The organism is Kitasatospora sp. NPDC056651, assembly GCF_042792155.1.
In the GTDB taxonomy this organism is placed as follows: Bacteria; Actinomycetota; Actinomycetes; order Streptomycetales; family Streptomycetaceae; genus Kitasatospora.
In genome coordinates this window covers 57,502-113,942 of sequence record NZ_JBHTWX010000005.1, presented here as the reverse complement: position 1 = coordinate 113,942, position 56,441 = coordinate 57,502, and the positions used below count along the sequence as shown (strand labels likewise).

Below are 56,441 nucleotides of genomic sequence, written 5' to 3'. Positions count from 1 at the left end.
TGAACCAGCCGACCGCGCGGGCCAGTTGTGGGTGGTGCCGAGTGGGCAGGGGCCCCAGCAGCCGAAGCGGCGGAGGTGTACGGCGGCGAGTGCGGCCCGACATGGTCCTACTTCCGGGGCGTGCGCGGGGGTTCGGTTCGCCGCTGCCCGGTTGCCTCGAAGGCGGCGGCCAGGCGCAGCAGGGTGTTGTCGGAGTAGGCGGGTCCGGCGAAGGTGAGTCCTACGGGCATCCCGAGGTCCGTCATGGTGCCCATGGGGACGGTGACGGTGGGGATGCCGAGGTGGCGGGGTACGAGGTTGCCGTTGGCCACCCATACGCCGTTGGCCCAGCCGTGGTCGGCGGTGCGGGGGTTGACGTCCATGTCGGCGGCGGCGACGTCGGCCACCGCCGGGAACACGACCACGTCCAGGCCCTGTTCCTTCATCCAGGTCTCCAGGTCCAGTTGGCGTGTGCGCTCCAGCCCCTTGAGGCCGTCGGCCAGGTACGGGAGCTTGGCGAGTGGTACCCCCTTCAGGTCGCGGGCCAGCTGGGGGTAGTCGTCCAGGCGGTCGTAGCGGTCGGGCAGTGAGCCTGGCGGGTGGGGGAAGATCTGGCTCCCGTCGACGTGGACGATGGTGTCCAGCTTCGGGTCGCCGTTGGCGTCGACGAAGTCCTCCCACGACCAGGCCGCGAGCTCCGCGACCTCGTAGTGCAGGTACGCGGAGGGAACCAGGCCCCGGTCGGCGATGGTGGGGGCTCCGGGGCGGTCGCCCTCGTAGTTGCTCACGGCCGGGAAGGCGACCTCGGTCACGACGGCTCCGGCCGTCTCCAGGTCGGCTCGCGCCGCGGTCCACAGCGCGATCACGGAGGCGGGGGTGAAGATGCGGCGCCCCATGGGGCCGCCTATCCCGGCTCCCGTGCCGGTGCCCGCGTCGGGGTCGGTGTTGATGTACATGCGCGGCACGCCGACCCTGATGCCCCGTAGGCCCTTGCGCGCCTCCTCGGCGTCCTTCGGCGCGAGAGCCGGGTAGGAGGCGGGGCGTACGGCACTGCTCCTCGGGATCGTCACCCAGGGTTGGACGCGCCAGAAGTCCCCGCGTGTCCGGGTGTCGTCGGCGACGATGACGTCGAGGATTTCGAGGAGGTCGGCCATGGTGCGGGCGTGCGGGACCACGACGTCCATGCTGGGTACCAGCGGCCAGTTCCCGCGCACCGAGATGACTCCGCGCGAGGGCGTGTAGGCGCAGAGGGCGTTGTTGGAGGCCGGGCCGCGCCCGCTGGACCAGGTCTCCTCGCCCAGCCCGAACGCGCAGAAGCTCGCCGCCGTCGCGGTGCCCGAGCCGTTGGAGGAGCCGGAGGCGAAGGGGGCGGTGAGGAAGGCGCCGTTGTACGGGCTCTCCGCGCGTCCGTAGAGGCCGCGTTGCATGCCGCCGTTGGCCATGGGCGGCATGTTCGTGAGCCCCAGGCAGATCGCGCCGGCGGCGCGCAGGCGCTCGATGGTGAACGCGTCGTGTTGGGCGTGCAGTTCGGCGAACGCCGGTGAGCCGGCCGCGGCGGTCAGTCCGCGCACCAGGTAGCTGTCCTTGGCGGTGTACGGGATCCCGTCCAGCGGACCCAGCACCCTCCCGGCCGCGCGGCGTTCGTCGGAGGCCGCCGCCTCGGGGTTGTGGACCACGATGGCGTTCAGAGTCGTGGGCGTGCCTGGTGCGTCGTAGGCCGTGATGCGCGCCTGATAGGCGCGCACCAGTTCGACGGCGGTGGTGCGCCTGTTGGCCAGTGCGGCCCGGAGCTGGGCGATCGAGGCCTCGACCACGTCGAAGGGTTCGGGGGGTGCCATGAGCTGACCTCCATGGCGAGGGTGCGGAACGGTGGGGGAGTCTGGGTCGCCCACGGTGGGAGGGTTTCAGGCTATCGAAGGGCGTGTTGACGCGCGCCCGCGACCACTCGCGCAACGAACGGGCCACGGAGCCGACTTACGGGGCCACCGGACTCGACCGGAGCCGTGCTCGGCCTCCGCCTCCACCCAGTTCGGTCGTGTGCCCCCGTCGCCCGGTGGGCCAGGTGGCTCGGGAACGCTCGAAGCGGGGCATGTGTGGTGCGGGCCCGGACCGCACCGGTGATGTGCCGGGTTCGCGGCCGGGCCCCGGTCGGCCGGGTTCGTCACCCTGCGTCGAAGCTGCCGCTGACTCCACGTAGGGCAGATGCCGACTGATGTCACACCATGTCACAGGTGTACTCACCGTGGTTCACTCGAATGGAGTAGGGGAGACGCCTGTTGGGGGGTAGCCTTCGGCGGACGTCGTTCCTAGGGTGGAAGGAGGGGAGGCAGCGAAGAACAGGTTCGGGCGACGCACCGTGGCCACTCCTTCGACTTCTTCGGCCCTGAAGGTGTGGGCGTGGTTTCGTGTCGCGGAGCGGGACGGAGGAGTAATGAGCGACACGGCAGGCGGCGGGTGGCGCATGCCCGCTGAGACCGACCGCCAGGCGCGCACCTGGATGGCCTGGCCCACCCCCGGCTACAGCCTCGGTGAGAAACCCGATGAGGCGCGCCGGGCCTGGGCGGCCGTCGCCAACACGATCGTCGAGCACGGCGGGCAGCCCGTCACGATGCTGGTGACGGAGAGTGAGAAGGAGCATGCCAAGCAGCTGCTGCGCGGGGCCGATCTTCTGGAACTGGAGCACGACGACGGGTGGGCGCGGGACACCGGTCCGACCTTCGTGGTCAACACCGCCACGAGGAGGCTGGGCGCGGTCGACTTCGTGTTCAACGGGTGGGGTGCGCAGGACTGGGCCCGCTGGGCCTGGGACGCAAGGGTGGCGACCGCCATCGCCGGCCGGGTCGGAGCGGAGATCATCCCGTCCGAGATGGTGGCGGAAGGCGGAGGGTTCCACACTGACGGGCAGGGGACCTTCCTGGTCACCGAAACGGTGATGCTGGACCCGTACCGGAACCTGGGGTGGACCCGGGAGCGGGTCGAGGAGAGCTTCAGCCGGGCCTTCGGCGACTGCACGCTGATCTGGCTGCCTCGCGGACTGACCCGCGATTACGAGCGGTACGGCACGCGCGGTCACGTCGACATGCTCGCCACCTTCGCCGCGCCCGGTCAGGTCCTCGTCCACAGCCAGAGCGCCCCCGAGCACCCGGACCACGAGGTGTCACGGCGGGCCGTGGAGATCCTGAAGAAGGCCACCGACGCCCAGGGCCGGTCGCTGAAGGTGACCGAGGTGCCGGCGCCGAAGACGCTGCGCGACGGGTGCGGGGAGTGGCTCGACTGGAGCTACATCAACCACGTCGTGTGCAACGACGCGATCGTCGCCTGCAACTTCGGCGATGCCAACGACGCGGCGGCGAACGGGATGCTGGAGGCGGCCTACGGGCGGGAGGTCGTGGCGGTCGACGCCCGACCGCTGTTCGAACGCGGTGGTGGCGCCCACTGCATCACCCAGCAGCAGCCCCAACTGCCGCCGGCCTGAGCCCCGGGTGTGAACAGGGAATCACTTCAGGAGGTACGGCCATGAAAGACATCGACATGGACCGCCTGGTCAAGGACCTCAGCGAGTTGATCACGTTCCGGTCGGTCTACAACCCGAAGGACACCAAACCGGTGAAGGACGCCGCCCAGCACTGCGTCGACCTGCTGAAGGGCGCGGGTGTCACCGATGTCGAGCAGAAGAGCATCGGCGATCCTCCAGACCAGCACGCTCCGCTGGTGTACGCCCGCTGCGGACCGGACGACGCCCCCGAGGGCGCGCCCAGGGTGCTGCTCTACTCGCACTACGACGTGGTCGAGGCCGGCAGCTGGGGAGATGCGGCGTGGAATCCGACGAAGAAGGACGGCCGCCTCTACGGGCGGGGCTCGGCCGACGACAAGTCCGGCGTCATGATGCACCTCGGCACCCTGCGGGCCTTCGAGGGCAAGCCTCCGGTCCCCCTGACGATCGTCCTGGAGGGCGAGGAGGAGTCCGGCGACACCTTGGAGGACTTCGTCGGGAGTCACCCCGAGCTGTTCAAGGCGGACGTCATCGTCGTCGCCGACTCAGGCAACTACAAGCTCGGCAAACCGACGCTCACCACCAGCCTGCGCGGCGTGGTGGCGGTGGACGTCACGGTCAGCACCTTGAAAAAGCCGGTGCACAGCGGTGTGTACGGAGGCCCGGTGCCGGATGCCTTCATGGCGCTGGTGCGGATGCTCGCCCCACTGCTCGACGAGAAGGGCGATGTCGCGGTACACGACCTGGATCAGACACCTCTCACACGGGACCGGACGGTCGAGGAGAGCGAACTCCGGGAGGACGCGGGTGTCCTTCCGGACGTGAACCTGATCGGCACCGACACGATCGCCAACCTGCTTCATGCGAAGCCGTCCGTCAATGTGGTGGGACTGAGCGGTCCTCCGCCGATGTCCGCCCCGCTCAACCAGCTGACGGATACGGCCACCGCCCGCGTCAGCCTGCGCATCGCGCCCACCCAGGATCCGAAGAAAGCCGTCGACGCACTGAGGCAGTTCCTCGACCAGCCCGCCCTGAACCCATGGCACGCCGAGGTCACCATCAAGGAGGCGGACTCCGGCCCGGGCTACCTGGAGGGAACCCCGAAACCGGACTACCTCCCGCAGGCGCAACAGGCGATGAGCAAGGCCTATGGTGCGTCGGCCGAGTTCACCGGCGACGGTGGGGCGATTCCCCTGGTCACCCAGCTCCAGGTGACCAATCCGGACGCGACGGTGCTCGTGATCGGTTGCGAGGAGCCGAAGTGCAACATCCACTCTTCGCCCGAGAGCGTCGACCTCGGTGAACTCGAGAAGATGACGCTCGCTGAGGCCTACCTGCTGGACCTCCTGGGCAAGGCCGAATAGCAGGGTGGCCGCGAGGCGATTGTCCCTTGACAGTCCCGAGAGCGATGCCCGCGATGTCGTAGCCGTGCCCTCGCGCCATGAACGCCCCGACCCGGAAGCCGGGCCGGGGCGTTCAGTCACAGGCGGTTCACTGCCGTAGCGTCGCGACCTTGGCGTTGACGAGGATGTTGGAATCGCCCGGGAACTTCGTTGGGACGAAGTCGAGGTCGACGCCCGGGCCGAAGATCAGGCAGTGGGTGGAACCGCCGTAGTGGAACGATCCGAGCTGGTCTCCACGCTTGACCTTGTTCCGGCCCTCCTCCGGCCCCACCGTGACCTCGCAGGAGGACACCTCGGCCATGCCGATGGCGACGAAGGCCATCAGCCCGACGGCCGGCGCCGTGGCCTCGATGTAGACCACCGCGCGGGCGGCGAGGTGGGCGATGTATCCCTGGGAGAGATCGGGGGCGGCGACGTCACACAGCGCCGCTGGCGTCTGGGAGTAGTACGTGCCGGGGATGTTGCGGACGGCCTTGACGGTGCCGTCGACGGGGCTGTGCCAGCGGTGGTAGTTGAGGGCGCTGAGGAACGCCTGGTAGACGGTGCCTCCGACGAAGTGATCGGCGTCGGGCTCGGCCGGGCCCTTGTGGGCGGAGTCGAGCAGGAAGTCGAGGGCGTACGGCTGGCCCTTGACCCAGAAGTTGTCCCGCAGCTTGACGTTGCGGGCCAGCCGGTAGGGCACGGACTCGGCCGCGCTGGTGACGGTCCCGGGGGCCGTGTCGACGGGCCGTGCGTCCGGCCGGAGCCGACGGGTGAAGAAGTCGTCCCACGAGGTGAAGCCGTAGTGCTCCGCGTCGGGGTCGCACACGAAGGTCTTCGTGAAGTCCGGCATCCTGGCAAGGGCTTCCTGGCTGAACCAGTGGTTCTCCTTCTCGTCGAGCACGTAGGTCGACGCAGGGCTCTTCAGGTACGTGCTCCACTCGTGGAGGATGGCTTCGAGGTGTGCGTTGACCTTGTCGTCGAGGAACGCGGCGAAGCCGGCCTGGGTGCCCATGGCCCAGTTCAGGATCGCGTTGATCGGGAAGCCGACGAGTCCGGACCCGTTGAACTCGGGTGCGGTCTGGATGACGTTGTCGAACAGCAGCAGCAACTGGTCGACCGTCTCCACCTGGGGGTAGCCGGTCGGCGTCTCGCGATGGGAAAGCTGCGACAGCATCTCGTTGAAGAGCATGTAGATCTTCGGATCGTTGTTGATCAGGTCGCGGAGGGCGGCGACGGAGGGTTTCAGCTCCCTGTCCGCAGTGGTGGCCCCGTCGAGTGCCCTGATCTGTTCGTGCAGCCAGTCCCTGAGAACCGCCGGGTCGTGCGGGAGCCAGTCGCCCGCGCGGACGGGGGAGAAGAGTTTCATGGGATGTCCCAGCGTGTGGGGGTGTGGCCTGCCCCGGATGAGCCTTGCCCCGTCGACGGGGGCGGTGAGCCTCAGTCCGGCTGGTGTCCGGCGAAGGGCGGCGTGCGGGCAGACCCTGGTCCTTCCACCGTAGCCAGGACGCCGGGTGAGTGGCGAGGGCTGCTGCTCCCGGACGGGAGGAGGCGTGAGTACGGTCGGTCAAGGGCGGGACAGGAACTCACCTGGTGTCACCAGAACCGGCTCCATAGCGTGTTCGGCTCCCCCGGCCGGCCTGCCGGGGGAGCCGTGCTCGGTGTCCGTTCGTCGTCCGGGGGTGGTTCACAGCTCGTCGTTGTCCGCCAGGGTCTGGAGGCGGTCGACGATGGCGGAGAGGATTCCCGTCTCCTCGATGCTCTCGAGGTGGCCGCCGACGAAGCGGTTGAGGCGTAGGTGGGTGGTGATGGTCCGGCGGAGGTCGGTGGCCCCGGCCGAGGCGATGAACGCGGGGTCGGAGATCCGGTCGTCCCGGTACGGCTCCCAGCTCTTCCAGTCGAAGCCCGCCTCGTTGGGGCAACAGGGCGTGGCGGCGGCCATGAACTGCTCGGCGGGGGTCATTCCCATCGGAGGCGGGGCCGCGTCGGGCTCTCGCGTTGCCCGGTGGTACCGGGCGACGATCGCGCGGGCCGAATCCGGTGTCAGCTCAGGCATCGTGAGGCCCTCCGCACGGATCGGCCACGACCTCGTGGACGCCGAACTGCCAGGCATCGGCGCTGACCAGCTTGACGGTGTCCACCTGGTAGGTGAATTCGCGGTGGAAGAGCACTTCGTCCTCGTCACGGAAGACCGAGTAGTCCCACACCTCGACGCCGGTCTTGCCGTCGATGGTGGTCTGGGTGTTCACACCCTGCCCTGTGAAGGGTTTGTCGGTCGACGCACTCGTGTAGGCGGTGTTGGTGATCTGATGGCCCACCGTCTGCTGTTTGAGCCGCGCATCGGACATGTGCTCGCCGCGCAGGCTCTTTCCGGCGTGGACCTTCATGTTCCACAGGCCGGAGTCGATGGCTTCCACGAGGGGGAACATCCTGCGCCAGTCCGGGCCCGTGGGGCCTTGGCGCAGCACCCCGTTGATCTGCGTGTAGTAGTTCGTCGTGTAGACGCAGACCGCCAGGGCCTGGCGGTAGGTGAGCGACGCCGGCAGCTGGGTGCCGTCGATGTGCTTCCGGGCACACTCGACGCAGTCTCGGTAGGGGTCGGGGAGATCCAGCTCGAAGACTTTGTCGTAGTCGTCCTTGATCGCGATGAACGTGGGGCCGAGCCTGCTGCCTGCGTCCTGGGTCAGCGCAACGACCTTCACGGTGGACAGCTGCGTGGTGTTCGACGACCCGTAGTGCGCGGCCGCCCACGTGAGGGCCGACAGCGCGTCGGCGGGATCCGCACCGCGCGTTCCGGCGCACACCAGCGGGGTGGCGACGCTGACCGGGGTGGAGGGGGAGAAACAGGCGAGCGCCTGGAAGACGGACCAGGCGGCTGCCAGGGCGTCGGCGAGCGGATCGGCCGGTTCGAAGACCAGGATCCGCTTGAAGCGGATCCCGGGCCCCGGGGCCGCCACCGGCTGCGAGATCCAGCACGGCAGGAGCGGCCGGTAGTCGGCGGCCTTGTGCTGTGCGAGGGCTTCGACGGAGACGCCCGCCTGGGCGAGCGCGCCGACCAGGGTTCCCGGTGTCGGGGTGTAGTCGTCGGGCAGGCACGAGACGACCAGGACGTCGACCTCGTCGGTCGATGCCAGCTGGGTCAGGTCCCCCCACAGGAACTGGACCGTGCGTTTGTCGGTGCCTGGATGGTCGACGGTGAAGCTGTCGATCGGTGTCAGGGGCATGGAGCGTCCGCCTCGGGGTGCTCGGATGACGCCGCGGGAGGGAGACCCACGGTGGTTGGGAGGGCTACGGCCCCGGCGTTTGGGGAGACCATCGCCGCGCCACAAGGCCGGCGTCGTGTTCGTGCTTCGTCCGTCACGGTTTCGCGGTGTTGAGGCTGGTGCTGTTCCACCACAGCTGCACGCCGACGGTGAGGGACACGTCGGTGGCTGTCCCGCCCGCTCGAGGTGTCAGCTTGCCCTGGTAGGCGGTGTTCTCGGTGAACGGGCTGATTTGTTCGTTCAGCGGAACTCCGTCGACGAGGGTGTCGCGGACCGACGGGACGGTGACCTGAGGGACCTTGTCGAGGATGTCCTGGGTCAGCGACGGGGTCGTGGTGACCTGGAGTACTTCGTCCCAGTGGTCGGGCTTGGCCAGTTTGTGGGCGAGGAAGGTCTCTTTGGTGGTGCCGAAGACCAGCCCGGTGAAGTGCGGCGGGTACGGAGTGTCGCCGATCGGTGCGAAGTACCGCATGCCGGAGGGGAGGATCCGCACGGTGGTGACAGGGTTCTTGCTGTCCTTCAGGCCCTCGAACTTTCGGTCCCCGGTGGCCACGTCGACCCATACACGTTCGACCAGCGCCTTGAAGGAGGTCCTCTTGCCGGATTCGATGTCCGTGAGCGGGAACGGGTCCTCGGGGTCGGCGGCCAGGGAGTGGTACCGCTTCTTGCCGGGGGGAATCGGGGCTTTGAGATCGTCGAGGTACGCCGTTCGCGCGGCCTCGTCGGTGAAATCGATCGTGAGCACCACCTGGAACGCGTGAGCGGGCACGTGGAACAGGGCGAGGTGGTAGGCGACGAGATCGGTCTGTCCGAGCAGGATGAACCGGTGCGCTCCGCTGGGGGAGTCGTGGTCCGGGGTGGGGGTCATGGTGTCCTCCGCGGGCGGGGTTGTCGGTGTGCGGGTCCGTGGCAGCGCGGGGCGCCGCTCAGGGGTTCATCCGGCGGCCGGTGCCCGTGGGTGTTGGCGCCGCTGCCAGAACGGGTGGGTGGACCAGCGTTCCTCCCAGGAGTGGACGGCGCGGTGGCCGGCCAGGTAGCTGTCGAAGGTCGTGTGCAGCTGCGCCGTGTAGCGGCCGGTCGCGTCGTGCTCGCCGTTCAGGTGGGCGTCCACAGCCTCGGCGGCGCACTTGCCGGTGTAGAGGGCACTGAGGACGCCCTGGGAGGAGACGGGGTCGTAGGCGGTCGCGGCGTCGCCGACGGCGATCCATCCCTCGCCCGCCGCCGGTTCCAGCCGGGCGGTGTGGGCGGCGCAGCGACGCGGCACGTCTCCGGGGTGGGGCGGGCGGCCCTTGGCGCGGGCGGCGAGGTGGGGGGCGGTGGCGAGCCGGTCGAGGAACACCTCCGGGGTGGTGAGGGCCGGTGGGGTGAGGTCGCTGTCGGTGAAGTAGGCGACGAGGCGTCCGGTGGGGTGGCAGGGCGCGGTGTACCACCATCCGTCGGGCGCGGATTCGACCAGGGACCGGTTCTCGCCGTCGCGTGGGTCGGGGGCGAGCCGGAGGTGGACGGCGACGAGGCGGTCGTAGCGGTGGCGTACGGCTCCGCAGTGCACGGCGATGCGGGCGCGTCGGCCGGTGGCGTCGATCAGCCAGCGGCAGCGTACGGTGCGGCGCGCGCCGGTGGCGGTCAGCGTGACCTGCCAGTCGCCGTCGGGCAGGCGTGCCGGTCTTCCCACGGTGGTGCGTTCGGCGACCAGCGCGCCGCGGGCGAGGGCGTGGGAGCGCAGCAGGTGGTCGAAGGCGGGCCGGTCGAGGTGCCAGCCGTGGCCGTGGGGGTCGTTGATGAAGTGGACCTGCTGCGGGTGGGGTGATCCCCACGCGGAGAGGACGCCGTGGCACGGGCGGTGGCCGCGGTCGAGTTCGCGGGGGTCGATGCCGAGGTCGTGCAGCAGCATTCGGGCGGCCGGGACGAGGGATTCGCTCGTTTTCGGCGGCCCGGTGTGCGCGTCGGCGAGCAGGACGCTGCGCCCGGCCCGGGCCAGTGTGATGGCCGCGGCGGCGCCGGCAGGTCCGCCGCCGGCGATCACGGCGTCGAAGCGGTCCCGGTGGTGGGGGCGGCGCCCGGTGGCGGGCGCCGCCGCGGTGGTCATCCGCTGTTCCGGAAGGGGTCGACCTTGGCGATGTAGCCGGCCGAGATCTCCTCGGGATCGTATTCCGTGTTCTGGACGACCTGTTCGACGGCCCGCTGGTTCGCGTCGGCGCGCCCGGCCTCGTCGGCCGCGGCGGGGCCGGCTTCGGGGACGTGGACGTTGACCAGGTTTCGGCGGTCGTGGACCTTGGGGAGGCCGGGTGTGGACTCCGCGAGGATGTGGTCGGGGAACTTCTTGTCCCCGGCCGTGTACTGGTGGGTCTCGACGACGCCGAACTTGGCCCACCAGTCGACCATGTCCTGCAGGCCCTTCTGTTTGTCCGGGTTCAGGAAGCGGTGCCAGACCGCGCGCTGGGCGAATGCCAACTCCCGCTGGTCGTCGTCGGCGTTCTTGTTGTTGACGACGTCGAAGTCCTCTTCCTTCAGGACCTGGTTGGGTACCCGGGCGGGCCAGAAGGACGGGAGGTAGGGGCTGTAGCGGGCGCCGATGTTGACGGCGATCTCGTAGCCGGAACGGCAGCTCGCGGTGTCGGTCTGCCAGGGGACACCCATCCAGCGGGTGAGGTCGCCCGGGCCCTGGGCGTACAGCGGGCCGTCGGCGGCCAGCGCCTTGTCGGGTGTGAGGTAGGGCCCGTAGTCCGGGTCTTGGCCGTCGGTGCGGTGCAGGATGCGGAAGGGCTCCTGGTAGAGCGTGTGGTGGCGGATGGGCCAGGTGACCTCGCAGCCCGGGTGGAAGGCGTCGGCGAGGCAGTATTCCAGCGCCGCCCGGTCGAGCAGCCCGGGTTGCAGGGCAGGGGGTGCCTTGTCGAGATCAGGCTGGGGTGTGTAGGGCGTAGTGTCGAACGTCCCGTCCACCCACAGTGCGAGCAGTTTGTCCTGCGTATCGGTGAGCACGCCGTGCTGCAGGGGGGACTTCGGCTTGCTGGACATGGCGTCCCCGTAGAGCCAGGGCCAGGGCAGTGGTGACATGCCGTCGCGCGTGTAGTTGCGCATGTGGTAGTACACGCGCTGCCGCTGGTCCTTGTGCTGGGGTTTGTTGCTGCCGAGCGTGGCGAGGACCTGAGGGGAGGAGAAGTCGTTGGGGCCCTGCCATCCGTACTCGGCTGCGAAGCCCTCGTTGACCCACTGGTGCCCGGTGAACCGCAGCAGCAGCGGCTTGATGTGTTCGTCGAACGTCACCTTGGCGGGGAAGGGCAAGTCCTTATTCTGTACGAAGAGGTCGTAGAGCAGGTCGTAGAGCGTCACGATGCCCTTGACGTCCGGTGCGTAGTTCGGCGGCGCGACCACCACCCAGGCCGGCGTCGCCGTGAAGGACTTGTCGCCGATCTTCACCTCGGCGGTCACCGGGCCGTCGGAGATGTCGTCGTACCAGCCCTCGTTGTTGCCGAACGTCGTGAGTGCGGTCTTGGGGTTGGTGAAGGAGTCGGAGTGCCCCTGGCCTCCCAGAACCACGAGCCGGCCGGCCTCGTCGGTTCGCAGTTCGCCCAGGTACACCGCGGTCCCGTCGACGGTCCCCTTGTCGAACGTCTTGCCGCTCTGGCCCGTTCCGGAGATCGACTGTGGGGGCGGCGTGTTCTTGAGCTTGCTCCGGTCCGCGAAGGTTGCGTTGCGTCGGACGAAATCCTCGTCCGGGAGGGCCTTGACATCCGGAATGTCCAGCGCGAGTGAGAACTTGTACCAGGCCGCCTTCTTGTTCGCCAGCTGGGCGGTCCAGGTGACTGCGGCATCGCCCTGCCCGTGCTTGATCTCGCCGACGACGTTGTCGTCCTTGTCGTAGCCGTAGACGCGGAACCGTGCGGCCTGCCTCCTGATCGTGGCGGGGCCGTCCTTCGAGAATCCCGGCGCCTTGGGCGTTTCGTCCGGGCTCTCGGGCCCGTAGAAGAACTTCTCGCTGTTCCCGACCCGTGCGATACCGATCGCGGGGTGGATCTTCACGTAGGCGATGTCCGTCATGGCGTTCTCCAGGAATGATCGCGGGAATCACCGGAAACCGGGGAATTGTTCCGCCGCCCCCTGGTCTGCGGGCCGTCCACGCGACCGCCCCACGGTCCGCGGAACAAGGACGCCGCACGATGTCCGGCAGCTTCACGACCGAAGGGGCCTCCCGGGGCACAGTGCGTGAATCCCCATGCGTGGACGGGATTTCAGAGAAGGGGGCGCAAGGCCCCGGGGCGGTCCACGGGCACGGCGCGACGGTGTGCGGAACCCCTGACCACGATAGGCACATCCCGTCTCCGACCGCACTCGGAGGACCGGGCCACGACGGGGACACGCCGACCGGTGGAAGCCCGGTCACGTCCCGCCTTGCCCGCATGCGCCGCCGTCCGTCACTTGCACGGGGTATCAGGGCAGGGGAGTTCATGTGCCGAAGGAAGACAGAGGGACGGAGAGGCCGTCCGACAGCACGTGAGGGTCGAAAGATGACGCAGACGATGACAGGAACCGGCGAGCGCCAGGACACGGATGCCGCCGCCGGCACGATCGCCAGACGTGCGGTGGCGATGGAGCGGTTGCGGCGCATCGCCGATCCCGAGGAGCGCGTGGTCGCCTACGCGGCCGCCGCCGAGGAGAAGGTGATCAACCTCGGTATCGCGAACAACGTCCTGCTGTTCCAACTGCTGCACGACAACGTCTTCTCGAAGGTGTCCTTGACAGAGGAGGACGCCAAGTACGTGGCGCCGCCCTACGGCGTACAGGACCTGCTCGACCCGATCACCGCGTTCCTCCGGCAACGGTTCTCGCCCGGCATCGACCCCGCGTACGACGTCTACGCGACCGCCGGCGGCTCGGGGGCGCTGGAGTCACTGGCGTTCGCCCTGATCCACGGCGGCGTCCTGGCACCGGGGGACCGGGTGCTGCTGCCGGCACCGTTCTGGCCCGGGTTCCTGTGGTGCTTCGAACAGCGCCCCGGACTGAAATGCGTGCCCGCGCGCCTGGACGGGAACGACCAGTTCACCTTGACGTTGGACGCGCTCAAGCGGGCCTACGACAACTCTCCCGACCCCAAGCCCAAACTGCTCGTGCTGACCAACCCCCACAACCCACTCGGTGTCAACTACGAGAAGAAGCTGCTGGAAGAAATCTGCCGCTGGGCGCTCGACAAGCAGATGCACATCGTCTCCGACGAGATCTACTCCCACTCCCAGAGCACCGGAACGGACGGCTTCACCAGCGTCCTGTCCCTGGACGCCTACGCCACCGCCCCCGACCGCTTCCACCTGGTCTACGGACTGACCAAGGACTTCGGGCTGTCCGGGTTCCGCATCGGGCTGCTGGTCTCCAAGTCGAACAATGTCCGCAAGGTCATGCAGGGCGACGAGACGTGGAAGTCGCTGGCGTGGTTCGGCCCCCTAGACTCCCTCAAGACCGCCTACGTACGCCAGCTCTTCGGTACCACGAAGGAACCGAGCGACTTCCCCGCCACGCTGATGAAGGACTACCGCAAGAACCTCAAGGACGCGCACGACCGTGCCGCGACCACGCTCAAGGACAAGAAGATCCGCTACGTCGGCCAGGACGAACAGTCCCGCAACGCCGCCCAGTTCTTCCTCCTCGACCTGAGCGCGTACCTGGACAAGAAGTTCCCCGAAGGCCTGGACCTCCTCTACCACGAGATCGACCCGCGCGAAGCCCTCCTGGAGGCGTACCTGCGCAACGACGCCAAGGTCCTGCTCCTGCCCGGCGGGGACATGCACTGCCCGCGCCCGGGCTACTTCCGGCTGTGCTACACCGCCGACACGCCCGACAACGTCAACACGGCGATCACCGACATCGCGGCATCACTCGCGAAGCTCTGAGCCGCGCCCTGAGGAGTCGGCGTCGGTGAAGACGACGACGCGAGCGTGGCACGCGGAAACGGCCAGGACAGCCTGGAACTGCGGGGAGTTCCCGCGCTGTCCGGCCGTGATCACGAGTGACATCAGCTTCTGTGCCTGCACGCCATGCCCGTGCGGCTGCGGGCCGTAGGTTCTCCTACGGTCCGACGAGGCCCGTCAGAGGTGCTGGACGAGGCCGACTCCCAGGGCGATGAGTGCCGCGGCGATGAGCACGGCTCCGGCCCGGGTGAGGTGGGTGCCGGGGGAGGATTGACCTTCGGTACCGAGGGCGAGGTGCAGGAAGAAGCCACCGGACTGGGCGAGCACTCCGGCCAGCAGGAGGATCCCGAAGAGCCACTCCGTCCCGGAGGAGAACCCCGTGCGGGGCAGGTAGAGGAAGTAGACCAGGGACAGGACCAGCAGCACGCCGGCGTGGGCGTGACCGGCGCGGAAGAACCGTTCGCGCAGCGCGGTGAGCGTGCCGTGCTGGACGGTGATCAGCCGCAGCAGCGCGTGCCCGCCGAACTCCACGGTCACCAGTGAGAAGACGGCGACAGCCGGCAGGAGTGTGGACGCTTCCATGGTGGGCCACCTTCGAGGTGTCGGACAGGGCGAGTGACCGCAGGCTACGGCGGCACCCACCGGACCCTTCGCCGGTCGCGGGCGGGCCCGGTACGGGTCCACCCGGATGCGGGGCGCGAGGAAGGGGACGTCCGGGCCCGGCGGCGGGAACGAGGCCTCCACACGTGGTGCGAGCGGCTGAGCTCTGCGCGGCGCTGCCGAGAAGGTCCGTCACTGACGGTAATCTGGCCGTCGCTTCCCCGCAATCGCACCGCATGACGAGAGTGGTACGACAGTGACCGACGCGATCGACACGACGTTCCCACCGGCCGCCGAACCGGCGGCTCCGAGCGCACTGCTCCTGCTGGCACACGGCAGCCTCGCCCCCGAGGCGCAGGAGTCCACCCGGGCGCTCGCCCGCGCGGTCGGGTCCTCCCTGGGAGGGCGGGTCGAGGTCGCCTACCTCCGGCACTCCGGCCCCACGGCCCGTCAGGCGCTGGCCACGCTCTCCGACGCCGGACACGAGCAGGTGGTCGTCGTGCCCCTGCTGCTGACCTCCGCCTTCCACGCCCGGGTCGACCTGCCCAAGGCGCTGTCCGACCTGCCGACCCGGGCGCCGGTCGTGACGCCGGTGGTGGGCGGTCCCACCGGCGTGCCCGACAAGCGGTTGGTCGCGGCGCTGCGGCGCCGCCTCGCGGAGCTCGACGTCGAGTTCGACGCGGTGGTGCTGGCGGCGGCGGGCAGCATCGACGTCGCCGCATGCTCGGCGGTGACCGCGATGGCCTCCGCGCTGGGCACCGCCCTCGGCCTGCCGTGCCGGGCCGCCTTCGCCTCGACCACCGCGCCCACCCCCGGTGAGGCGGTCGAAGAACTGCGCCGCGCCGGGGCCCGGCGGATCGCGGTCGCGTCCTACTGCTTCGCCGCCGGCCTGCTGTTCCGGGTGACCGTCGAGGCGGCGACCGCGGCGGGCGTGGTCGGCGTCTCCCCGCCGCTGGGCGACGCGCCCGAACTGGTCGAGCTGGTCCTGGAACGCTTCCACCAAGCGGGCGACGGGGCGGCCTGAGCAGCGACCCATGGTGGGTTCCGCGCGATGCGCCAGGGAGGCCATGCGAAAGGGATCGGTATGACACGGGTGCGCGAGGCCGGAGACCTGGTGCGGCGGATGTGGGCGGTGAACCGGCCGCTGGTCGTCACCTGCGCCTTGATGGTCGTGGTGCTGGCCGCCGCCCTGGTGGGCCTGGCCGTGGACCAGCAGTCGATCACCGGGCAGCCGGCCTGGGCGAAACCGGCCCGGTTCGCGCTGTCGATCTGTCTCTACTCCCTCACCCTGATCTGGCTGCTGACCTTCGTGCGCGGCCACGAACGCCTCGTACGGGCGGTCGCCCTGGTGACCGCCGTGGCGCTGAGCGTGGAGATGGCCCTGATCGCCGGCGCGGCCGGGGCCGGGACCACCAGCCACTTCAACTTCACCACCGCGACCACGACGGGCGTGTGGATGACCATGGCCGTGTTCATCGTGGCCACCTGGGTGATGAACCTGGTGACCGTCGTCCTGCTGCTGGTCCAGCGGGTGGAACCGCCCGCGTTCGCGTGGGGGCTGCGCCTGGGCGCCGGTGTCTGCTGTCTGGGCATGGCCGTCGCGTTCCTGATGACCCTGCCCACACCCCCGCAGCGCGTCGCCGCCCAGGGCCATGGCATGCCCATCATCGGTGCGCACACCGTCGGGCTCGCCGACGGCGGCCCGGGCCTGCCGGTCACGAACTGGAGCACACTCGGCGGCGATCTGCGGATTCCGCACTTCGTCGGTCTGCACGCCCTCCAGGTGCTGCCGCTGATCGGCCTCCTCCTCGTCCACCGGCCGCGCGGGGCCGCTCCCGGACACCGAGCCGCGCTGATGTGGATCGCCGCGCTGACCTACCTCGGCCTGGTGCTCGTCCTCACCTGGCAGGCACTGCGCGCCCAGCCGGTCACCGCCCCCGACATCCCGACCGGTGCCACGCTCCTCGCCCTGGCCGTCGCCGCCGGCACGGCCGCCCTCCTGGTCCTGCGGCACGCCCGCGCCACGAGTGGCTGACCGGCCGGGAACCTCTGCCGTCCCACCACAAGCGGCCACCGCCGCTCAGGAACGCCGTGCCTCCGTGCCCGGACGCCTGCGACCGCTACGCGCACCCGGTCCGACCCGGGTCATGAGCGCCGGCAGAACTCCGCGTCGGCGAGGTCCCGGGCCGCCGCGCCCTGGAGCGCGAGGCGGTCGGTGTTGAAGTAGAGGGTCATCCGGTGGCGGGTGTCGCGGGTGGAAACCGTGAGGGCTTCGAATCCGTAGCCGCCGCCGCGGTGTCCCCAGAGCTCGATCCCGCAGGAGGTGGTCATGCGGACGAGGCCGAGGCCCTGGTGGTCGATGCCGGCGGGCACGGTGGTGGTCATCTCCCGCAGCTGCGCCCGGGGCAGCAGCCGGCCGGCGAGCAGGGCACGGTAGAAGCGGTTGAGGTCGTCCGCCGTGCTGATGATTTCACCGCTGGCGCGGAGCGCCGAGGGGTTGAACTCCGTGACGTCGACGCCGGGCGGGGGCAGCTGGACCTGGGCGGTGGAGTAGGCACGCCCGGACGGCCGGGGCAGCGACTCGCGGGTTCCCGGCGAGCTGGTGCCCCGCAGGTGGAGGGGGTCGATGATGCGACGGCGTAGCTCGTGCTCGTAGGAACTGCCGGTGATCCGCTCCACGATCATCGCGGCCAGGAGGTAGTTGGTGTTGGAGTACACGAACCGCTCGCCGGGGTTGGCGGCGGGTGGCTTGGACATCGCGACGGCCAGGAGCTCCTCGGGTGTCCAGGTGTCGTGCAGGTGCTGGAGCCAGATCGGCCCGATCTGGTGCAGGGCGGGGTCGTTGAGGTAGTTGTACACACCGCTGGTGTGGTTCAGCAGCTGCCGGACGGTGATGCGGCGGCCGTCGTGGCCGTGGCCCCGGACCATGCCCGGCAGCCACTTCTCCACGGTGTCGTCGACGCTGAGCCGCCCCTCCGCCTCCAGCTGGAGCACGAGGACGGCCGTGAACGTCTTGGTGATGCTGCCCACCCGGAAGTGGTCCGCCGGACGGGGCGGGCGTCCCGTCCGCCGGTCCGCGACCCCTGCCGTTCCCACCCATCGGCTCTCGCCGTCGGCCACCGTGACCAGGACCCCGGGCGCACCGTCCCGCACCGCCCGCTCCATCGCGGCCCGCGTCGGCGCGTGCTCCCGCCGGCCGGCGCCACCGGCCGGCACGGCGGCGGCCGACGGGGAGGCCGCGACCGGCAGGAGCACGGTCAGGAGTGCGGCGGCCACGGCGGCGAGAGTGGCCGGGCTTCTCCCAGCGGCCATGGGCATGGGGCGTGCTCCCTCGTGGGGCGGGGATCATTCGTCCTCAGTCAAACAGCGGCGACACCGCCCCGCACGCGGGGTGACCCGCCGGCGTTCGCACGCATCGCCTGCCGTATCTCCTCGGGGGTATCCGGGTCGTCAGGGCCGGGCTCGAATGCGGGGGCGCCTCCAGCCTTGATTTCCCCGGTAGCCCGGCGGCGGCCCTCAGCTCGGCAGCCGACTGGCGGATCCCGGGCACCGGCGGTGCCGATGAGCCTGGCGCGGCCGCACCCGCATGGGTGATCATGATGTGACGTCCTGTCATATTCATTTGTCGAGAAGGTGTTCATGATGCTGGTCGACTGGCCCGCCGAGACGTTCGTGCTGCGACTTCACCGCATTCCCGGCCTGGTGGCGGGTGTCGCGGCGGGGAGCCCGGAGGGCACCCCGGTGGTGCTCGCGCCCGAGACGGGTGGTGACGGCGAGCAGTGGGTGGCCGAGCGGTTCCGGGTGATCAACCACCGGATCCGGCACGTGGCCACCGGCCTCTACCTGACCGCCGAGGAATCGAGCCGGGGCGCCGCGGTCACCCTGCGGCCCAAGTTCCCTGACACCGGCAGCGATTCCTCGTACTGGCGGCAGGCGTGGCGGGCCTTCGTCCAGCGCGACACCGGCCGGCTGATGGCCCTGCACGACTCCTCCAACTGCCTCCTCGGCCTGGCCGACCCGGCGGCCGAGCGGCCGGGCGGGCCCCTGATCCTGGAGAAGGGCGCCGGGGCCCAGGACCTGAACTGCACCGCCTGGGCGCCCGCGCCCCTCCCGGCGCCGGCACCCGCACCCGCTCCGGCACCGAAGGCCATCGACCTCCCGGTGGGGACGGGACGGGTCCGGGTGCCGGCCCGCCGCTTCGAGAAGCGCGTGCGGACCATCGAGCAGATCTTCGACGAGACCAGCTTCCGGGAGGTCCCCGGCGAGCTCCTCGCCCCGGGCACCCGCATCGAGGCCTTCGACTTCGACCAGTACTCCCAGGGCGACTGGTACCAGGAGGGCCGGGAGGGAAGTCTTGTGACCTTCACCGACAGCTACGAGACGGCGGGCGCCGTGCGCAGGGCCTTCCACCGGCTGCCGGGGGAACCCGCCCGCTACGTGGACGCCGCGGAGGTCGACGTCCACTACGTACCGCCGAAGCTCGTCGCCCGCACCAACTTCCCCGCCGCGCTCTTCGACCGCATCGGCGGCCACGACGCCATCTTCCGGACGCCGTACCGGCTGCCCAACGGGCACGGTTTCTACAACCAGCCGGAACGCCGCGAGGGCCTCTACTTCCCCAAGCGCGACGGCGCCGGCACCGTCGTGCAGTGGAACAAGACCTGGATCGCGGACAACGACACCACGTCCAAGGTCTTCCTCTGCTTCGACGGTCGCTACTTCATCGACGAGATGGACATCACCTGGGCCGACGACGAGAAGAGCTGACGCGGGACCTTGCCGTGCCGCATCGGGTGCTGAACATCCCCGGCGGGCGGACGTGCCGGCAGGGGCGTGCCAGGGGCTACGTGCAAGTCCTCTGCGGTCATTGGACGCTGAGCCGGTCCTCGAAGAAGAGCGAGAACCGGTTCAGCGCTTCCTCTTTCGTCATTCCGGCCAGTATGCGCCCGGACGTGCGGGTGTGGGACTTTCCGGGTACACGATTCCGAGGCTGACCGGAATGTCGCACACCGTGTTCACCGTGTTCACGGTGTTCACCGCGTCCTCGCGGCGCCGAGGGCGGGTGGGGTGCGCCGTGCCGCAGGAATCCCTGGGAGTCGTCGGCGTGGAGCGGGACCGGCCGCATGCTCAAGAGGCCTGCTCGCCAGGCATGTTCACGGCCCTCTCGGCTCGGATCGGTGGTTCGACGGGACGGTGCCCGCACAACCGGTGGCGAAAATGCCTCCGTGGTGGGCCGCGGCCTGGTACAGTCGACTTGGTTGCAGTAGTGGTTCCCATGAACTTTGTGTGCGCCTGGTCATTGTATGGCTGGCGCATTTTTTGTTCCCGGCTCTTTCCCCGGCGGGCGCTCCATGCGGTGACTCGAAGCCCGCGACGTGCGTGTTTCGGACAGTCCCTTGAAGGAGATTTCTTAATGGCTAATGGCACTGTGAAGTGGTTCAACGCGGAGAAGGGCTTCGGCTTCATCGAGCAGGAGGGTGGCGGCCCCGACGTCTTCGCCCACTACTCGAACATCAACGCCAACGGCTTCCGTGAGCTGCTCGAGGGCCAGAAGGTCGAGTTCGACGTCACGCAGGGCCAGAAGGGCCCGCAGGCCGAGAACATTCGCCCGCTGTAGTTCTTCTGCCACGGCACCCGCCTGGTAGCGAGGGGTCCGCATCGCGCACATGCCCGATGCGGGCCCCTCTGGCATCGCGCCACGGCGCACCCCCGGCCGTTCAGGCCCCTGGCTCCGCCACCGGCGGCCATCCCCACGCGGGACGCATCGCGCCGCGTCCGGACCGCCGCCCCGCCGTGACAGCTCACGGTTCGAGGTTCTCCGCTCCCGCCCTCCGCGGTGAGCGCCGACCGTAGGTGACGTGCCGCACGGTTCCACCGTCCACGCTCCGCCCGTCACACTTCCGGCCCGTTCCCTTGTGGTCTCCGCCCGGCGTTCCGCGCCACGGGGCCTTCCTCGTGACGTGCCGCCCCGAGGAAGGTCCTCCGCATGACCCGCTCCAGTCGCCCCTCGTACGACGCCGATGTCCGCTCCGGCGGCGGCCGGCCCGCCAGCGGTCGGCGGCCCTCCGCCCGGAGCACCCCTCGGAGTCCCTCCACGAGAGGTGAGTTCGCGATGCCGGTGAGCACCACCCCGGCACTGCCGGCCGTCGGATCCTTCGAGGAACTGGACATGCCGAAGGCGCTGCTGTCGGTGCTGGCCCGTGAGGGCGTCACCGCGCCGTTCCCGATCCAGGCCGCGACGCTGCCGAACTCGCTGGCCGGCCGCGACGTCCTCGGACGGGGCCGGACCGGTTCCGGCAAGACCATCGCGTTCGGCCTCGCCGTGCTGGCCCGCACCGCCGGGCAGCGGGCCGAGCCGGGTTGCCCGCTGGCCGTGGTGCTGGTCCCCACCCGTGAGCTCGCGCAGCAGGTCACCGAGGCCCTCGCTCCCTACGCCCGCGCGGTGCGCCTGCGGATGGCGACCGTGGTGGGCGGGACGTCCATGAGCCGCCAGGCATGGATGCTGAACCGCGGCGCGGAGGTCGTGGTGGCCACCCCGGGCCGGCTCAAGGACCTGATCCGGCGCGGCGACTGCCGGCTGGACCGGGTCGGCGTCACGGTGCTCGACGAGGCCGACCAGATGACCGACATGGGCTTCCTGCCACAGGTCACCGAGCTCCTCGACCAGGTCGCCCCAGGCGGCCAGACGATGCTGTTCTCCGCCACCCTGGACCGCAACGTCGACCGCCTGGTGCGGCGCTTCCTCAAGGACCCGGTCACCCACTCGGTGGACCCGTCCGCGGCAGCGGTCAGCACCATGGAGCACCACGTGCTGCACGTGCAGAAATTCGACAAGAACGCCACGATCGCCCACATCGCGTCCCGCGACGGCAGGGTGATCATGTTCATCGACACCAAGCAGGGCGCGGACCGCCTGGTGGAGGACCTGCTCGCGAACGGGGTGAAGGCCGCGGCCCTGCACGGCGACAAGTCCCAGCCCGAGCGCACCCGCACCCTGGAGCAGTTCCGCACCGGCGAGGTGACCGCGTTGATCGCGACCAACGTCGCCGCCCGCGGCATCCACGTCGACGGGCTCGACCTCGTCGTCAACGTGGACCCGCCGGGCGACCACAAGGACTACCTGCACCGGGGCGGGCGCACGGCCCGGGCCGGGGAGTCCGGTACCGTCGTCACCCTCGTCCTGCCCAACCAGCGCCGCGCGACGGCCCGACTGATGACCAGCGCCGGCATCACCCCCGTCACCACCAGGGTCAGTTCCGGCGACGAGGACCTGGCCCGCATCACCGGCGCCCGCGTGCCCACCGGCATTCCCACCGTGATCGCCAACCCCGTCGTCGAGCGGGCCCGCCGCGGCCCGTCCACGAGCCGCGGCCGCCGAGGTCGCCCCGCCCGCCCCGCCGGCGACACCCGGGCCGCCGCCGGCCGCGACGCTCACAGCTCCGCCGGCCGCCGCCGGCCGCCCCGGAGCGCCGCACCCGCCGCGTAGCACCGCCGGGCCGGCTCCCCGCCGAGGGTCTCCTCCACGTGGCCTCGCCACCGGCGGAAGAGGTCGTAGAAGCGGTCCCGTGGGCCGTATCGCTCGGGGGAGCCCCGCCCGGTCGTGCCCGCCCGGGTTCGCCACCGTGTCCCGTCGATCAGTTGGCGACGTGTCCGCGTCGGCGGCCTACCCGGCCTCTTCCCCGCCGGTAGCAGCGGTTCCATCCGAGCCCACTGTCAGTCCGTCAGATCCCCTCGTGCCACATCATGATCATCGCAAGGTGAGATCCACTTTCGCTAGATGCCGCAGCCGATACCGCCGCCGCATTGGTAGCGGCGCCGCTGCCTCGCGTGCTTCCCTCTCCGCAGGATGCGGGTGGCGGCGTCGCAGGTGCGCAGGTCGTGGCCGGCGGGCAGGGCGGTCAGCCCCCACAGCGCCACGGTCGCCGTCCCCTGGCGGAGTTCGGCCCCCCGGGTGGCCTCCAGTACCCGTTCTCCCGGCGCGGTGGCGGAGTGTAGCGGCGGCCGCGACACTCGGTTGATCCACAGGGCGGCCGCGAAGGGCACCAGGAAGGCCGCCAGCAGGGAGACCGCCAGCGGGGCGGGCCAGAGTCCTCGGTGCGCGCCCGTCCACGCCCCGGCGACCGCGCACGCGACGGCCACCGCGCCGATCAGCACCGGCGTCCGCCGGTTCACCCGCCGCACGCGTTCGACCAGTTCCTCGTCGTCGGCGAGCCCCCGCGCCGCGAGCCGTGCGCGCAGGGCCTTCGCCTCCGGGGAGTCGTCCACCGCCCTGAGAAGCGTCTTGAGATCGCCGGTGAACCGCTGGGTGGCCGAAACGGTCACCCGGTGGCCACGGCGGACGAGTTCGGCGACGAGGCCCAGGCTGGAATAGACGTGGCCGGGCGTGGGATGGGTCATCACCCAGACGTGTCGGCCTGGTCCGCGGGTGGACGGCGCCGTGGCCGTCACGCGGCACCGTCCGGGTCGAATCCGGCCAGTTCCAGCAGGTCGGCCTCGACCGGTGGGCGGTCGAGTGTGAGGCCCAGCAGCCGTTCGGCGACCCGCGCGTACTTGTCCACGCCCGTGCGGGCCTCGGCCTGTTCGAACAGCTCGATGGTCGGTGGCCAGAGGTCCAGGAACGCGGACAGCTGCTGCCACAACTGCCGTGCGTCGTAAGCCTCGAAGGCCTGGGTGACGGCGGGTAGGGCGCGGAGCAGTCGGTTCTGTGCGTCGCTGCTGCGACCGGTGAGCTCGAGCATGACCTCGGTGGCGGCATTGCCCGCTCCCCGGCCGAGTCCGGCCAGGGATGCGTCGGCCCATCGGGCGCCGCCGTGCTGGGCGGCGAGCACGTTCGCCAGGGCCAGCCGCTTGCAGTCGTGGGCGTGGAAGCCGAGCGGCAGTCCCACGGTGTCGGTCAGGCGGTGGAAGAGCTCTTCGACGTGCCGGGGGAGGAGGGCGCTGTTGGTGTCGGCGATGTAGAAGATGTCGGCGCCGGCGCTCTCCGCGGCTTTGGCGCGGATCTCGACGGCCTCCGGGGTGGCCCAGCTGGCGAGCGTGAGGTTGACGGTGAACGACATGCCGGCGGCGGCGAGCGTCTCCGCGGTGCCCCGCCAGCCGTCGTTCCCGTGAGGGGTGATCGGAATGCGCGTCAGGGACAGACCTGCTGCGGCCAGTTCACCGACGTCGAGTGGTCCGGGGCCGCCGGGATGGAGCATCCCGACCAGCGGAACGGTGGTGACGGAGGCCAGGTCCGCCACCTGCTCGGGAGTCAGGGCGTAACAGGGGCCGGCGTGAGGGTAGTGGCCGTGGTTGGGCGGGAGTCCGGTGAGGTAGCCGATCTCGATGCCGTCGACCTCGGCCCGGTCGAGCAGGGCGACGACGGCGCGGGCGTCGTCCAGGCCGAGCCTGAAGTCGTTGACGAAGCCGCCGTCGCGTAGGGTGACGTCGATGATTTTCACGGGAGGCCTTTCACCTGGTCGATCCGTTCCGCCGAGGCGGGACTGCCGGTGTCCGTCGGGCGGAAGCGCCTCAGCGCCTCGTGGTAGGCATCCCGGTACTCGTTCCCGGACACCTCGCCGCCGTCCTCGTACCGGCTGCCGAAGAGCGAGCGGTACACGGCGAACCAGTCGGGCCGGGAGCTCAGGAAGAGGATGTCGTGCACCGCGATGTGGCGCAGCGCGAACAGCGGCACGGGCGAGGTCTTGTTGCCGAACGCGGGGTTGCGGGCGGCCGGTGCCCGGCAGCGGGGGTGGAACTGGCCGAGCATCATGCCCTGGCGTACGAAGTGCGTCTTCAGGTCGGCGTGGACGTCGTCGAGGACGGTGGCGCGCTGTTCGGAGAGGTTCGGGAAGGCGGTGACGATGGTCTTCAGTGACTTCTCCGGCCCGGTCAGCGGAGGTGTGCGCCGGAAGACGGGGATGTAGCGGTGCAGGAGGTCCCTGAGCTGGGCGGCGTCGACCGTGTCGTCGACTTCGCCGTGCACGGCGATGTGGAGGGCCTCGGCTTTGACGGCGGGCGGTACGAAGGGGCAGATGGGGCCGCTGCGGCCCAGCTGCGGGTGGGGCTGGGAGATGTAGTCCCGGGCCCAGTCGAGGACTTCCTGGGCGCAGCGGGCGGTGGACGGGGTGAGGAGCCCGGTGGGGGAGAGCTGTTGCACGGCGGGTCACCCCTTCGTCCGCCGGGCGAAGAGGTAGCACTTCGCCTCGGGTGGCCGGTCGGGTGTGTGGACCACTTTGAGGTGGTTGAGCCGCCGCCAGGTGCGGGTGTGGGCTTCGTCGGGTGGGGCACTGGGGGCGGGGTGAGCCGCGTTGAACCGCCGGAGGGCGGCGGCGGCCTGGGGGCGGCAGAGTCCGAGCGCGGTCAGGCGGTTCAGGGCCTGTTCCCAGGGTGGCGGGGTGCCGGGCCGGAGCCGGGAGCGGAACATGTACTCGATCCCGACGCGGTCCTGTGCGTGGGCGGTGACGTCCAGGTCGAGGGTCAGGCAGTCGACGGTCCGGGCCATGGGTTGCAGGACGGGTAGCAGGTCCCGGTGGCGGCCGGGCCATCCGGTGGCGTCCAGGTAGTCGAGCAGTTGGCGGTCGGTCAGTCCTTGCACGCACAGCCTCCGGTGGTCCGCGCGGCGGGGCAACAGGACGCCGAGGACCACGCCGGAGGCGGTGGGGGGTGTCGAGCGCAGGCAGTGCGCGAGGAAGGCCCGGTCGGCACGGTCCGGCGTGGTGCCGGTGAGTAGGGCCGTGGCCTCGTCGAGCGGCGCGGTCGCCGCACCGGAGCGCGCCGTGCCGGGGGCGATGTCGAGGAAGACGTTCGGCGGTGGCGGGATCGGGCAGGCGGCGTCGGCGGGGGCGAGGTCGAACTCCAGCCAGACGTCCCGGATGTGTTCGTACAGCGCGCCGGCCGGGTCCGTCCAGGCGGTGGCGAAGTCCGCCAGCCGGCCCCATTCGGGACGGGGCGGGTCGGCGGCGCGGTACGTCTGGTCGGCCAGGTGTGCCAGGGCGGCGCGTTCGTGGGGGGCCTTGCCCACGCAGAACATGAAGTCGACGGGGGCCGTGTCCTGGTCGAGCCGGCATTCCATGCCGACGAACCCGCTGACGTCGCGCGGGAAGTGCTCTGCCGTGTGGAGGGTCTGGGTCAGCCGGGCCGGTGGCACGAGGTCGGGGTGCAGTCCCTGGGCGAGGTCGGCCACCAGGTCGGAGAGCCGCTCGGCCAGGACGGTCCGCGCGGTCATGCCGGTGCCTCCCCTCGTACGTCCCGTACGTCCTCCACGTCCCGCACGGCCCACAGGTGGCAGGTCAGCCGCCGGTCGGAGGCCGGTTCGCCGAGGGTCGGGCCGAAGGTCGCCAGGACCCGCAGGCCGGCTTCCTCGGCGGCCGCGGCCAGGCGCGCGGGGTCGTGGAGGGGGAAGCGGGACCAGAACTCCGTGACCTCGCCCTCCTCGTGGAGGAAGAGGCGGTGGTGCACGCGTTCGTGTTCCGCCGGGAAGAGGAGCCGGCGAAGCACGGCGGCCCGGACCGGCCGTCCCATCAGTCGGGTGGAGGGGTCCTCGGTGACGGTGATGTCCGGGTCGCGTCGGTCGAGGTCGGCGGGCGCGCGGCTGAGTTCGCACAGCAGGTGTCCGCCCGGGCGCAGGGCTCGGGCCATCTGCGCCATGAACGCGGCCAGTTCGGGATCCCGCAGTTGGAGTGAGGGCCCCTGGACCGCGAGCACGAGGTCGAAGGCGCGGTCGAACGTCATCTCGGCCATCGGGATCGGCAGGTACCGGCAGTCGAGTCCGGCGGCCGAGGCACGGCGGCGGGCGAAGTCGAGGAAGGCGGGGTTGATGTCGGTCGCGGTCACCCGGTAGCCGAGTTCCGCGAGGCGGTGGCTGTGGATCCCGGGGCCGCAGCCGATGTCGAGCACGTCCGCGCCGGGCGGTAGCCGCAGGTTTCGGTGCAGCCAGTCGATCGCCTGTTCGGCCGCGTCGACGGCGGGTCCGGCCGGAGCCGTGGAGCCGTCGTCCTGACGGTACTGGCGGGCCAGGATGTCCTCGACGCGCATCGCGCCCCAGGGTGTCGGGTCCGGCGGCGTGAATTCCGAGAGTTCTTCTTTGAGTGGTGTCCCGTGGAACCACTTCGAGGTGCCGGTCGGCATGATGTCAGGGCTTTCCGTGAGTCGGATCGCGCCGAATGGTGTCGGGTGCGTAGTCGTGCGGTGAGAACGGTTTGAGGTAGTTTCGCACCGCGTTCACTCCGCGCGGATTACTGATGGTTATCAGGTCTTTCTGCAGGCCGTCCAGGTAGGAATAGGTGTAGGGCACCACGTGGGTTCCGGAGAAACGGCCGGAAAGCGGTCGTACGGCTTTTCCGGTCAGGAGTTCGGCGTCGATCGCCCGGTGCATCTCCGGTGGGCTCGGCAGCGTGATGCGTCCGGTGGCGTGGGCCGCGAGCCAGCGTGCGCCGAGTTCCGAGGTGGTGGGGGTGAACAGGCTGGAGTTGTAGCCGACGAACCCGAGCCCGGGCACCTCGGGGCTCACCAGACAGCGGTAGAGCCGGTAGCGGCCCTCGGGGTCGATGATCCGGGCGGCCAGGTCCGGGTCCAGGAACGGGAGCTCCTGGCGGTAGCCGGTGCCGAGGACGACCACGTCGGCCGCCAGCACCCGGCCGTCGGAGAGCACCGCCCCTTCGGGGGTGAACCCTTCGGCGCCCGCCCGGTGCACCTGGATCCGGCCGGCCCGGACCAGGTGGAACAGCCCCGCGGGCGCCACCTGGAAACCGGAGGCCACCTGCTCCCCGAACCGGTGCGCCGGTCGCAGCCCGCTGGCGCGCAGGCGGAACTGGCAGGACAGCAGCAGTTCCACGGCCCGCCACAGGAGCGCCAGCAGGCGCCGCCGGCCGGCCTCCAGGCGCGCCGGGCCGGGTGAGCGCGACGGCATGAGCGACTCCCACAGCCGTGAGGTGCAGACGTGGCGGATGTGCACCAGTCCGCCGAAGAACCGCGGCACCGTCCAGACGGCCCGGCGCACGACCAGGTGCACCTCCCGCGCCCGCGGCGCCGCGGTGGCCGCGATGTCCATCGCCGACTTCCCGAACCCGACCACGACCACGCGCCGCCCCCGGAACAGCTCCGCCGAGCCGCAGTCCGAGGTGTGTAGCACCGTTCCGCCCGCGGCGGTGAACCGCCGTGTGCCGGGCAGCTCGGGAACGTGCGGCGCGCTGAAGATGCCGTTGCACACCAGGAGGAAGTCGAACTCCCGGGTGGAGCGCCCCGTCGGCGAGTCGACCGTCACCGACCAGGGCGGCTCCCCCGTCCCGCGTGGCTGCGCACGCACCACGGTGGACCGGTAGCGGATGAGCGGTGCCACTCCGAAGTGCTCGGCGTACGCGCGCAGGTACGCCTGCACGTGGCGTGCCGAGGGCCAGTCGGGGTGGTCCGCCGGGGTCGGGAAGTCGGAGAACGCGTACTGGTCGCCCGGGGTCTGCGTGGTCAGCCCGGCATAGGCCCGGCGGGGGTTCCACACGCCGCCGAGCTGGTCCGAGCGCTCGAAGACGGTGACCTCGTGTCCTTCCTCGTGGAAGGTCTTCGCCGCGACGAGTCCGCTGACCCCGGCCCCTATGACGCAGACACGCAACCGGGGTATGGGTGCCCGATTCCCGTTGTCCATGGGAGGTCCTTTGTTCGGCTCGTTCTCCGGCCCCGCCGGGCCGGGTTCGCACCGGATTCGGGGTGGCAGCGGAAAGGGAGAAAATCTCGGCCGTGGTTCCCGCGCTCGGCACCGGCTGGTTTCCGCTATTCGTTGCCATTCGTAGCACCGCACGGATTCGAGTGCGATCCGTTGCACGCCCATGCGAGTGGAAACCCGGCGCCCGGCACCGGAAGGTACGGACACGAATCGCGAGGTCTTCGTGATTCCCGCATCCTGGTGCCCAGGGCGCCGACGCGTGTCAGGCAGGGGAGTCGACCATGACGGACCCGGCTGATCGCCGCCCGCTGGAGATCACGGTCCGGATCGCCGGCTACCCGCCGAACCACAACGCGGGCGGGAAGTGGATGTTCCACGGCATGCTCCGTGCCCTGGCCGAGCGGGGGCACCGGGTGACGGTGTGGTTGTCGCGCCACGGCCCGCTCCCGCACCGCTACCGGTTCGACGGAGTCGACGTCGTCCCGTTCCAGGACGGTCTCGGCTTCGCGGCCCGCGCCCGCGAATCCGACGTGCTGGTCTCACGCCTGGGGGACGTGCCGTCCGTGGCCTCACTGGCCCGCGAGTACCGGGTGCCGATGGTCGCGGTCTGCCACCTCGCCCACGAGGGCAGCTACCGCGAAGCGGCCGGCGTCGACCTCATCGTCTACAACTCGTACGCGATGGAGGCCGAAGCCGAGCTGTTCTACCGCGGGCTCGCCGACCGATCCCGACCCAAGGCCACAGCGGTCGTACGGGGCCTGGTACGTGCGGAGGACTACCGCACCGCACCGGGAGAGTGCGTGACCCTGGTCAACCTCACCGACCGCAAGGGCGGTGAGCTGTTCTGGCAGATCGCCGCCCGGATGCCGGAGACGAGGTTCCTCGGCGTACTCGGCGCCTACGGGGAACAGATCCGCCCCCGCAGCTCCGGTCCGACATGGAGATCATCGACCACGTTCCCGGGCATGCGATGCGTGAGCGTGTCTACGCCCGGTCCCGGGTGGTCCTGATGCCCAGTTCCCACGAATCCTGGGGCCGGGTCGGCGTCGAGGCGTTCGCATCCGGCATCCCTGTGATCGCCCACCCCACTCCGGGACTCGCCGAGTGCCTCGGACACGCCGGCATCTACGTCCCCGGGACGATCTCGACGCCTGGCTGTCCGCCCTGACCGCCGTGCTGAAGCCGGACGCCTGGGCACAGGCGTCCGCCCGGGCATTGGAACGGTCCGCCGAACTGGACCCCGCGGCCGACCTCACGTCCTGGGTCGAGGCGGTCGAAGCCCTGGGAGGTCGGGCATGAAAGGCGGCGAGTTCCCGAGGCCCGGCGCAGCGCGCGATGCCGCGTCCGTGCGGGCGGCCGGTCGTTCACCACACAGGTCACTGCCGGAGACCTTCGCCCGGATCTACGAAAGCGGGATCCGGAACCGGCCCGGCGGTGCGGAGGGCGATTTCGAATCGCTCTCCGGGTCGGGTTCTGAACTTGGTCCAGACCGCGGCGCTGCGGTCCCAACTGCCGGGCCTGATAGCCGAACTCGGGACCGGAAGTCTTCTGGACGTGCCCTGCGGGGACTTCTTCTGGATGTCCGAGGTCGAACTCGGTGTCGACAGCTACATCGGCGCCGACATCGTCCCCGAACTGATCGAGCGGAACAGGGAGCGTTTCGCGCGCCCGAACCACGACTTCCGGGTCATCGACCTCACCCGGGACCAACTTCCCTCAGCCGACCTCATCTTCACCCGCGACTGCCTGGTGCACCTCTGCGACGACGACGTCCACCGCGCGCTCGACACCATCAGACACAGCGGTTCCGGGTACCTCGCGACGACGACCTTCACCGAGCGGACCGTCAACCTCAACGACATCGAGACCGGTGCCTGGCGCCCTCTCAACCTCCGCCTCGCGCCCTTCGCCCTGCCCGAGCCGCTGCGCCTGCTCAACGAGCACTGCACCGAGGTCTATGTGACCAGAACGGACGGTGTGGAGACCGAGCACCGGTTCAGTGACAAGTCGATCGGCATCTGGCGGATCGCCGACCTGTAGAGGAGGAGCACGATGGCAGCCGAGCGCTCCGGTGACCCGACCGATTCGGTGAGCGTCATCATTCCGGCCCGCAACGCCGCAGCGACGATCGGTGACCAGTTGGTGGCGTTGAGCCGGCAGGACTACCAGGGTGACTGGGAGACGATCGTCGCCGACAACGCCTCCACCGACGGCACGGCCGAGGCCGCCTGGCGCTGGCGCGACGCCCTCCCTCCCTGTCGGTCGTGGCCGCCGGCGGCCGCCAGGGCGGCAACCACGCCCGCAACGCCGGCGCCGCGCACGCTAGAGGCGGCCTCTTCCTGTTCTGCGACGCCGACGACGTGGTCGCGCCCGGCTGGGTGTCCGCCATGGTCGCGGCGCTGCGGCAGGCCGACATCGTCGGCGGATACCTGGACCTGGACCTGCTCAACGAGCCCGGCGTGGGCCACTGGGAACCGGACGACCGGTGCGAACGCGCCCTCCCGGTCGGCACGGGGTTCCTTCCGTACGCCGTCGGCAGCAGTCTCGGCGTGCGCGCCGATGTGTACCGCCGACTTGGCGGATTCGTGAGGACTACGTCCGGGGGCGGACGAGGTGGAGTTCTGCTGGCGTGCCCAGCTCGCAGGCTTCTCGATCGCCTTCGCCCACGGCTCGGTGGTGCACTGCCGGCTCAGGCGTGACCGCTGGTCGGCGTTCAAACAGGGGTACGGCTACGGCCGTGGCGCTTCCCGCCTGTACCGGGACTTCAGCCGGTACGGCGTCGAGGCCGCGATCTGCCGACGGCAGTCCGGGATTGGACCCGACTCGGCCTGACCATGTATCACCTGTTGTCCGCGAAGCGGGGGAGCGGTGGGATGTCCTGCGCCGGAATGCTGACCGGGCGAACCGTTGGTGGTATCAAACACCGTGTGCCGTACCTGAGTAACGCCCACTCCGCCACGATGAAGCGGATCACCTGAGCCATCTCCTGGTGCGGCGGTGCGGGGTGAACGGGTGGTCGGACGGATCGAGGCAACCTCCTGCGGCAGAGGTACTCCCATGAGCTGCCCTGTCGCCCGTGAACGACCGAACCTGGAGGTCGCAGGGCTGCCCGGGATGACCCGATCGAACCGGGAGGGCCCTCGCCCGGCCCACTCCGCCAGCACGATGCCGGTAAGGCCGGCAGGGCATCCGGGTTGCCGCCGCTGGTCTCGGACGGCAGCGGTGGGGAGTGGCCTTCGGGGAGGGCGGGGTGCCGGATGGGGCGGGAGCGCGGGGCCGTCAACTGCCGTGGAGGCCGAGGGCGGTGAGGTAGGCGTCGAGGAGGGTGTGTCCGTCGTGGTTGGCGGGGTCGAGCCGGATGCCTCCGATGTCGAGGGTGATCTCGTGGTCGATCAGTTCGGCGGTGAGGTCGTGGAGGGCTTCGGGGGAGGGGGCGAGGCGGTCGAGGGCGGGAGTGGCGAGGATGTCGCCGGGGCGGGTGAGAGCGAGGGCCCGGGTGAGGCCGTGGCGGGTTCCGGGGCGGTCCTGGAAGATGCGGTGGTTGTCGGCTCCGAGGGTGCGGAGGCGTTCGGTCTGGGCGGCGAGGTCGTGGGGGTCGCTGCTGACCAGGGTGTAGCCGAGGACGGTCATGCGGTGCTCCGGGCTGCGGTGTCCGCGGACGGCTCGTCGGTGAGGCCGGTGGTGCGCAGGGTGAGGTTGAGGCGTCCGGTGGTGAGGCCGGTGGCGGGGTCGCCGGTGCCGGGGAGGATCTTCGGCACGGCGTGGTGGGCGAGGCGGGAGGGGCCGCCGAAGACGAGGAGGTCGCCGGAGGCGAGGACGACGTCGGTCCAGGGGCGGTTGCGGTGTTCGGTGTTGCCGAGGCGGAAGGCGCAGGAGTCGCCGATGCTGAGGGAGACCACGGGGGCGGGGGACGTCTCGTCCTTGTCCTGGTGCATGCCGAGGCGGGCGTCGGGGGCGTAGAAGTTGACGAGTGCGGCGTCGGGTTCGTAGGCGGCGCCCTGGTCGGGGTCCTGGTAGGCGTCGGTGACGGCGCGGCGACCGAGGTCGGCGAGCCAGGCGGGGAACGGGGCGACACGGGCGCCGTTCACGTCGTCGGCGGTGCGGGTGTAGGCGTAGGGCTGCCAGTGCCAGCCCAGGCAGACCGTCTGGACGGACATGACGCCGCCGCGCGGCAGCCGGGTGTGGCGGATGGGGACGGGGCCGGTGGCCCAGGTGCGGCAGGCGGTGACGAGGTGGCGCTGCTGCTCGGAGGTGAGCCAGCCGGGCAGATGGACGGCTCCCGGCGCGATCTCGCGGCGCCGGTAGCCGGTCGGTGGCGGGCCGAACAGCGGCGTCTGGACGGTGTTCACCGGGCGGCACCCGGGACCGGGGGCGGGAAGGTGTCGGTCCAGCCGTGTTCGATGCGCCAGGTGCTGCCGTCGGGGCTCGCGCCGCGCACGCCGTCCAGGACGCCGTCGCCGGCGAGCGCGGTGGCGGCCGGTTCGGCGAGGGAGGCGAAGCCGAAGGTGCGGTCGGGGCGCCAGGGGGTGGAGTGGGCGAGGCGGCGGGCGAGCTGGGCCCAGCCGAGCGGGGCGGCCGCGATCACGAAGGCGTCCGGCCCGGGGTCGGTGAGGCGGTGGGCCGGACGCAGCCAGGAGGCGGCCTGTTCGGGCCAGTCGACGACGGCGAGGACGGTGTGCCCGGTGGCGAGCCAGGCGTCGGCGAAGGCGGTGGCGGCGGCGCGGGAGGCGTCGTCGCGGCTGTGGCCGATGGTGACGCTGTCCAGGGCCGGGCGGCGCTGTGCGGTGAGCAGGCCGAGCAGGGTGTCGAGTTCGGCGGCGGTGTGCGAGGCGGGTGCGGGCAGGCGGCCGTAGGCGGTGGCGTCGATGGCGGGGAGCAGGGGTGAGGGTGCGGGCCGGGGGTTCACGGTCGGGTCGTCCTTCGGGTCTTCCACTGGCGGTACTTCCTGGGCAGGCAGACGGCACAGGGGCGGTAGCCGGCGGCGATGGCGGTGGCTTCGTCGGGGAAGAAGACGCGGTGGCGCGTGTAGTGGCCGGCGGCGATGGCGCGCAGGGCGGAGGGGCAGTCGAGGCGTCCGTAGAGGCGTCCGGGGCGGTGGCCGCCGAGGGTGCCGGGGGTGGTGCTGGCGTAGGGGCGGTTGTCTGCTCCGGTGAGGGTGTAGGTGCGCGGGGATGCTGTCGACACGGGTGGGTATCGCGTCCGTCCAGGATGATCGGTGGTCAATTTCTCTTTGCGTCAACCATTCTGTCCGCGCTGTTCGGATGGTGCTGGCGGCATTCGGACACCGCGCCCGGCCGGCGGGCCGGGCGGAAGAATTCCGCGGACCGGACCTCACGTTCCGCCGCCCCCGGCCGTCTACGGGGTGAGAAAGCAGGAACGGACAGGAGAAGCGACCATGGACACCACCCGGCACACCGTCGCCGGCACTCGGCTCGGCACGATCACCCTCGTCGCCGACGGTGACGCCGTCACCGGCCTGTACTTCCGCCACCACGTCCGCCGCCCCGACCAGCAGACCTTCGGCCCCGCCGTCGAGACCGCCGCCGACCCGCTGCCGGCCGAGGCCGCCGAACAGCTCCACGACTACTTCGACCGCCGCCGCACCGGCTTCGACCTGCCGCTGCGCACCAGCGGCGACGACTTCCGGGAGACGGTCTGGGCCGCGCTGAGAACGATCCCGTACGGGACCACCACCACCTACGGGCGCCTGGCCGAACAGCTCGGTGATCCCGCCCTCGCGCAGAAGGTCGGTCAGGCCGTCGGCGCGAACCCGCTGTGCGTCTTCGTGCCCTGCCACCGCGCCGTCGGCACCGCCTGCGCCACCAACCCCCTGCCGGTCGTCGTCCCCTGCCACCGCGTCCTGCGCACCGACGGCACCCTCGGCGGCTACATCGGCGGCCTCGACGCCAAAACCACCCTCCTCAACCTCGAAGCCACTGCCTGATGGGACTTGCCAGGTCGTAGAGACTCGGTGCCGCACCCGCCGCCTCCCGGCACACCGGCCGGGCGCTGCCACGGCCGCGAACACCCTGTCCGAATACCGCCAGCACCAGGCCGCAGCCCGTACCAGGATCAGAAACGTCGCCCGCCAAAACCGGCAAGACCATGCACTTCAGCGGCACCACCGTCCTCAAGGTCGAGAACGGCAGGATCACCGAGGAGATCGGCCTCGACGACGGCCTCACCGCCCCGCGACACCCGCGCACCGGCGCCACGAACGGGCCGCCGCCGCAGACAGGAGAGCGACGAGATGGACGCCCGACACGCCCACGTGGACAGCCCGGTGGGACCGCTGCTGCTCGTCGCCCGCGACGACGCGCTGGCGGGGCTGTACTTCCAGGGCTACCGGTACACACCCCCGCCCGCCGCCTGGGGCCGCCGCGCCGACGTCCGCACCGACCGCCTCCTGGCACAGACCCGCGCCGAACTCGACGAGTACTTCGCCGGACAGCGGCAGGACTTCGACGTCCCGGCCGCCACCTGCGGGGACGACTTCCAGGAACGGGTCTGGGCACGCCTGCGCACGATCCCCTACGGCGGCCGGATCACCTACGGCGACATCGCCGCCGAACTCGGCGGCAAGGGGCTCTCGCAGTCGGTCGGTCAGGCCGTGGGACGCAACCCGGTGAGCATCGTCATCCCCTGCCACCGCGTGCTGGGCGCGGGCGGCAGGCTCACCGGCTTCGGCGGCGGCCTGGATCGCAAGCAGCTCCTCCTCGACCTGGAGGAACCGGCCGAGGCACGCGCCGGCCGGCTGTTCTGACCCCTCCTCCCGCCTCCGCCCGCCCCGAAGAACCGCAAGGAACACGCTCACCGATGACCGGCGACACCACCCCCGCACCGGACCACGCCCCCGACCCCGCGGTCGTGGTCGGCGACGACGGACTCGCCCGCCCCGCCTGGGCCGCCACCGACCCGCTGCTGCGCGAGTACTACGACACCGAGTGGGGCATGCCGGTGCGCGACGAGCACGGCCTGTACGAGCGCATCACCCTGGAGGCGTTCCAGGCCGGCCTGTCATGGGCGACGATCCTGCGCAAGCGCCCCGCGTTCCGCGCCGCCTTCGACGGCTTCGCCCCCGACCGGGTCGCCGGATACGGCGACGCCGACATCGAACGCCTCCTCGCCGACGCCGGAATCGTCCGCAACCGCGCGAAGATCCTGGCCGCCGTGACCAACGCCCGCGCCACCATCCGGCTGCGCGAGCACGGCGGCCTGGCCGACTTCGTGTGGGGCTTCAAGCCCCAACAGACCCCCGAACCACGCACCTTCGCCGAGATCCCCACCACCTCCACCGAATCGTGGGCCCTGGCCAAGGCCCTGCGCGCCCAGGGGTTCGCATTCGTCGGCCCCACCACCATGCACGCCCTCATGGAGGCCGTCGGCATCGTCGACACCCACCTGCTCGGCTCCCACCGCCGCGGCACCTCCGGGATCTGGCCCGCATGAACACCGCCACCCCGCACACCGCCGCCCCGCACACCGCCGCCACGCACACCGGCCCCTTCGACCACCGCACCGCCCTGGCCGCCCGCGCCGACACCGACCCCGCTGCCGTCCCCGCCGGCGACACGGTCCTGCGCGCCCTGGCCGCCCGGGACGTCACCGACCCCGCTGCCGCGGCCGAGAACTGGCGGCCCTGGCGCAGCCATGCCGCCTCCCGCCTGGGGGGCTTCGGCCCAGAAGAGCCCCTCCTGCTGATCTCCGCCCCCGGCATCCCACGGACCACCGCCGGGTGGTGCCAACCGGCCGCAGAACCGCGATCCGGTCCGAACGGCACAGCCGCACAGAGCAAGGAGAACGACCAATGTCCACCGCCACCGTTCAGCACAAGCGCGCCGAACTGTTCCGCAGCCTGCACGACGGCTTTCTCGTCCTGCCCAACGCCTGGGACGCCGGCAGCGCCCGCCTGGCCGCCGAAGCCGGCGCCACCGCCATCGCGACCTCCTCCGGCGCGCAGTCCTGGTCCCAGGGCCTCGCCGACGGCCGCTCGCTCACCAAGACCGACGTGCTGGCAAACCTGAAGCGCATCGTCGCGGCCACCGACCTGCCCGTCAGCGCCGACATCGAGAACGCCTACGCCGACGACGCCGACGGCCTGCACACCACCATCACCCAGTTCCTGGCCACCGGCATCGTCGGCATCAACCTGGAGGACTCCGGCGCCACCGACAACGGCCCGCTCCACGTCGCCGAGACCGCCGCCGGGCGCATCGCGGCCGCCCGCGCCGCGGCCGACGACGCCGGCATCGACCTGTTCATCAACGCCCGCACCGACGTCTTCCTCCTCGGCGTCGGCGACGAGGACGGCCGCCTCGCCGACGTCATCGACCGCGGCAAGGCCTACCGTGACGCCGGCGCCTGCGGGCTGTTCGTCCCCGGCCTGCTCGACCTCGACGCGCTGGCCACCGTGGCCCGCGAGACAGGCCTGAAGGTCAACGCCATGTGGCTGCCCGGAGCCCCCGCCCCCGAGCAGCTGCGCGAAGCCGGCGTCTCCCGCTACTCCGCAGGCACCGCCATCGCCCAGGTCGCCTACACCGCCGCCGCCGATGCCGCCCGCGCTTTCCTCGACGGCCAGGACACGGTCATGTCCACATCCATCGACTACGTCGCCTTCAACGACAAGTTCGCGAAGTAGCCGGCCCCGGGCCGAACTGCCGGCCGCGCACTCGAAGGCACCTGTCGGACGCGCGGCCGCAGCGCGGTGGCCCGCCGGGGTCGTCGGTTGTGGGGGAAGGGCGGTCAGGGCGGCGGTGGGGTCACCACTGGATGAGGACGGCTCCGTTTCCGCCGGCGGACCCGTCAGTGCCCTTCTCGCCGTCGAAGCCCGAGGTTCCGTTCCCGGGGGTGCCGCCGTTGATGCCGGGGGTGCCGCCCTGGCCGCCGTCGCCGCCTCGGCCGCCGAACCCGCCGCCACCGCCCCGGCCGCCGGCACCGAACGCGTAGCTGCCCGAGGAGGTGGCCGTCCCGCCCTCACCGGGCAGTCCGATCTGGCCGGGTGAGCCGCCGCTGCCGCCGTTCTGCCCGGGGTAGCCGGAACGGGAAGCGTCGCCGTCCTCACCGGTTCCGCCGGAGGTCCCCGAGCTGCCGTCGCCACCGGCCGCACCGTTGACGACCTGCTCCGCGTCGACGAACTGGCTGAGGCAGCCGGGCAGATTCGGGCTGCTGGGAGCGGCCGGAGCCCCGGAACCACCGCGGCCGGCACTGCCACCGGGTCCGCCGTCACCGATGTTCTCCAGAGGACCGCCCGCGCCGTCCCCGCCGCTGCCGCCGTCACCGTAGGTGCCGGAGTGCCCGCCGCCCCCGGCGGGCGCGCTCACGTTCAGGAGAGCGCCCGTGCCCAGGCCCAGAACGCTGCTGGTGCTGCCGCTGTTGTAGGCAGGGATGGGGAGGTTCTGCCGGCCGCTCGCGCCGTCATGGCCGTTACCGCCGTTGGCGTTGTTGCCGACGCCGCCCGCACCGGCCGCCCCGGCCGCACCGCCGGCGGTCGTCGGCTGCGCCCGGCCGACGGTGATGTCCAGAGCCTCGACGCTGCCGAAGGGCGGCAGGCCCACGGTGCAGGTGACGAAGAAACCGGCCTGGCCGCCCTGGCCCCCGCCGCCGCCCCCGCCGGCTCCGCCGCCCCCGCCGCCGCCCGCGCCGCCGGGGCCGCCCGGCCCCCACACCGAGATGGTCAGCTGCGTGACCCCGGTCGGGACGGTGAAGAGCTGATCCCCCGGTTCCGTGAACAGCGCGGAGCCGCTCGCCCTGGTCACCGGCCCGGCCGTTTCGGCAACCGCCGGCCCGGCCGCCGGGCCCGGCGCCGCCGCGGTGGCGGGCAGGGGGCCGCACAGCGTGCTCCAGCCCAGTGCCAGCACGCTCGCGGTGCCGATCAGGTGCCGCCCGGGGCGGCGCGGTGATCCGGCAGCGGCCGTCTCCGCTTGGTCGTGTTCTTTCCCACGCACGGTGTACGCCTTTCTTGAGGGGAATTCGGAGGGGGCCGGCCGCGGCTCGCGGTCCGGCCCGCACTCAGTTTCGACAGGGCTCGGAGAGTCGGCTCCTCGCGCTACGCCGACCGGCCGGTTGCGGCGGTGTGGGGGAGTGCTGCCGCTTCCGGAACGGCTCCAGGCCGTGGATTCCTGCCGCCCACGGGCACCTGGCGGGTACCGGCGCATGCGTAGGTCCTTGGGCCAGTTGCTGTTGAGATTCATCGTCCGGAACTGCCGCAACGCCTCGATGTCGATGATCCCGGACACGAGTCGGAGCCGATCGTGACGAACACCCCCGAGACCGAGGACGCCGCCGCCCGCACCCCGGCCGGTACCGAACTCGGCCACCGCACCCGGGAGGTGGGCCGGTGAGGGGTGCGGCCGTCATCGATACAAGGATGAAACACCGGTTACCGGAATCTGCCGGTACCGATGAACGGATGAAACTCCCCCCAGACGAGAACCTGACATCCCGCTCCTACGGTGCCGTGCATGTCACAAACACCTGGCCGGATCGACGGTCACCGCGACAGGATCCGCAGCCGAGCGCGTACCCGGATCGTCCTGACGACAGCCGTGCTGGCGGCGGGCACGGCGCTGGCTGCGCCCGCAGGAGCCGCGCCCGCCGCGAAGGACGGGGCGGCCACCACGAGCCGGGTGGTCGTCCATCCGGAGGCGGTCACGGCCGCGCAGCAGCAGGCCGTCCTGGACCACTGGACCCCCGAGCGGATGGCCGCCCTGACGACGCCGTCGTCCGACAATCCGCCCAAGGCCGCTCCCGACGGCGCTCCGTGGACCGGCGCCGACGCCCTCAGCAGGACGGTGGGCAGACTCTTCTTCACCGATCACGGGGAGGACGGGAGTTGCACCGCGACCGTCGTGAACAGCGCCAACCGCAGCACCGTCGTCACGGCGGGGCACTGCGTCAACAGCCCTGACCTCCTCGGTGAGAACGACGAGTGGCTGTCGAACGAGATGTTCGTCCCGGGTTACCGCGACGGTCTCGCGCCGTTCGGCAGGTTCGTCGCCCGCGCCGGGGTCGCCGACGCGACCTGGCTCCTCAACGACGAGCAGAACGCCCTGAAGTACGACGCGTACGACCAGGCGTTCCTCGTCCTGAACACCAACGCCGCGGGCCAACGCGTGCAGGACGCGGTCGGCGCCGCACAGCGCATCGGCTTCGACCGGCCGGGCAGCGCCCCGGTCCACGAGTTCGGCTATCCGCGCGAGGCCTCGGGCGATCCCACCCGCCGGGGACTGCCCGAGTACACCGGGGCCAGGCTCGCCCACTGCGTGGGGCAGACCCGCGAGTACCCCGGCACCGTGGAGCACCCGGAGCCCCGGGGCGAGTGGGGCGCCCCCTGCGTGATGGGCGGCGGCTCCAGTGGCGGTCCCCGCGTCGCCGACTTCGACCCGTCCTCCGGAATCGGCACGGTGGTGGGTGACAACACCCAGGGGGCCTTCTTCGACTCCTCGGGCCGGGTCTGCGCCCGCGGCGACGCCGCCTGCACCCGACACCTGGTCGGCCCGCAGTTCACCTCCGCGATCACGAAGCCGCTGTACAAGGCCGCCGAACGCTCCTGAAGCGTCGGCCGAGCCGTGCCCGAAACGAACCGCACCCAACCGAGATTGGCGACGATGTCCACCACACACCGAGCGTTCCCCCGCACCTTCGCCACCGCGGGAGCCCTCCTGCTGAGCGCGACCACGGCGGCCGTGCTGCTGCCGAACACGGCCTTCGCCGCGGAACGGGAATCCGTCACCACGCATTCCGGCGCCACGACCGTTCAGGAGCGCGGCCGGATCGACGCCTACTGGACCCCCGAGCGGATGAAGCTGGCGGGCGCCATGGTCCCCGAGATCACCCCCGTGCCCGAGGACGACAACACGCCTGACGATCCGCGGCCGCTTCCCGCGAACACACCGGATCCCGGAGCCACCTGGACGCACGGCGGAGCGGTGGACAGGAGCGTCGGCCGGCTCTTCTTCACCTTCTCCGACGGCTACGACGGCAGTTGCACCGCAACGGTCGTCACCAGTGCGAACCGCAGCACCGTCATCACCGCGGCGCACTGTCTGAGGGGCGTCGGAGCCGCCGCCACCGACGCGACGTGGAACCACAACCTCTACTTCGTGCCCGGCTACCGCAACGGCACGAAGCCGCTCGGCGGCTTCAGCATCAAGGAGGCGGCCACCTCCTCCCGCTGGGACGCCGATCCGGGCACGACGACCTCGGCCGATGTCGCCGTCGCCGGCTACGACACGGGGATCCTCGTGGCGAACCCCTCGGCCGAGGGCCGACGGATCGCGGATGTCACGGGAAGCCAGCGGATCGCGTTCACCAAGCCCGCCAAGGACGAGTTCATCCACACCTTCGGGTATCCGAAGGACCGGCTCAACAACCCCGACGCCAAGTACGCCGGGTCACGCATGATCCATTGCGCCGGACCGGCCCGGCCCGGACCCAAGGCCCCTCTTCTGTGGGGTGAGTCCTGCGACATGTCGCACGGGGCGAGCGGCGGCCCCCACCTGGCACAGTTCGACACCTGGACCGGCACCGGCACCGTCGTCGGCGTCACCACCACCAGTGAGGACCTCGCGGGCGGCCCGGCCGACACGCTCTACGCCACGCGCCTCGGCGACAGCGCACACCGCCTCTACACCTGGGCGCAGGGGCGCGCGGCCTGACCTCTCGTCCGGCCCTGTGCGGTCGGCCACCGGTGACCTCGGTGGCCGGCCGCACAGGCGGTGGCGACCTTGCCGTTGTGGGCGAGAGGTTGTTCAGGATCACGTGGACCGGGGCGCCGTAGGTGACCCGTGACCCGGCTCAGCCCGGCAGAACGTCCTCCAGTTCCGACAATTCCCGGGTGTTCAGCGTGAGTTCCACAGCCCTGGCGGAGTCGGTGATGGAGGCCGGGCGGCTGGCTCCCGGTACCGGGATCACTGCGGGGGAGCGGGCGAGCAGCCAGGCCAGGGCGATCTGCTGGGGGCTGACGCCACGCTCGGCGGCGATGTGGTGGAAGGCCGTGCCGAGGGAGGTGGCGCCGGAGGGGCCGTCGAGGGAACTGCGGGAGATACCGCCGAGTGGGCTCCAGGGCAGGAAGGCCAGCCCCAGGTGTTCACTCAGTCGCAGTTCGGGCTCACTGTCGCGGAAGCCGGGCGAGTACCGGTTCTGCACGGAGACGAGCCCGTGCCCGAGGATCCGGTGGGCCTGGCGGATCTGGACGGTGGTGACGTTGGAGATGCCGGCGGCGCGGATGGTGCCGGCGTCGAGAAGCTCGCGCAGCGCGCCGACGGACTCCGCCCAGGGCACAGTCGGGTCCGGCTTGTGCAGCTGGTAGAGGCCGATCGCGTCGACGCCCAGGCGCTTGACGGAGGCCTCGGCGGCTCGCTTGAGGTGGGCGGGGGTGGCGTCGACGGTCCAACTTCCGTCGCCGGGGCGGCCGCGACCGCCCTTGGTGGCCACCAGGACGTGGGAGGTGTCGCCACCGTAGCGGGCCAGGGCGCGGGCGATCAGCAGCTCGTTGTGGCCCGCCTCGTCGGCGTGCCAGTGGTAGCTGTCGGCGGTGTCGATGAGCGTGACGCCGGCGTCGAGGGCGGCATGGACGGTGGCGATGGCCCGGGCCTCGTCCGGGCGGTGCTCGATGGACAGCGGCATGGCCCCCAGGCCGATGGCACTGACCGCGGTGTGGGCGATGGTCCGGTACTGCATGGTGGCCTTCTTCCTTAGGCGGTGGGAACGGCGGACATGGCGAGGGCTTCGGCGACGGCGCCCGGTAGCCAGTCGATGGTGCGGGAGAAGGAGAAGCCCAGCGCCTTCGCGCGGGCGTTGCTCATGGCGTAGTGGCGGTCGAAGGAGAACGGCGAAGCCTCCTCGCCCGCCGAAACGGTTCGGTAGACGGCCTCCCGGCCGGCCTGCGCAGCGAAGGTCTCGGCGAGGCCGTGCACATCGAGCGGGCCGTCGGAGCAGGCGTTGACCGGGCCGGTGAAGTCGGCTGTCGTCGCCCACGACAGCAGGTCCGCCAGCTCCTCGTAGTGGATGAAGACCGTGGGCAAGCGCCTTCGCGTGCACAGTGACCTCCTCGCCCCGGACGATGCGCCCGGCATAGTGCGACCGGCTTCCGCCGATGACGCAGATCCTTTGCATGGCCCCATCCTTGAGATCTATCGTCATCAGCGGAAGTCCCGGCTTGCTTGGTGCGCATTAAGGAAAACTGTTGATCGATGTGCAGCGGCTCCGGGTCCTGCGGGCAGTGGCGGAGCACGGCAGCTTCAACCGGGCGGCCGCGGTTCTCCGCCTCACCCCCTCGGCCGTCTCCCAGCAGGTGGCTGCCCTGGAGCGCAGCCTCGGTGCCCAGGTCGTCGCGCGCAGCACCCGAGGCGTCTCCCTCACACGGGCCGGCCGGATCATGGTCGGCGCCGCCGAATCCGTCGCCGCGGAGCTCGAACACGCGCAACAGCAGCTCGCCGAGCTCAGCACCGGCCGCACCCAGCTCACCGTCGCCACTTTCACCAGCGGCGGCAGGCTCGTGCTGCCCCCGGCTCTCACTCGGCTCATGGCAGCGCACCCCCGCACCGTGCTCCACATCAGGGAAGGCGAACCGGAGGACACCCTTCCCCTCGTCCGGCAGGGCGCCGTGGACCTCGCCCTCGCCTACCACTTCGACGGCCCGCTCCCCGTCGGACCAGGCCCGACCTCCAGCCTGGAGTGGACTCCGCTCCTGGAAGACCCCCTGCACGTCGTCCTGCCGCAGGGGCACCGGCTCGAAAGCCACGACGCGCTCGACCTGACCGATCTGGCAGCCGAACCCTGGGTGCTCGGCTGTCTGAAGACCGAGGCATACCTGCGCCGCTACGCCGAGCACGCCGGCTTCGATCCGGAAATCCGCGGGGCCACCACCGACTACTTCTTCGCCCGCTCCCTCGTCGCCGCAGGCATGGGAATCTCCCTGATCCCCTCCATCGCGCTCTCCCCCGAGATCCCGGGCCTGAGCACCGTCCCGATCAAGTTGCCGGGCCCGATCCGGCACATCGGCGTCGCCACGGTCAGCGGCCGTGACCGGCCCCACGTCACGACGCTCATCCGCCTGCTTCGCGAGCAGGCGATGCGGCATGACGGGCACTGATCCGCCACGGACCCGCTGTGGGCGAACGTGAACCCGGACGGGCGTCAGCCGCTGGGGGCAAGGGGTCGCAGGGTCAAATCCTGTCGTCCCGACCGGCGTTGAGGAGGGTGACCATGGCCCGGGCGTGCTCGCGGTCGTATCCCGGGCCGAGGATGCACAGGTTGCCGACCGCTCGCATCAGTGTGTACGCGGTGACGTCCGGGTCGAGCTCGCCCCGGGCCGCGGCGGCGTCGAGGAGCGAGGCGCAGGCCGGGACCAGTGTGTCGAGCATCAAGGAGTGCAGGCTCTGCAGACTGGGGTCCTCGGACTGGAGTGCCGCCCCCAGTCCGTGCTTCGTGACCAGGAACTCCACGAACGCGTCCATCCACCGCGACAGGGCCTCGACGCCTTCGGCCTCAGCCCCGCCCCCAAACGCCTCCTCGTCGTCCCCGGCGGAGAGCACACCCTGGGCGGCATCGCCGGGGAAGCCGTGAGCGAGACCACCGACACGGACCCCGACCGGGTCGCCCTCGTCGCCGACGCCGTCACCGCGTACCTCCTCGACGCCCTCGAACTCGACCCCGATGCGTGGTCACGCTTCCGCGCCGACACCGAAGCCGGCGAGAAGGCGTCCTTCCGACACAAGGACTGACCCGGTGCCGGTCACGGAGATCGTGCGACGGACCGGCACGGACGAGTAGGGGGCTGTAGGAGACGGTGAGCACGCCCTCCTGGGGCAGGTTCGGTGCGGCCGCGGCTTTGGCGATGAGCTCGTGCCGGTCGGGGTCGACGCCGTAGCAGGTCATGAAGCCCTACCTCCGGTTCTGTCGGCGCATCGTCAGGCCGCAGGACATCCTGATGCATCGGCAGGTGGGGTGGTAGGGGGGGCGCGGTTCGCTCGACCAGAGCACCTGCGGTGAAGTCGGACCGTCAGGATGTGGCGCGTTGGCCGATGTGGGTTCGTGTACGGCGATAGCGTTCGTTTCGCGCCGGGGTCCGTCGGAAGCCGTCGACATGGCCGGGTCGTCCGTGGTGGGTGAACTCACCTGTCCAGTAGCGGGATTCGAGCCGTCGGCGAGCCGGTGCGCGGTGGTGGCGGGTGCGTTCTTCGAGCCCCGGGCCGGAGTCGGAAGGTGGTTGTGGTGGAACTCGTGTGTGGCGAGGGCAGGCGGGGAACGGGTGGCGGCGTGCGGCGGCTGGTGGGCGGGGTGCTTGCCTCAGTGCTGGTGGCGCTATGCACCCCGCCGGCTGCTGCTGTGACTTCGGCCGCGGCCGGCGGGGCAACGGGGCGGGACGTGTCGTGGGACGAGAGGCCGCGGTCGATTGAGAATCTGCTTGCCGGCGATCGTCACTACGTCGAAAATGCCTGTCCCAACTGGGTCTTGGCGGGGTGGCCGACCGGGGGAGACGTGTGGCGCAACAAGTCGGTGGGGACATGGACTGGCGGGGTCTGGTACCGGGGCGGTGGCGTCTTCTTGGGGTTCCGGAACAGCGGGAAGCCTCTCCTCGACGGCTGGCCGGGGGTCTTCCACGAGTACGACGTGCAGGCGTACAAGAAGAAGCCCAACCCCAAGGACCGCGGCCTGCCGCGCCTGGTGCGTGCCACGGCCGAAGGCCGGGTCCCGATCATCTGGTACAGCCCGGACCACTACACGAAGTTCCAGCGGCTGTCCGATTGCGCTTGAGTCAGCCTCGCGTGGCCTCTTCAGCCTTTCGGCTGAAGCGGCCGATGGGGGCTCGCGCCGGTCCGGTCGGCGTCATTAGGGTTCGAAAAAGCCGTTGTCCGCGGGGTAGTTGCTCCGGTCCGGCGCCAGGTTTCCCCTGATCGGAAGGTCGCGCTCCCGTGTCCACTTCAGGCTTCGACCTCGCCGTCGGTATGAGTTCCGATGCTCTGAATGCCGCCATCAAGCAACTGCACGACGCGCACCGCCCGTTGTTCAAGGGTGAGGAGGGCGAGGGCGAGAAGCACATGGTCTGGGACGTGGCGAAGCCGCCGAAGGTGGTGGCGGCTCCGCCCGCCGACGGGGAGTGGGCGAAGGCGACCGACCTCGCCGGCAACTGCCCGCCCGCTCAGGCCAAACCTGCCGACGGCGGGTTCCAGATCACCCTGACCGCGACCTCGGCCAAGGTCGGCACCGCCAGCCAGAACCTCATCAATGGGAAGGACGTGGTGCTGTACGGCTCCCTGTCCGTGTCGGAAGGGAAGATCGCGATGAAGATCGACGCCGTCCGCACCGACCTCTCCGGACTGACGGAGTGGGACAAGGAGCCCGTTGAGGAGTTCCTGGTCAAGGCCGCCGCGCTGGCCCAGGCCTCGCTGCCCGGCTTCGCGATCCCCACCGAGGAACTGTTCGGGACGAAGATCGCCCTGACCGCCGACACCGTGCAGACGACCGGCACCCATGTGGTGGCCACGGCACTGCTCGCAGCCTCGTCCAAGTCCGGGGCGGCCGCGGAGGGGGGTCCGGACGACACCTGGCCCACCACGACCAAGAATCTCTGGGTCCTGCTGAGCAAGAACCTCGTGGAGAAGGTCCTCGGAGCGGTTCTGGACGACCAGGTCGCGCAGGGCAAGGCGGGCAAGCCGGGGACGGCCAGCAAGGCGGAGGGGCCCTGGTTGGCGACCATCACCTACACGCTGGACTCCTACAAGAACCTGACGGTGAAGGCCGAGGACCTCAGCGCGAGCGCCGACCTCAAGTTCGGCTACGGCGCGGAGCTCAAGTCGCCTGTCCTTCCGGACTGTGCGGCGAAGAAAGCGTCGGACGCGCTGCAGTGACGCGTCGACGCACCGATGCCGCCCCCGAGAGGGACGGGAAGGAGCAGGGTGTTCCTCTTCGACATCAAGCAGTCACCGGACCCGGTCACCATCACGGCAAAGCTCACTGGCGTCAGCGCGACCAAGGTGACGGGGAAGATCACTGACATTCCCCCGCTGAAGCTGACCCTCGATCCGATCGGAGGGGGCGTCCCGATCTACGGGAGCATCGCCAGCTTCATCGCGCTCTGCGCCCCCGTCTTCACGGGCAAGCTCAACGACTGGATCAAGGCCAACGTCGTCGATCAGGAGCACAGCTTCGACCTGGGAAAGGGGCTCGGCTTCTCCTTCACCGTGGAAGGCCAGGACATCCACGCCACCGCCAAGGGTGACCTGGAACTGAGCGACTTCAACGGCGCGCTCCTGGCCGCCGGCGACATCGACATCACCTGAACCGCACCCCGTCTGAAAGGCAGCCCGATGAGCTGGCTCGCTGTGGGAATGAACGCCGACGCCCTGAACGGGGTGCTCGACGAACTGCACAAGACGTACCCGGACCTCTTCAAGGGCCAGGAGGGAAGCGGCGAGGACGCCGTCATCTGGGACGTCGCCGGGGCGCCCACCGTGAAAGTGGGGCCGCCGGACAAGAAGGACTGGGACAGCTCGGTCGACGCTCAGGGGAACACGCCTCCGGCAGCGCCGATGCCGGACCAGGGTGTTCTCCAGGTCACCCTCGTCGACACCAGCGCCCGGGTGGGCACGAGCACCAAGAACATCATCGACGGGCAGAACATCGAGGTCTACCTCCAGGTGTCGGCGGCCGGCGGGAAGATCGGCGTGGTCCCGCTCGCCATGCGCACGGACTGCCTCAGCGGCTGGGACCAGGAGGCCGTCGACGAGTTGATGTCCAAAGTCCTCCGCGTCGCCACGGGAGCCCTCGGCGGCATCACGATCCCCGTGATCGAGCCCTTCGGGACGCGGATCTCCTTCACCGACTACGCGGTGGAGACCACGAGCACCCACCTCGTGCTCACCGCCGAGGCCCATGTTTCCCCGGGCACCGGGGCCGAGCCGCAGGCCGATCGCCGGCCCGCCACGGCCGGACTGGGCGACTATCCGACGGATGGTCTGTGGCTGCTCATCGGCCGCAACCTCGCCGGCGACTTCCTCCGTGTCGCGGTGAATCACACCCAGGAGGTGGCGTGGGGTCGGCTGACCGAATACGAGACGAGTGTGCAGGGCCACGATGTGCGCGTGGAGTACGTCGTCCTGCCGGACGGGATCACGCTCGGCGACGACCCGCGGAGCGCCTCGCTCGCCGTGAACGTGCCGAAACTCGACTTCTACATCGACGATGGCCTGCTCAAGATGGAGATGGACCCCCCGTACGCCACCGCTACGGCGGAGATCACCGATGTCACCGCGACGGACCTGCACTACAAGGTCGCCCGGATCTCGCCCTTCCTCTGGCATTGGGAGCCGATGGGCCTCTACAAGCCGCTCGTCATCGACTACCTGAACCGCCACTGCCAGGGGGACGCCTGGAAGTGGGCATGTGACCAGTGGGTGGGCCAGAAGCGGACGATCCCCCTCGGTACCGGCCTCGACTACACCTTCGAGGCCGGCGGCACCGAGGTGACGGTCCGCGTCTCGCCCGACGGCATCGACAACCACAACGGAATGCTGCTGGTCAAGGCCGAAGCGCACATCCACTGACCCCACGCGCAGCTCCCGCCGCACCGCGACGGCCCCCACTCCGACCAAGGACCCCTTGCCATGACCGAACCCGGACCGGGTGTGCTGTTCCTGCCCGACAGCCCCGGCTATCCGCTCGCGAGCACCGTCTCCCTGCCCGAGGGACACCCGTTCGCCCCCGCCGGCACGCTGAGCCTCAGACTCGGAGACCTCAGCGTCACCGCCGAAGGCGAGCCCGGCGAGGCGACCGTAGAGGACCTGGGCGGGGGCCGGTCGCGCGTCACCTACCCGCTGGCACCGCTGGCCCTGACCGGGCGCTACTCGCTCGACGTCCGCCCCGACCCGGGTACCGGCCTCGACAGCGCGGGGGACCTCGCCCCGCTGTCCACCCGCCCCGCTTCTCCCGGGCTGCCGAAGCCCCTGCCGGCTCCGGACGACATCAAGGAGGAGCGGCTCGACACGGCCAGGGCCGAACGGGAGAAACTCCTGGAGAGCGGGGAGAACGGCTACCACCTGGTCGCCGCGTTCTACGAACACAACGAGGCGTACGCCGACGTGTTCGACAGCGGCCGGGTCGACGACGTCTGGAAGAGCAACGGCGGGACGGACGCCATGGCCGCCGACACCCACGACGCGGTCCGCAGCGACCAGGGGAAGGTCAACGACTCCGCCAAGACCTATGCGAACCCCGACCCGTCGCCGAAGAAGGTCAGCTACAACGAGAACGCGATCACCCAACAGCTCACCATGCAGGAAGCCCTCGTCCACATGGCCGAGCGGTTGGAGGAACACGACCCGAAGAAGGCGCAGTACCAAGCGGCCGCCGCGGCAGCCGGAGACTTCGGCACGCGCGTCAAGGCCGACACCGGCAACGACCGGACCACCGTCAATCCGCTGACCGCCCCCCAAGTCCGTGACGCGGTCAAGAAGGCCGCCAACGCCGGCCGGGCCGCCGCGCCGTTCGACCCGGCGCCGTTCACGGATCCCGACGGCTTCCTGGAGCGCATCGCCGTCGAAGGCCCCTCCGCCTGCCCGCCCGGACTGACCGAGGCCGACCTGCGGGACATCCAGCGCGCCCGCAACGCCTGCCTCCAGGCGGACGCGGCCGCCGAACCGGCGAGCGGGCAGCCGCTCCACCAGGGCACCTGCCGGGCCCGGATCGAGGGCGCGACCATTACCCTCGAGACCATCGCCCGCGGCGGAGCCCGGACGGTCGACTGGCTCACCGTCCAAGCGCCCCAGCCGGACCTCGAACTCGACGACCGCGACTGGCAGGGCGAAGCCGGCGACACCGCCCGCGAACGCCTCACCGGCATGCACTTCATCCGCACTCTGCTGCGCGACGCCCTCGCCGAACGGGTCGCCGCGGCCGCCCGCACCGGTACCAGCCCCTACGGCCACCCCGACCTGCAGACAGGAACCGGCTGACCCGTGCTCCTGGCCCCGGCCCCCGATCCGGCCGCCCTTCGCGACCCCGTCAACGCGCTGTGGGAAGGCCCGCTCGCCGAGGACCTCGCCCGATACCACGAAGCCCTCGCAGCCGCCCTCGCCCCCCAGGCCGCCTATCTCAGCGCCACCGAACAAGCCCTGTACCGACGCGGCAAGAAGATCCGGCCGCTGCTCCTCTTCCTCTGCGCCCGGCTCGTCCACGGCTCCGGCCCCCTCCCGCAGAAGGCCGTCAACGGCGCCGTCTGCCTGGAGATGCTCCACATCGCCACCCTCATCCACGACGACATCGTCGACGACTCGCTGCTGCGCCGCGGCCTGCCGTCGGTCAATGCGGCGCGCGGCACCCAGACCGCCGTGCTCATCGGCGACATGCAGTTCGTCCAGGCCATCCGAGGCTTCGTGGAGGCGATCGACGCCCAACGCGACATCGAACTCGTCAAGGCCGTCCTGGACACCGCGTTCCGGATCTGCTGCGGCGAACTCGACGAACTCGCCGCAGACCCCGGCTGGGACACCGCGCGATTGCTCGCCCACTACTGGCAGACCATCGAGCGGAAGACCGCCGTCCTGTTCGGGCTCGCCTGCGAGGCAGGCGTCACCCTGGTCGGCGGATCCGCCGCCGACGCCCGCCGGGCCGGCTTCTACGGCCGCCGGGTCGGACGAGCCTTCCAGGTCATGGACGACCTCCTCGACCTGGCCCAGGAGGCGGAGGCCTCCGGCAAGCCGCACGGCATCGACCTGGCCCGCGGCCGCTTCTCACTGCCCCTCATCCACGCCATGGCCGAACTCGGGCCGGACCACCGGGTCTCGCGGATCATCCGCGGCGAACCCTGCGACGAAGCCGCCCTGCGCGCGTGCGCGGCAGCCGTGCGCGGCAGCGCCGGCTACGCCACGGCCTACGCAGACGCCCGCGCCCAAGCGCTGGACGCCTGGCGCCGCCTGCGACCGTTTCCCGCATCGTCCTTCCGTACGGCGCTCGGCGACATCGCCCTGCACATCGTCGACCGGGCGCCCTGACCCGAGACGTCCGCGAAGTCCGGACACCGTTGCCGGCGACCCGTCGGCGCCCGTTGCCCGCACAAGAGCGAAGGAACAGCACATGAGCGAGTCCCTCGTCCGTTTCATCGAAGCCACCATGAGCAAGCGGTTGAACAACCTGGACAACCCCCACAACCTGCCCGCGATCCTGGCCGGGACCGAGGTCGGCGGACACAGCCTCGTCCCGCTCACCGCCGACGAGTGGGACCTGGGCGTCTTCAAGAACGGCACCACCGTGGCCACCAACATCGCCCAGCAGTGGTGGCAGTTCGTCATGGACGACGCGGAGGACCACAAGATGACCCCGGACATCGGCATCAAGGAGCTGAACAGCCGGTTCGTCCCCAGCCCCCTGCCGGACAAGGCGCTGCCCCTCATCACGACCCGCTCGATCACGGTCACCGGACTCGACAACGTCCAACTCGGCCCGCTCACCACGGTGGAGACCCTCGCCGACGGCTACCGTCTCGCGATTCCGCTGCTGTTCGGCCGTTTCAAGGGCACGAAGCTGGCCGAGACCATCACCCTCACCGGCCACTACCAACTCGACCAGAGCGTCTGCGCGATGGACAAGGGCACCACGACCGTCACCACCGTCCAGGAGACCCTGCCCGATGTGAAGTGGCCCGTCGACACCGTCACCGGCACCGGCACCTTCGCCCTCGGCGTCCAGGGCCTCGCCGTCGACGCGGTCCTGCGCGTCCAACTCACCGGCAGTGGCAGCGGGCGAGGACTGCACGTGAGTGTCGACTCCCTCACCCCGCGCGGCGAGAGCGCGGCACAGCCGGTGTACACGCTGGACCGCTCCAAGCTGACGATCGACCAGAGCACGAAGGAGGTCTACAAGAAGCCGTGGCTCGACGCCGCCGAGAAGGCGTTCGACGACCCCGAGAGCGCGCCGCGCCTGACCGACAGCCTCCAGCAGTCCCTCAACACACCGGACCTCCTCACCGCCGTCAGCGGCTCCCTGACCGACCGGCTCGACGCGGCGCTCGACGCGGTCTTCGCCACCCACGGTGCCGCCGAGGGCGGCTCCAGCGGCAACAACCCCGTCGACCAGTACCTCTTCGACCGGCTGCGCGCCGCCGTCGACGACGAGAAGTCGCCCTTCTACCCGCCGACCCTGATCGCGGACATGGCCAAACCCACCATCGAGCCCTACCTCGTCGACAAGGTCGAGATCGGCGAGATCAGCCTGAGCTCGGAGCTCAAGCCCCTGGAGAACGTCACCTTCACCAACCTCTCGATCAGGGGCTGCTCCAACACCGTGGCACCGTCCGAGCTGGCCGCCCTCACCTCCGGACGCGTCAGCGCCGTACTCAAGCTGTCGACCCTGACGAGCCGCCCCCGTCCGCTGGACGCCAGCGGCCAACTCACCGCGGACTGGGGCACCCACAAGGACCTGCCGGGCGACTTCGCGGTGTTGGCCGACCAGGTCACCATCGCCACCGACTTGTCGTTCTCCGGTACCGAACTCGACGACCTCGCCATCACCATCGACAGCCTCACCGCCGACGTACCCGACAAGGGCCTGACCATCACCGTGGACCTCTCCGGCGGCACCGGTCAGCACCCGGTGGTCGAGGAGTACGCGAACGAAGCGCTGAAGAAGGACGAGATCAAGGAACAGATCGTCAAGCGGGTGAACGAGGCCCTGCAGAAGCAGCTGCCCGATCTCGGCCCCGAGGTCAGTCGCCTGGTCCGCGACACCATCACCAAGCGACTCGACGAGCCCTCCGCGAGCTGACCCGCCTCGGACCACAAGACCGCCGACCGGCACCCCCCCGACCAGGACCCGAGGCCCCGCCGATGGACATCACCGAGCTGCGCACCATCATCCGCTCCCACCTCAGCGGCGGGGCCCTCACCCTGACCACGGCCGACCTCGGGCCAGGAGCCGCCGGAACACTTCTCACCACCTGGTTCCAGGGCACCCTGAGCATCCGCGCTGCCCAGGCACACGACACCGACACCGGCCTCCAGATCGACGGCACCCTCAGCTGGCTCGGCGTCACCGACCGCCCCGTCACCGGTCTCGCGTTCACCATCGATCCCGCCGACCAGGCCCCCGCCCTGTTCCTCGCCCTTCCCCTCACCACCGACTGGCACTTCGGCACCTCGTTTCCGGCGACCGCCGCGAGCGCGCTCGACGGCCTGCTCTTCGCCGCCCCACCACGTCTGCTGCTCACCTCCGTCCCCCGCCCGGCCGACCACGACCACCCGGCACTGCCGGCCGGGCTGAGCTTCCACGCGACCGCCGTGAAACCGCCGGCCGCGCTGCACGACCTCGCAGCGCTGCTTCCGCCCGCGACCGGTGACGACGACCTGACCCTCTTCGGGCCCATCCAGCCCGGTCGCGCCGGTGCCGGGCCCAACATCCGGCTCTCCTCCGCCGCCCGGGACAGCGGCACCACCCTGGGAGCCTCCTTCGCCCTGTGGGCCGGCTCCCAGCCGGACAGCCCGGGCCGGCCCGGCCCGGGCCCGACCGGCCCTGGCCCGGAGGGAGGGAGCGCGCAGGCCTACGGTGTGGGCCTCAGCGCCGTTCTCGCGGTCTCCGAAACCGTCCACCTCACCCTCTGCGCCGACGCCGACGCCCCGCGCCCCGTCGTCCTCTCCGCCAAGACCCTCCCCGATGGCCTCGTCCCGACGACCCTGCTCGCCGCCTGGCCCGGCACCGGCGCCGCCCTCGAACAGATCACGGCAGCGGAACTGAGCCTGAGCGAGAAGGTCACGCTCTCGGCCGCCGATCTCACCATCGACCCCACCCAGCTCGCAGCCGGCGGGCTGACGAAAGCGCTGACCGCCGTCAGCGTCACCCTCGCCACCACACCCGACTTCTGCTGGCACGTCCTGGACACACCCGACCTCGCACTCACCGGGGCCGGCGCCACCCTGAGCGTCGCCGCCCCCCTGCTCAGCACCCGCACCGCCGCCGTCACCGCCCACGCCGACTTCCTGGTCGCCGACAGCGTGCGCCTGAACGCAACCGCCGAGATTCCGCCCGGCGCCTTCACGCTGGCCTCCGCCCCCGAGGACAAGGTCGAACTGACCGACGTGCTCCGGCACTTCCTGCCGACCACGGATCTCTCCGCCATCCCCCGGATGACCCTGACCGGCTTCAACGGCACCGTCCAGCCCACCCTCCACAGCTACGCCCTCGGCGCCCAGGTCGAAACCGACGTCCCGGTGCCCATCGGCGCGGCCACCCTCACCCTGACCGCCATCGGCGCGGAGTTCTGGCACTACGCCTACCCCGAGAAGCCCGTCACCGGTGCCCACCTCTCGGCCGTCGCGTCCCTCGCCCCCACCGCGCACGCCGAACAGGCCCTCACCTTCCACGCCGAGTGGTGGACCCCCGCCACCTTCCGACTCGCCGCGACTCTCCCGGACATCGCCCTCACCGAGCTCCTCTCTCACCTCGCCGCCGACGCCGGACTGCCCCTGCCGGAAAACCTGCCGACGATCACCCTCAAAGCCCCGGCTGCCGCGGTGCAGCGGCACACCCGCGGCGGCTACGAGTTCGCCGTCGACACCACCGCCGAATTCGACGGGACCACCGGCCTCGGCCTCGTCGGGAAGGCCGCCACTGGCGGCAACGGCACCGTGTTCGCCGCCGCCCTCTGGCAGGACGACTGGACGTGGTCACCCAAGGACGTCCGGGACTGGCCCGACCTCGGCATCCTCGACGCGCTGACCTTCGGCCGGTCCGGCCTGGCCGTCAGCACCGCCGACGGCCAGCACATCGACGGAACGAAAACCCCGCCCAACCTGCCCGCCACGGTGGACAAGGGCCTCACCTTCTTCACCGAGATCACCTTCTCCGAATCCGGCGGCCTGGGATTCCTCCACAAGCTCTTCCCGGGCGCGGACAGGATCACCCTGACCGCCCTGCTCGCGGCCCAGGTCAAGGAGTCCCGGTTCACCGCCACCATCGGCGCCGCCTCGATGCAGAAGGGCTTCGGCGAGCTGCGCCTGACCGTCAAGCCCGCCTCCTACAGCGTCAGCCTGGCCACCAGCTTCGTCCTCGACGTCAGCTCGCTCGACACCTCCACCGCCCCGGGGAACGGCGCCCTGCAGTTCACCGGTTCCGGCAGCGTCTCCAAAAGCAGCACGGGCTGGGAGTTCAGCCTCACCTTCATCCTTCAGGGAGCGGCCGGAGCGGTCCCCGGGACGATCGCCGCCGAGCGCCTCGTCCTCACCCTGGACGCCCCTGGCCACTACCTCCCAGCCCCCGCCCCCGCAGCCGACCTCCCCGCACCGCTCCGCCGCGACGGGGCGACGGGGACCAGCCCCGCCTGGAAGAACGCCTTCGGCATCGACGGCTTCGACATCGACGACTTCTACCTCGGCCTCGACTACGGGAGCGGCGTCTTCTCCCTGGGCGGCGGCGGCTCCGTCACCATCGCGAGCAGCACCCGTCTCGAACTCGCCGTCTACGGCAGCTTCGAGCCGCCGGACGTCAGCGCCTTCTACTTCGCCCTCACCGCCGACACCCCGGCCGACCACGGTGTCACCCTCTACGACATCGTCGGCATCGTCGGTACGCCGCCCGCGATGCTCGACTTCCTGAAGCAGATCGTCCTCAACGAGCTGGCCCTGTGCGCCGTCACCGTCCCCGGCGGCTGGACCAACCGGGTCACCACGGAGCAGTGGGACCAGGGCTTCTACGCCAAGGGAGACATCGACTTCTTCCACAACTCCTGGCGCTTCAAGGTCAGGATCAGTGCCACTGGCCTCTACGTGAAGAGCGACGTCGCCGAGCCGATGACGATCGGCAGCGTCCTGACCCTCTCCGACGCCACCGGCACTCGGGGCCCCCAGTACCTCTTCGACCTCTCCGACTTCAAGACGAAGATCCCGGAGAAGGTCTTCGCCATCTCCGGGAAGATCGCGATCCTCGGAGTCTCGGCCTCCCTCGATGCCACCCTGGGGACGAACGGCTTCACCTTTCGAGCCGACCTGGATCTGAAGATCCTCACCAGCCACCTCGACTGCACACTGGGCAAGGAAGGCCTCAGCGCGGCAGCCACGGTCCAACTGGACTTCGACATTCCCGCGCCCAAGGGCATCCCGGACATCCTCGCCGTTCACCTGGCCGGCGCTCTCACCCTCCATGCCGGTCCCGACGGCGCGTCCGTCGCCCTGTCGCTCTCCGGGCACGCGAGCCTCCTGGGCGAGAACGTCGGCGACCTCACCCTGACGCCCTCCTTCTCCATCACCAGCTTCGACGACCTCACCGCCGAGCTGAGCGGCTCCCCGGAAGCCATCTGGAAGCAGCTCGGGGACGTCTTCTGGGAGAGCGTCGGGAAGTGCGCCATGACCAAGGCTTCGGACGCGATGTAACCGTACCCTCAGCCGGCGCCGTTAAGGACCGGCACAGGGTGCATCCGTCCTCGTCAACCACCAGTGACATGCCATGGCGGTCCTGTCGTCGCAGTTGTACGCCCTCGTACCTGTCGGTTTCACCTCGGCTGCGCGCAAGCGCGGTTTTTTCGCTCACCGGATCAGGACTGATAGAGACCCGGGAGACCCCCCGAACTCCGAAAGGCAATCGGCCTTGACCAAGTCGCCCTGCAGGCAGGGTTCTACGCGGCGATGCGAGCAGGTGCAGCGACCGGTGGCAGGGGTGGAGTGGCGCATCGTCTTGGAGACGATGGCGATGGGGATGTTTTCGACGATCATGATGCTGGCGGCGGTAAGGCGCACGTCGTGAAGGCCGATCCGGGGGAAGCCGAGTTCGGCGGTGTGTTTGTGGAGCTGGTCGAGGACCTACTGCGGTCGCAGTGGTGTGGCGCCCGGGCGGGCGAAGACCAGGCCCTTCAGTCGGCCTTCCGGGGGGTTGGCCATCTGGAGGGGTGGCCTGGTGGTGGAGGGCTGTCATGACTCTGGGAGGAGAGGCTGGTCCAGGCGCGGCTGGCCTCGGTCTTGGGCTTACGGAGGTTTATCTCGCTGTTGTCGATGGCGGCGAGGGTCCAGCGGACGTAGAGCTTGCGGTCCATGAGGTGGACGTCGGACCAGTGGGGGGCACGGGGCAACACGGGATCGGGCCGGCCGTGCGAGCAGCCACGCCACCCGCCCGAGGCCACCGGCGGCTCGGTCATGCTGTGGCGGGATGGCGGGATGGCGGGATGGCGGGATGGCGGGATGGCGGGATGGCGGGATGGCGGGATGGCCGGAT

Annotated in this window: 52 protein-coding genes and 1 pseudogene; 29 read left to right on the top strand and 24 right to left on the bottom strand. The window is 70.7% G+C overall.

The features are described 5' to 3' along the window. Positions 1-107: 107 nt before the first annotated feature. On the bottom strand, positions 108-1,817 hold the full coding sequence (locus ACFRAR_RS04535) for an amidase (protein ID WP_380694686.1): 1,710 nt from the start codon (positions 1,815-1,817) through the stop codon (positions 108-110). A gap of 593 nt (positions 1,818-2,410) precedes the next feature. On the opposite strand from ACFRAR_RS04535, the gene ACFRAR_RS04530 reads away from it, so the two are divergent. Beyond that, entirely contained in the window at positions 2,411-3,454 is a 1,044-nt protein-coding gene (locus tag ACFRAR_RS04530; RefSeq protein ID WP_380694684.1) for an agmatine/peptidylarginine deiminase, read from the top strand. Between the two features lie 41 nt (positions 3,455-3,495). Next, a complete protein-coding gene (locus tag ACFRAR_RS04525; RefSeq protein WP_380694682.1) occupies positions 3,496-4,836 on the top strand; it encodes a M20/M25/M40 family metallo-hydrolase in 1,341 nt (446 codons plus the stop codon). A gap of 127 nt (positions 4,837-4,963) precedes the next feature. On the opposite strand, the gene ACFRAR_RS04520 is transcribed toward ACFRAR_RS04525, so the two are convergent. The 6 genes from ACFRAR_RS04520 to ACFRAR_RS04495 form a co-directional block, all read right to left on the bottom strand. Beyond that, complete coding sequence (locus ACFRAR_RS04520) at positions 4,964-6,223, bottom strand: phosphatidylserine decarboxylase family protein (protein ID WP_380694680.1); 1,260 nt, start codon at positions 6,221-6,223, stop codon at positions 4,964-4,966. A 318-nt stretch (positions 6,224-6,541) separates the two neighbouring features. Further along, on the bottom strand, positions 6,542-6,817 hold the full coding sequence (locus tag ACFRAR_RS04515) for a DUF6508 domain-containing protein (protein ID WP_380694678.1): 276 nt from the start codon (positions 6,815-6,817) through the stop codon (positions 6,542-6,544). A gap of 85 nt (positions 6,818-6,902) precedes the next feature. Further along, complete coding sequence (locus ACFRAR_RS04510; protein ID WP_380694676.1) at positions 6,903-8,078, bottom strand: ADP-ribosyltransferase; 1,176 nt, start codon at positions 8,076-8,078, stop codon at positions 6,903-6,905. Positions 8,079-8,211: 133 nt separating this feature from the next. Then, on the bottom strand, positions 8,212-8,985 hold the full coding sequence (locus ACFRAR_RS04505) for a hypothetical protein (protein ID WP_380694674.1): 774 nt from the start codon (positions 8,983-8,985) through the stop codon (positions 8,212-8,214). A 66-nt stretch (positions 8,986-9,051) separates the two neighbouring features. Beyond that, the gene (locus ACFRAR_RS04500; protein ID WP_380694672.1) at positions 9,052-10,203 is read right to left on the bottom strand and encodes an NAD(P)/FAD-dependent oxidoreductase; all 1,152 of its coding nucleotides are present in this window, start codon (positions 10,201-10,203) and stop codon (positions 9,052-9,054) included. Further along, positions 10,200-12,155: a LodA/GoxA family CTQ-dependent oxidase gene (locus ACFRAR_RS04495; RefSeq protein ID WP_380694670.1), complete on the bottom strand. Its 1,956-nt coding sequence runs from the start codon at positions 12,153-12,155 to the stop codon at positions 10,200-10,202. The genes ACFRAR_RS04500 and ACFRAR_RS04495 overlap by 4 nt, the downstream gene beginning before the upstream one ends. Positions 12,156-12,622: 467 nt before the next feature. On the opposite strand from ACFRAR_RS04495, the gene ACFRAR_RS04490 reads away from it, so the two are divergent. Then, positions 12,623-13,999 (top strand): aminotransferase class I/II-fold pyridoxal phosphate-dependent enzyme, encoded by a 1,377-nt coding sequence (locus ACFRAR_RS04490; protein ID WP_380694668.1) that lies wholly within the window; start codon positions 12,623-12,625, stop codon positions 13,997-13,999. A 195-nt stretch (positions 14,000-14,194) separates the two neighbouring features. Here ACFRAR_RS04490 and ACFRAR_RS04485 read toward each other — a convergent pair whose 3' ends face one another. After that, on the bottom strand, positions 14,195-14,599 hold the full coding sequence (locus ACFRAR_RS04485) for a hypothetical protein (protein ID WP_380694666.1): 405 nt from the start codon (positions 14,597-14,599) through the stop codon (positions 14,195-14,197). Positions 14,600-14,873: 274 nt separating this feature from the next. Here ACFRAR_RS04485 and ACFRAR_RS04480 point away from each other — a divergent pair, with 274 nt between their 5' ends. Together ACFRAR_RS04480 and ACFRAR_RS04475 are read left to right on the top strand one after the other, a co-directional pair. Continuing rightward, the gene (locus ACFRAR_RS04480) at positions 14,874-15,641 is read left to right on the top strand and encodes a sirohydrochlorin chelatase (RefSeq protein ID WP_380694664.1); all 768 of its coding nucleotides are present in this window, start codon (positions 14,874-14,876) and stop codon (positions 15,639-15,641) included. A 60-nt stretch (positions 15,642-15,701) separates the two neighbouring features. Then, positions 15,702-16,652 carry a hypothetical protein gene (locus ACFRAR_RS04475; RefSeq protein WP_380694663.1) on the top strand — a complete coding sequence of 317 codons (951 nt, stop codon included), beginning with the start codon at positions 15,702-15,704 and terminating at the stop codon, positions 16,650-16,652. 110 nt (positions 16,653-16,762) lie between these two features. Here the strand turns inward: ACFRAR_RS04475 and ACFRAR_RS04470 are convergent, their stop codons facing one another. Next, on the bottom strand, positions 16,763-17,893 hold the full coding sequence (locus ACFRAR_RS04470; protein WP_380694661.1) for a serine hydrolase domain-containing protein: 1,131 nt from the start codon (positions 17,891-17,893) through the stop codon (positions 16,763-16,765). 363 nt (positions 17,894-18,256) lie between these two features. Between ACFRAR_RS04470 and ACFRAR_RS04465 the strand changes: the two genes are divergently transcribed. The 3 genes from ACFRAR_RS04465 to ACFRAR_RS04455 all read left to right on the top strand — a co-directional run bounded on the left by ACFRAR_RS04465 (position 18,257) and on the right by ACFRAR_RS04455 (position 22,103). Further along, on the top strand, positions 18,257-19,384 hold the full coding sequence (locus tag ACFRAR_RS04465) for an RICIN domain-containing protein (RefSeq protein ID WP_380694659.1): 1,128 nt from the start codon (positions 18,257-18,259) through the stop codon (positions 19,382-19,384). Positions 19,385-20,030: 646 nt separating this feature from the next. Then, on the top strand, positions 20,031-20,234 hold the full coding sequence (locus tag ACFRAR_RS04460; protein ID WP_030918248.1) for a cold-shock protein: 204 nt from the start codon (positions 20,031-20,033) through the stop codon (positions 20,232-20,234). A 369-nt stretch (positions 20,235-20,603) separates the two neighbouring features. Beyond that, positions 20,604-22,103, top strand: coding sequence for a DEAD/DEAH box helicase (locus ACFRAR_RS04455; RefSeq protein WP_380694657.1), 1,500 nt, complete (start codon positions 20,604-20,606; stop codon positions 22,101-22,103). Here ACFRAR_RS04455 and ACFRAR_RS04450 read toward each other — a convergent pair. The 7 genes from ACFRAR_RS04450 to ACFRAR_RS04420 all read right to left on the bottom strand — a co-directional run bounded on the left by ACFRAR_RS04450 (position 22,049) and on the right by ACFRAR_RS04420 (position 28,232). Next, positions 22,049-22,318: a transposase gene (locus ACFRAR_RS04450; protein WP_380694655.1), complete on the bottom strand. Its 270-nt coding sequence runs from the start codon at positions 22,316-22,318 to the stop codon at positions 22,049-22,051. The two genes, ACFRAR_RS04455 and ACFRAR_RS04450, sit on opposite strands and share 55 nt — an antisense overlap. 72 nt (positions 22,319-22,390) lie before the next feature. Further along, positions 22,391-23,014, bottom strand: coding sequence for a hypothetical protein (locus ACFRAR_RS04445; RefSeq protein ID WP_380694653.1), 624 nt, complete (start codon positions 23,012-23,014; stop codon positions 22,391-22,393). A 47-nt stretch (positions 23,015-23,061) separates the two neighbouring features. Beyond that, complete coding sequence (locus tag ACFRAR_RS04440; RefSeq protein WP_380694651.1) at positions 23,062-24,054, bottom strand: hypothetical protein; 993 nt, start codon at positions 24,052-24,054, stop codon at positions 23,062-23,064. Continuing rightward, entirely contained in the window at positions 24,051-24,752 is a 702-nt protein-coding gene (locus ACFRAR_RS04435) for a DUF6875 domain-containing protein (RefSeq protein WP_380694649.1), read from the bottom strand. The genes ACFRAR_RS04440 and ACFRAR_RS04435 overlap by 4 nt, the downstream gene beginning before the upstream one ends. A 6-nt stretch (positions 24,753-24,758) precedes the next feature. Continuing rightward, complete coding sequence (locus ACFRAR_RS04430) at positions 24,759-25,820, bottom strand: hypothetical protein (protein WP_380694647.1); 1,062 nt, start codon at positions 25,818-25,820, stop codon at positions 24,759-24,761. Then, positions 25,817-26,629 (bottom strand): class I SAM-dependent methyltransferase, encoded by an 813-nt coding sequence (locus ACFRAR_RS04425; protein ID WP_380694645.1) that lies wholly within the window; start codon positions 26,627-26,629, stop codon positions 25,817-25,819. The genes ACFRAR_RS04430 and ACFRAR_RS04425 overlap by 4 nt, the downstream gene beginning before the upstream one ends. A gap of 97 nt (positions 26,630-26,726) precedes the next feature. Continuing rightward, positions 26,727-28,232: a flavin-containing monooxygenase gene (locus ACFRAR_RS04420; protein ID WP_380694643.1), complete on the bottom strand. Its 1,506-nt coding sequence runs from the start codon at positions 28,230-28,232 to the stop codon at positions 26,727-26,729. A 299-nt stretch (positions 28,233-28,531) separates the two neighbouring features. On the opposite strand from ACFRAR_RS04420, the gene ACFRAR_RS04415 reads away from it, so the two are divergent. The 5 genes and pseudogenes from ACFRAR_RS04415 to ACFRAR_RS04395 all read left to right on the top strand — a co-directional run bounded on the left by ACFRAR_RS04415 (position 28,532) and on the right by ACFRAR_RS04395 (position 30,949). Continuing rightward, positions 28,532-29,260 (top strand): hypothetical protein, encoded by a 729-nt coding sequence (locus ACFRAR_RS04415; protein ID WP_380694642.1) that lies wholly within the window; start codon positions 28,532-28,534, stop codon positions 29,258-29,260. Next, positions 29,188-29,418, top strand: coding sequence for a glycosyltransferase (locus tag ACFRAR_RS04410; RefSeq protein ID WP_380694640.1), 231 nt, complete (start codon positions 29,188-29,190; stop codon positions 29,416-29,418). The genes ACFRAR_RS04415 and ACFRAR_RS04410 overlap by 73 nt, the downstream gene beginning before the upstream one ends. Continuing rightward, positions 29,355-29,549: a hypothetical protein gene (locus tag ACFRAR_RS04405; protein ID WP_380694735.1), complete on the top strand. Its 195-nt coding sequence runs from the start codon at positions 29,355-29,357 to the stop codon at positions 29,547-29,549. The genes ACFRAR_RS04410 and ACFRAR_RS04405 overlap by 64 nt, the downstream gene beginning before the upstream one ends. Before the next feature lie 180 nt (positions 29,550-29,729). After that, positions 29,730-30,290, top strand: a complete 561-nt coding sequence (locus ACFRAR_RS04400; RefSeq protein ID WP_380694638.1) for a class I SAM-dependent methyltransferase — start codon at positions 29,730-29,732, stop codon at positions 30,288-30,290. A 12-nt stretch (positions 30,291-30,302) separates the two neighbouring features. Further along, positions 30,303-30,949 (top strand): annotated as a pseudogene (locus tag ACFRAR_RS04395) (glycosyltransferase family 2 protein). Between the two features lie 580 nt (positions 30,950-31,529). On the opposite strand, the gene ACFRAR_RS04390 reads toward ACFRAR_RS04395, so the two are convergent. From ACFRAR_RS04390 to ACFRAR_RS04375, 4 genes are read right to left on the bottom strand one after another with little or no spacing between them, the layout of a single operon-like run. Further along, positions 31,530-31,880, bottom strand: a complete 351-nt coding sequence (locus tag ACFRAR_RS04390) for a recombinase family protein (RefSeq protein ID WP_380694636.1) — start codon at positions 31,878-31,880, stop codon at positions 31,530-31,532. Beyond that, positions 31,877-32,599: an alpha-ketoglutarate-dependent dioxygenase AlkB family protein gene (locus ACFRAR_RS04385; RefSeq protein ID WP_380694634.1), complete on the bottom strand. Its 723-nt coding sequence runs from the start codon at positions 32,597-32,599 to the stop codon at positions 31,877-31,879. Before ACFRAR_RS04385 ends, ACFRAR_RS04390 begins: the two co-directional genes overlap by 4 nt. Further along, entirely contained in the window at positions 32,596-33,183 is a 588-nt protein-coding gene (locus tag ACFRAR_RS04380) for a hypothetical protein (RefSeq protein WP_380694632.1), read from the bottom strand. Before ACFRAR_RS04380 ends, ACFRAR_RS04385 begins: the two co-directional genes overlap by 4 nt. Beyond that, positions 33,153-33,434, bottom strand: a complete 282-nt coding sequence (locus ACFRAR_RS04375; RefSeq protein ID WP_380694630.1) for an Ada metal-binding domain-containing protein — start codon at positions 33,432-33,434, stop codon at positions 33,153-33,155. Before ACFRAR_RS04375 ends, ACFRAR_RS04380 begins: the two co-directional genes overlap by 31 nt. A gap of 211 nt (positions 33,435-33,645) precedes the next feature. Here ACFRAR_RS04375 and ACFRAR_RS04370 point away from each other — a divergent pair, with 211 nt between their 5' ends. The 4 genes from ACFRAR_RS04370 to ACFRAR_RS04355 all read left to right on the top strand — a co-directional run bounded on the left by ACFRAR_RS04370 (position 33,646) and on the right by ACFRAR_RS04355 (position 36,888). Further along, on the top strand, positions 33,646-34,194 hold the full coding sequence (locus ACFRAR_RS04370; RefSeq protein WP_380694628.1) for a methylated-DNA--[protein]-cysteine S-methyltransferase: 549 nt from the start codon (positions 33,646-33,648) through the stop codon (positions 34,192-34,194). 306 nt (positions 34,195-34,500) lie between these two features. Then, on the top strand, positions 34,501-35,013 hold the full coding sequence (locus ACFRAR_RS04365; RefSeq protein WP_380694626.1) for a methylated-DNA--[protein]-cysteine S-methyltransferase: 513 nt from the start codon (positions 34,501-34,503) through the stop codon (positions 35,011-35,013). Positions 35,014-35,066: 53 nt separating this feature from the next. Continuing rightward, complete coding sequence (locus tag ACFRAR_RS04360) at positions 35,067-35,699, top strand: DNA-3-methyladenine glycosylase I (protein WP_380694624.1); 633 nt, start codon at positions 35,067-35,069, stop codon at positions 35,697-35,699. A 358-nt stretch (positions 35,700-36,057) separates the two neighbouring features. Continuing rightward, positions 36,058-36,888, top strand: coding sequence for an isocitrate lyase/phosphoenolpyruvate mutase family protein (locus ACFRAR_RS04355; RefSeq protein WP_380694622.1), 831 nt, complete (start codon positions 36,058-36,060; stop codon positions 36,886-36,888). 121 nt (positions 36,889-37,009) lie between these two features. Here ACFRAR_RS04355 and ACFRAR_RS04350 read toward each other — a convergent pair whose 3' ends face one another. After that, entirely contained in the window at positions 37,010-38,194 is a 1,185-nt protein-coding gene (locus tag ACFRAR_RS04350) for a hypothetical protein (protein WP_380694620.1), read from the bottom strand. 516 nt (positions 38,195-38,710) lie between these two features. Between ACFRAR_RS04350 and ACFRAR_RS04345 the strand changes: the two genes are divergently transcribed. After that, positions 38,711-39,802: a trypsin-like serine peptidase gene (locus ACFRAR_RS04345; RefSeq protein ID WP_380694618.1), complete on the top strand. Its 1,092-nt coding sequence runs from the start codon at positions 38,711-38,713 to the stop codon at positions 39,800-39,802. 54 nt (positions 39,803-39,856) lie between these two features. After that, positions 39,857-40,906 (top strand): trypsin-like serine peptidase, encoded by a 1,050-nt coding sequence (locus ACFRAR_RS04340; RefSeq protein WP_380694616.1) that lies wholly within the window; start codon positions 39,857-39,859, stop codon positions 40,904-40,906. Between the two features lie 139 nt (positions 40,907-41,045). Here ACFRAR_RS04340 and ACFRAR_RS04335 read toward each other — a convergent pair whose 3' ends face one another. Further along, a complete protein-coding gene (locus ACFRAR_RS04335) occupies positions 41,046-41,930 on the bottom strand; it encodes an aldo/keto reductase (protein ID WP_380694614.1) in 885 nt (294 codons plus the stop codon). 14 nt (positions 41,931-41,944) lie between these two features. Next, complete coding sequence (locus ACFRAR_RS04330; RefSeq protein ID WP_380694612.1) at positions 41,945-42,274, bottom strand: hypothetical protein; 330 nt, start codon at positions 42,272-42,274, stop codon at positions 41,945-41,947. Positions 42,275-42,435: 161 nt separating this feature from the next. Here ACFRAR_RS04330 and ACFRAR_RS04325 point away from each other — a divergent pair, with 161 nt between their 5' ends. Further along, entirely contained in the window at positions 42,436-43,344 is a 909-nt protein-coding gene (locus ACFRAR_RS04325) for a LysR family transcriptional regulator (protein WP_380694610.1), read from the top strand. A gap of 73 nt (positions 43,345-43,417) precedes the next feature. On the opposite strand, the gene ACFRAR_RS04320 is transcribed toward ACFRAR_RS04325, so the two are convergent. After that, complete coding sequence (locus ACFRAR_RS04320) at positions 43,418-43,708, bottom strand: hypothetical protein (protein ID WP_380694608.1); 291 nt, start codon at positions 43,706-43,708, stop codon at positions 43,418-43,420. On the opposite strand from ACFRAR_RS04320, the gene ACFRAR_RS04315 reads away from it, so the two are divergent. From ACFRAR_RS04315 to ACFRAR_RS04275, 9 genes are all read left to right on the top strand, one after another. Further along, positions 43,622-43,975, top strand: coding sequence for a hypothetical protein (locus ACFRAR_RS04315; RefSeq protein WP_380694733.1), 354 nt, complete (start codon positions 43,622-43,624; stop codon positions 43,973-43,975). The genes ACFRAR_RS04320 and ACFRAR_RS04315 overlap by 87 nt on opposite strands. A 490-nt stretch (positions 43,976-44,465) precedes the next feature. Then, on the top strand, positions 44,466-45,008 hold the full coding sequence (locus tag ACFRAR_RS04310; RefSeq protein WP_380694606.1) for a hypothetical protein: 543 nt from the start codon (positions 44,466-44,468) through the stop codon (positions 45,006-45,008). A 158-nt stretch (positions 45,009-45,166) separates the two neighbouring features. Next, positions 45,167-46,102 carry a hypothetical protein gene (locus ACFRAR_RS04305; RefSeq protein WP_380694604.1) on the top strand — a complete coding sequence of 312 codons (936 nt, stop codon included), beginning with the start codon at positions 45,167-45,169 and terminating at the stop codon, positions 46,100-46,102. Between the two features lie 48 nt (positions 46,103-46,150). Continuing rightward, positions 46,151-46,534, top strand: coding sequence for a hypothetical protein (locus ACFRAR_RS04300; RefSeq protein WP_380694602.1), 384 nt, complete (start codon positions 46,151-46,153; stop codon positions 46,532-46,534). 27 nt (positions 46,535-46,561) lie between these two features. Further along, positions 46,562-47,797, top strand: a complete 1,236-nt coding sequence (locus tag ACFRAR_RS04295; RefSeq protein ID WP_380694600.1) for a hypothetical protein — start codon at positions 46,562-46,564, stop codon at positions 47,795-47,797. A 60-nt stretch (positions 47,798-47,857) separates the two neighbouring features. Then, on the top strand, positions 47,858-49,204 hold the full coding sequence (locus ACFRAR_RS04290; protein WP_380694598.1) for a hypothetical protein: 1,347 nt from the start codon (positions 47,858-47,860) through the stop codon (positions 49,202-49,204). Between the two features lie 3 nt (positions 49,205-49,207). Continuing rightward, complete coding sequence (locus ACFRAR_RS04285) at positions 49,208-50,242, top strand: polyprenyl synthetase family protein (RefSeq protein WP_380694596.1); 1,035 nt, start codon at positions 49,208-49,210, stop codon at positions 50,240-50,242. An 82-nt stretch (positions 50,243-50,324) separates the two neighbouring features. Beyond that, a complete protein-coding gene (locus ACFRAR_RS04280; protein WP_380694594.1) occupies positions 50,325-52,010 on the top strand; it encodes a hypothetical protein in 1,686 nt (561 codons plus the stop codon). 62 nt (positions 52,011-52,072) lie between these two features. Continuing rightward, on the top strand, positions 52,073-55,606 hold the full coding sequence (locus tag ACFRAR_RS04275; RefSeq protein WP_380694592.1) for a hypothetical protein: 3,534 nt from the start codon (positions 52,073-52,075) through the stop codon (positions 55,604-55,606). Positions 55,607-56,441 lie beyond the last annotated feature (835 nt).

Coding starts and splice junctions, on each gene's coding strand:
- ACFRAR_RS04535 (WP_380694686.1), bottom strand. CDS start 1,817: ATGGCACCCCCCGAACCCTTCGACGTGGTCGAGGCCTCGATCGCCCAG.
- ACFRAR_RS04530 (WP_380694684.1), top strand. CDS start 2,411: ATGAGCGACACGGCAGGCGGCGGGTGGCGCATGCCCGCTGAGACCGAC.
- ACFRAR_RS04525 (WP_380694682.1), top strand. CDS start 3,496: ATGAAAGACATCGACATGGACCGCCTGGTCAAGGACCTCAGCGAGTTG.
- ACFRAR_RS04520 (WP_380694680.1), bottom strand. CDS start 6,223: ATGAAACTCTTCTCCCCCGTCCGCGCGGGCGACTGGCTCCCGCACGAC.
- ACFRAR_RS04515 (WP_380694678.1), bottom strand. CDS start 6,817: ATGACCCCCGCCGAGCAGTTCATGGCCGCCGCCACGCCCTGTTGCCCC.
- ACFRAR_RS04510 (WP_380694676.1), bottom strand. CDS start 8,078: ATGCCCCTGACACCGATCGACAGCTTCACCGTCGACCATCCAGGCACC.
- ACFRAR_RS04505 (WP_380694674.1), bottom strand. CDS start 8,985: ATGACCCCCACCCCGGACCACGACTCCCCCAGCGGAGCGCACCGGTTC.
- ACFRAR_RS04500 (WP_380694672.1), bottom strand. CDS start 10,203: ATGACCACCGCGGCGGCGCCCGCCACCGGGCGCCGCCCCCACCACCGG.
- ACFRAR_RS04495 (WP_380694670.1), bottom strand. CDS start 12,155: ATGACGGACATCGCCTACGTGAAGATCCACCCCGCGATCGGTATCGCA.
- ACFRAR_RS04490 (WP_380694668.1), top strand. CDS start 12,623: ATGACGCAGACGATGACAGGAACCGGCGAGCGCCAGGACACGGATGCC.
- ACFRAR_RS04485 (WP_380694666.1), bottom strand. CDS start 14,599: ATGGAAGCGTCCACACTCCTGCCGGCTGTCGCCGTCTTCTCACTGGTG.
- ACFRAR_RS04475 (WP_380694663.1), top strand. CDS start 15,702: ATGACACGGGTGCGCGAGGCCGGAGACCTGGTGCGGCGGATGTGGGCG.
- ACFRAR_RS04465 (WP_380694659.1), top strand. CDS start 18,257: ATGATGCTGGTCGACTGGCCCGCCGAGACGTTCGTGCTGCGACTTCAC.
- ACFRAR_RS04460 (WP_030918248.1), top strand. CDS start 20,031: ATGGCTAATGGCACTGTGAAGTGGTTCAACGCGGAGAAGGGCTTCGGC.
- ACFRAR_RS04455 (WP_380694657.1), top strand. CDS start 20,604: ATGACCCGCTCCAGTCGCCCCTCGTACGACGCCGATGTCCGCTCCGGC.
- ACFRAR_RS04450 (WP_380694655.1), bottom strand. CDS start 22,318: ATGGAACCGCTGCTACCGGCGGGGAAGAGGCCGGGTAGGCCGCCGACG.
- ACFRAR_RS04445 (WP_380694653.1), bottom strand. CDS start 23,014: ATGACCCATCCCACGCCCGGCCACGTCTATTCCAGCCTGGGCCTCGTC.
- ACFRAR_RS04430 (WP_380694647.1), bottom strand. CDS start 25,820: ATGACCGCGCGGACCGTCCTGGCCGAGCGGCTCTCCGACCTGGTGGCC.
- ACFRAR_RS04425 (WP_380694645.1), bottom strand. CDS start 26,629: ATGCGCGTCGAGGACATCCTGGCCCGCCAGTACCGTCAGGACGACGGC.
- ACFRAR_RS04420 (WP_380694643.1), bottom strand. CDS start 28,232: ATGGACAACGGGAATCGGGCACCCATACCCCGGTTGCGTGTCTGCGTC.
- ACFRAR_RS04415 (WP_380694642.1), top strand. CDS start 28,532: ATGACGGACCCGGCTGATCGCCGCCCGCTGGAGATCACGGTCCGGATC.
- ACFRAR_RS04410 (WP_380694640.1), top strand. CDS start 29,188: ATGGAGATCATCGACCACGTTCCCGGGCATGCGATGCGTGAGCGTGTC.
- ACFRAR_RS04390 (WP_380694636.1), bottom strand. CDS start 31,880: ATGACCGTCCTCGGCTACACCCTGGTCAGCAGCGACCCCCACGACCTC.
- ACFRAR_RS04370 (WP_380694628.1), top strand. CDS start 33,646: ATGGACACCACCCGGCACACCGTCGCCGGCACTCGGCTCGGCACGATC.
- ACFRAR_RS04365 (WP_380694626.1), top strand. CDS start 34,501: ATGGACGCCCGACACGCCCACGTGGACAGCCCGGTGGGACCGCTGCTG.
- ACFRAR_RS04360 (WP_380694624.1), top strand. CDS start 35,067: ATGACCGGCGACACCACCCCCGCACCGGACCACGCCCCCGACCCCGCG.
- ACFRAR_RS04355 (WP_380694622.1), top strand. CDS start 36,058: ATGTCCACCGCCACCGTTCAGCACAAGCGCGCCGAACTGTTCCGCAGC.
- ACFRAR_RS04345 (WP_380694618.1), top strand. CDS start 38,711: ATGTCACAAACACCTGGCCGGATCGACGGTCACCGCGACAGGATCCGC.
- ACFRAR_RS04340 (WP_380694616.1), top strand. CDS start 39,857: ATGTCCACCACACACCGAGCGTTCCCCCGCACCTTCGCCACCGCGGGA.
- ACFRAR_RS04335 (WP_380694614.1), bottom strand. CDS start 41,930: ATGCAGTACCGGACCATCGCCCACACCGCGGTCAGTGCCATCGGCCTG.
- ACFRAR_RS04320 (WP_380694608.1), bottom strand. CDS start 43,708: ATGGACGCGTTCGTGGAGTTCCTGGTCACGAAGCACGGACTGGGGGCG.
- ACFRAR_RS04295 (WP_380694600.1), top strand. CDS start 46,562: ATGAGCTGGCTCGCTGTGGGAATGAACGCCGACGCCCTGAACGGGGTG.
- ACFRAR_RS04290 (WP_380694598.1), top strand. CDS start 47,858: ATGACCGAACCCGGACCGGGTGTGCTGTTCCTGCCCGACAGCCCCGGC.
- ACFRAR_RS04280 (WP_380694594.1), top strand. CDS start 50,325: ATGAGCGAGTCCCTCGTCCGTTTCATCGAAGCCACCATGAGCAAGCGG.
- ACFRAR_RS04275 (WP_380694592.1), top strand. CDS start 52,073: ATGGACATCACCGAGCTGCGCACCATCATCCGCTCCCACCTCAGCGGC.